Here is a 57,671-nt window from a genome sequence, read left to right on the forward strand (position 1 = left end):
CGGCGGCGTCGACGGCGGCGGGCGGTGGCGGCGGCGGGGCCTGCTCGACGATCACGTGGGCGTTGGTCCCGGTGAACCCGAACGAGCTGACGCCCGCCACGCGCCGGCCCCGTTCGGGACGCCACGGTGCGGTGGCGGTCGGCACCGCGACGGCCAGCTCGTCCCACGGCACCTGGGGGTTGGGGTCGCGCAGATGCAGGTGTGCCGGAAGCTCGGCGTGGTGTGCTGCGAGCAGTGCCTTGATCAGTCCGGAGATCCCGGCGGCCGCCTCCAGGTGGCCGATGTTGGTCTTCACCGAGCCGACGAGCAGCGGTGGGCCCGAGCCCGGGCCGTCGGGACGCAGCACCGCCGCCAGCGACGTCAGCTCCATCGGATCTCCGAGCGGGGTGCCGGTGCCGTGGGCCTCGACGTAGTCGACGTCGCCGGGTTCGAGGCCCGCGTCGCGCAACGCCGCCCGCACCACGTCCTGCTGCGCGGTGCCGTTCGGCACGGTCAGGCCGGCGCTGCGGCCGTCCTGGTTGGTCGCCGAGCCGCGCAGCACGCCGTACACGCGGTCGCCCGCGGCCTGGGCGTCGGACAGCCGTTTCAGCACGACGACACCGCACCCTTCGCCGCGCCCGTACCCGTCGGCGGCCGCATCGAAGGTCTTGCACCGCCCGTCGGGGGACAGCGCGCCGAGCCGGGACATGCTCTCGGTCGTCGAGGGGCTGAGCATGAGGTTCACGCCACCGGCCAGGGCGAGCCCGGTCTCGCCCGACCTCAGGCTCTGCATCGCGAGGTGCACGCCGACCAGCGACGACGAGCAGGCGGTGTCGATCGCCATGCTCGGCCCCTGCGCCCCGAGCACGTAGGACAGCCGACCGGCCGCGGCGCTGAACGTGTTGCCGGTGGCGCGGTAGGCGTCGATGCCGAAACCGTCGGTGGCGTCGAGCAGGTGCAGGTAGTCGGCGGTGTTGATGCCGATGTAGACCCCCGTCGCCGAGCCGTCGACCGCCGACACGGGGTGCCCGGCGTCCTCCAGCGCCTCCCAGGCCACCTCCAGCACGAGCCGCTGCTGCGGGTCCATGCTGCGGGCCTCGCGCGGGGTGATCCCGAACGCCTCGGCGTCGAAGTCCCCGACGGGGACGTCCAGGAACGCGCCAGGCGGGGTGCCGGCCGGGTCCCACCGCTCGTCCGGAACCGGGCCGGTGGCGTCGACACCGTCCCGCAGCAGGCGCCAGAACGCATCCGGGTCGTTGCCCCCGCCGGGGAACCGGCACCCGATTCCGACCACGGCGATCGGCTCCGGGACCGCCGGGACCGGGCGGGGGACGGCTGGGCCGGGCTCGTCCGCGGGCCCGCCTGCGGAGGCCAGGTGCACGGCGAGCCTGCGCACCGTCGGGTGCTCGAACACCACGGTCGGCCGGATGTCGCGGCCGAGCAGCGCCTGCAGCCGGGCCCGGAGCCTGCCGACCATCGCCGAGGTCAGCCCGAGGTCGAACAGGCCGGTGTCCAGACCGATCTGCGTCGGGTCGGTGTGCTCCATGATCTCGACGAGCTCGCGGCGCAGGATCGCCGTCAGCTCCTGCGCCGAGAACTGCCGGGCCGCCGCACGCTCGGGTACCGCCTGCGCCGGCACGGGTTCCGTCCGCGCCACCGGCGGGGCAGCCGCCGCGGATCCGGTCGAGGGCCGGGGCGGCAGCCAGAACGACTGCCGCTGGAACGGGTAGCCCGGCAGCCGGGGCACCAGAGCTGGGCGGTCCCCGTTGACGCGGCCCCAGTCGAGCTGCGCGCCCGCGGCCCAGACGTGCGCGGCCGCGTCGGCGAGCGTGCGGATCCCCCCGGGGCCGGTCGTCGGGACGCAGACCGGGGGGTTCTCGGCCGGCCGGGCCGCGACCAGCGGGAGCATCCCGCCCGGCCCCAGCTCCACCACGACGGATGCGCCCTCCTCGGCGAGGGTGCGCACCACCTCGCCGAACAGCACGGGTTCGCGGGCGTGCCGGACCCAGTACTCCGCCGTGGTGACCTCCGGCCCGGCGACGGTGCCGGTGCGGTCCGAGACCAGCAGACAGGAGGTGGGTTCCACGAGCTCGACGCCGGCGAAGGCCGCGCGCAGCGGTTCGAGCACCGGGTCCATTCCGGCGGAATGGAACCCGCGCGTGACCGGCAGCAGCACCGCCGCGACCCCGAGCCCGCGCCAGCGCTCGACGAGGGCGCTGACGGCTGCCGGCTCACCGGCGACCACGGTCTCCTTCGGCCCGTTGACCGCCGCGACCGATACCGCACCCGCCGATGCCGCGACGTCGTCGGTGACGACGCAGACGTCGGTGAAGACCGCAGCCATCGCGCCGGGAGGCGCGTGGTCCTGCATGAGCCGGGCCCGGTCCCGGATGATCCGGGCCCCGTCGACCGGCCCGACGACGCCCGCCAGCACCGCGGCGGCGTACGCACCGACGCTGTGCCCGGCCACCAGATCGGGCCGCACCCCGACCGACGCCCACCACCGGCCCAGGGCCACGGCGAGGGTGAACAGCGCGGGCTGCATCACCGCGGTCTGCCGGGCCCGTTCGTCGGGAGACCCCGTCGCCGGCTCGACCAGCAGCCGCAGCGGCCACTCGGTGACCGGGCCGAACACGTCGGCGAGCTCGTCGACCGCCTCGGTGACCACGGGATCGACGCCGTGGATTCCGTGCAGCGTCCCCGCGAGGCGGGCGCCCTGCCCCGGCACGACGAACGCCACCGACGCCCCGGTCCCGCCGCGTCCCTCGACCACCGAGTCGGGAACGGCTCCACCGGTGCTGACGGCATGGAGCGCGGTGCACAGCTCGGCCGTCGTCTCCGCGACCACGGCGGTGCGGTGCGGCAGATCGGCGCGGGCGACGCCGGCGACGTAGGCGAGCTCCCGCAGCGGGGGAGCGCCGGCGGAGGAGGCGGCCGCCGCGAGCCGGTCCGCCGCCTGCCGGAGGGCGGCGCGGTCGGCGCCGGCCAGTTTCACGACGGCCGGTCGCGGGTCCTCCACCGGCCCGGTGGAGGTGCCGGCCGGTGGCGCGCTCTGCAGCACGACATGGGCGTTGGTCCCGCCGAAACCGAACGACGACACCCCGGCGACGTGCAGATGACCGTCCAGGGCGACCGGTGCCGTCGGGACCCGGACCGCCACGGCGTCCCAGTCGATGTAGGGGTTGGGCCGGGTGAGGTGAAGGTGGCGGGGCACCGTTCCGTGTCGCACGACGATGAGGGCCTTCAGCAGGCCCGCGATCCCCGCGGCGGCTTCGAGGTGCCCGATGTTGGTCTTCACCGAGCCGACGAGGACAGGGTTCCCGCCTGGCCGGTGCCACAGCGCCGCGGCGAGCGCGCGGATCTCGATCGGGTCACCGAGCGGGGTCCCGGTGCCGTGCGCCTCGACGTAGTCCACGTCCGCGGCGTCGAGACCGGCCGCGGCGAGCGCCCGGGTGATCACGTCCTGCTGGGCGGGGCCACGGGGCGCCGTCAGCCCGTTGCTGCGCCCGTCCTGGTTGACGGCCGAGCCGCGGATCACAGCGAGCACCTCCTGGCCGTCGCGCACGGCGGCGTCCAGGGGGCGGAGCACCACCAGCGCCGCGCCCTCGCCGCGGACGTATCCGTCGGCGTCGGCGTCGAAGGCCCGGCACTGCCCCTGCGGGGAGAGCATCTGCCCCTTCGCGAGCGCGACCGTCGTGTCCGGTGACAGCAGGAGGTTGACGCCCCCGGCGAGCGCCGTGTCGCACTCCCCGAGGCGCAGGGCCTGGCAGGCGAGGTGGACCGCGACCAGCGAGGACGAGCACGCGGTGTCGACGACCATGCTCGGCCCCTCCAACCCCAGCGCGTAGGAGATGCGGTTGGCGGCGAAGTTCGCGGAGCTGCTCGTCGCGGCGTACGCGCCGAGCTGCGTGATCGTGCCCGCCGCGACGTTGAGGCGCTCGTAATCCGAGCCGCCCATGCCGACGAAGACGCCGGTTCGGGTGCCGCGAAGGCGGTCGGGGGCGGTGCCGGAGTGCTCGAACGCCTCCCACGCCGTCTCCAGCGCCAGCCGGTGCTGAGGGTCCATGCCCACCGCCTCGCCGGGCGGGATGCCGAAGAGCGCGGCGTCGAACCGGTCGATGTCGGGCAGGAAACCGCCGTGGCGCGCGTAGGAGCGGCCGGGCTGGTCCGGGTCGGCGGTGTAGAACTCGTCCACGTCCCAGCGCTGCGGGGGCACCTCCGTGACGCCCGAACGGCCCTCGACGAGCAGTGACCGGAAGCTGTCCAGATCCGTCACGCCCCCGGGCAGACGGCACCCCACCCCCACCACCGCGATCGGCGTTGCGGCACCGGACGGGTCCTTCTCGGGCATGCTCGAGCTCCTTCGGCACGGAGGAAGTGCAGGCCCGCGGGCGCCTGCGAGCAGGGCCGCTGACGAGGGCCTCTGGATGCGACAGTGCGTAGTCACAAAGTCACTGAACCGGGTGACGGCGACAACCCCTAGGAACCCCTGACGGCGTCCGATGACCGCCCTACCCGCGCCGACGTCCCGCTCGGCGCGGCCCGGACCAGCCTTCGGCCCCGATCGGGGTAGGGGCCTCCTGGGGTACTGCGCGGGCACCCGGCCCCGCACGCTCGGTCCGACACGAACCAGCTGGGGGTAGGAATGGCCGTCACGAGCGATGTCCCGATCACGGTCGAGCCGGACCGCAACCATCTGCGGCCGGCCGCCCGGCTGCAGGCCCTGCTCGACACCGGGTCGATCTCCCTGATCACCGAGGACGACGGGGTGCTGGCCGTCCACGGCCACATCGACGGGCGGCCGGTGGTCGCCTTCTGCTGCGACGCGACGATCAAGGGCGGGGCGCTGGGCCTGGGCGGGGCCCGCGTCATCGTCGGTGCGACGGACACCGCGGTGGAGCGCGGCTGCCCGGTCGTCGGCCTGTGGCACTCCGGCGGCGCGCAGCTGGCGGCGGGTGTGCACTCGCTCCACGGCGCGGGGGAGATGTTCGCCGCGATGACGCGGGCGTCGGGCCGGGTCCTGCAGCTCTCGGTCGTGCTCGGTCCCGCCGCCGGTGCCGCGGCCTACGGACCGGCTCTGACCGACGTCGTGGTGCTCGCCGAGCAGGGCCGGATCTTCGTGACCGGGCCCGAGGTCGTCCGCAGCGTCACCGGCGAGCAGGTCGACATGACCAGCCTCGGCGGGCCGGAGGCACACGGCCCGCGGTCGGGCGTGGCGCACATCCTCGCCACCTCGGAGGCGGACGCGATCGACCGCGCCCGGCGGATCGTCTCGTTCGTCCGGAGGCCCGAGCGGGCCCGGGCCGTGCCCAGCGACCCGGATCGCGACCCGGGCGCGCACCTCCCCGCTCGTGCCCAGCGCGCCTACGACGTGCATCCGATCATCCGTGACCTGCTCGACGCCCCGGACGACCCGGCCGGGTTCGAGGAGTTCCAGGCGACCTGGGCGACCAGCGTGGTCGTCGGGCTGGGTCGCATCGAGGGCCGCACCGTCGGGGTGGTGGCCAACAACCCGCTGCGCAAGGGCGGGTGCCTGGACTCGGCGAGCGCGGAGAAGGCGGCCCGCTTCGTGCGCATGTGCGACGCGTTCGGCGTCCCGCTCGTCGTGCTCGTCGACGTCCCGGGGTACCTGCCGGGTGTCGACCAGGAGTGGAACGGGGTGGTGCGGCGCGGGGCCAAGCTGTTGCACGCGTTCGCGGAGGCCACGGTCCCCCGCGTGACGGTGGTGCTGCGCAAGGCGTTCGGAGGGGCGTACATCGCGATGAACTCCCGGGCGCTCGGCGCCACGGCCGTCTACGCCTGGCCGCAGGCCGAGGTGGCCGTGATGGGAGCGGAGGCCGCGGTCAAGGTGCTGCACCGCAAGGCGCTGGCGGCGGCTCCCGACCGGGTGCGGGCGACGCTGCTCGCCGAGCTCGTCGCCCGTCAGGTGCAGGAAGCAGGTGGTGTGCGACGCGCGATGGAGATCGGTGCCGTCGACGAGGTGATCGAGCCCTGCCGTACCCGTTCGATGATCGCGGCGGTGATCCGCGGCGCCGCCGTCCGCTCCGGGCGGCACGGGAACATCCCGCTGTGAGCGAGCTCGCGAGCGCAGCGCGGACCGAGCGCGGCGAGGGACCAGGGGGCAGCGGTCTCCGGGCCGAGGCCGACCTCGTGGCGCGGGTGCTCGAGGTGCGCGTGGTGGCCGGTCAGCGGGTGGCGGAGGGCGAGGAGCTCGTGCTGCTGGAGTCGATGAAGATGGAGATCCCCGTACTGGCCGGGCGGGCCGGCTCGGTGGCGGAGGTCGCCGTCGCCGTCGGCGCGGCGGTTCAGCCTGGTGACCTCCTGGTACTGCTCAGCGCTGACTGAGTCACGCGGGCCAGTTCCGCAGGAGGGCGTCGAGGATCCGGGGCCAGATCTCCTGGGTGTCGGGGGCGCTGTGGCTGAACCCGCCGCCCATCTCCAGGCTGACGTAGCCGTGGACGACGCTGCCGAGCAGCCGGACCGCGGCGGTCTGATCCGGTGCCGCGAGGTCGTAGCCGCGCAGGATCGCCCGCGCCATCTCCGCGTGCCTGCCACCCGCGCTGGCGGCCGCCGTCGGCGGGTCGAGCCGGAGCCGGGCGGCGGGCCTTTAGGCAGTCATGAAGCCGCTCACTAATTGCTAAGCTGCGCGAGACACATTTAGCATACCGAAATATGTGAAAGTGGGCGCACCGGCAAGGGTGGTGAGGCATCCTTCGTGCACACCGATGCCGCCGACGAGGAGTCGGTGGCCGGGTTGATCGAGACGAGTGTCGAGCGTCTTTCCGGTGTCGATGTGGCCTTCTTCAACGCGGGACTGCAGCGTTCGGGCCCCGTGACGGAGTTCAGCGCCGACGAGTGGGACGTGCTGTTTCGGGTCAATCCGCGGCACTGTTTCCTGGGCGCCAAGTATGTGACGCCCCACCTGAAAGCAGCGGGTGGCGGCGTGGTCGTCTTCACGGCCTCGCTGGCCGCGGTGAAGGGTGGTCCGGGGCTCACCGCGTACTCGGCTCGATTGGTGGCTGGCACCTGGCCTCCTGGCAAGTGCGTTTCGACCCGGCGGCCCGATGCCTCAGCGGGGCTGATGTCCAGGGCTAGCCTCGGGCCGTGCAAATCTATGAGTACTCGGGCGAGGGGCTGGAACAATTAGCCCGCCAGAGCTTCATTCCGGTTATCACGCAGACTCCTCCCGGCTTCCGCGGGCGGATGGCGCTGCAGGAAATAGGCGAAGCCGTCACGGTATCCCGGGCCTACTCCGGAGGATCTCATCGGACGTTTCGGACCGACCGGCTGCGAAGACGCCGGGAGACGACGGGGTGCTCTTCTGTGTGCATGTGGCGGGTCGGAGCCATGTCCGTCAGCACGACCGCTTCGCCGAGCTGACAGCCGGCTCAGGGGTGTTCTACGAGGCGCGCAGCGCGTGGGAGCTGCTCTCATCGGGCGAGAGCCGGAGCCTGACGCTGCATTTCTCCCGTGACCTTCTCCCGCTCCGCACGGCCGAGATCACCGAAGGCTGTGCACGCAGCATGGACCCGGCCGCGCCGGCCATGCAGATGCTGTCCGGATACCTGGATCGACTGTTCGACCTCGCGGACGACCTCACGGCGTCGCAGCGACTCGACGCCGGGCATGCCGCGATCGATCTGCTCGCAATGGCGCTTCGGGACGTCACCCCCGCCTTACCGGGCGACGGCGGCCCGGCGCATGTCCTGCTCGACATGATGCTGACGCACGTGCGCGACCACCTGGCCGACCCGCGGCTGCACGCCGAGGAATTGGCGCGGCGGCACCATGTGTCGGTTCGCCATGCGCAGACCCTGTTCGAACGGATCGGGACGACGCCTGGTGCGTACCTGCGCGAGCAGCGGCTGCTCGCGGCCCGGGCGATGCTGTCCGACCCGAGATACGCCGGGGTCGGGATATCGGATGTCGGGGCTGCCGTCGGGTTCCTCAACCTCAGGACGTTCGAGAGGGCGTTCCGGCGGCAGTTCGGGATGACGCCAGGTGGCTGGCGGCGCGAGCACCTCCACTTCGGACCCACGCCCGGAACCGAGCCGCCGAAAACGTCTCCAGGCTGAGCCGGAATCGTCGTGTCGAGCTGAGATCCCGGTGTGGTCGACTGGGCTCGATACAGCGACTTCTCAGATGGGATGACATGACTGCAACCGCCGATCCCGAGTTGGCGGCGATCGCGGTCGACACCGGTTGGCTCGCCAGGCCTGATCGCGCACCGTGGGTATCCGGATTGCGGTAGATCCCGTTCGCGCCCTTCTTCGTTTTGGTCTGATGATGAGGCTGGGCCATGCGGCGAAGTTGCCCGCTGATTCGTGATTCATTCCGATGTGGAGATTCGCATGCCCCCGTTTCCTGCGCTTCTTCTCGTGCACGGCGCATGGCATGGTCCCTGGGCCTGGCAGCGGCTGATCGAGCAGCTTCCGGACGTCGATGTGCATACCGTCGCGTTGCCGTCCACCGGCAGTGATCCGGCTGTTCTCGGCAATCTCGACGACGACGCCGCTGCGGTGACCTGGATCCGGACCTCGCGCAGCAGTCCGTCGCACAGCTTCGCTTCCAGTCCCTCGTCGCGGTGACGCAGCCGTTGACAGAAGCGGCCTGGCGCCACCACCCCAGCACCTACCTCATCTGTGAGGCGGATTCCGCGCTCCCACCATCCGTCCAGGAAACGATGGCGAAGCGTGCCGAACGGGTGCGGCGAATTCAGTCCTCGCACTCGCCGTTCCTTTCCCGGCCGACCGAACTGGCCGGACTGATCCGGGAAGAGCTCAGCCTCTGACGGAAGATGCCGCAACGGTGATCGGTGCGATTTACGCGCAGAGAGGGTGACCATTGGAGTTTTGGACAGGCATACAAGCTGACCCCGTGACGATCGCCGAACGCGCGGTCCAGGTCGAGCTAGGGGGTTGGGACGGCCTGTTGGTGCCCGACAGCCAGGGCCTCCTGGCCGATACCTACGTCATGCTGGCAGTGGCCGCCGCGGCCACGTCCACCGTGCAGATCGGCACCGGCGTGACCAACCCGTACACCCGCCACGCCGCGATCACCGCGTCGGCGATCGCATCGGTGCAGGCGGTATCCGGTGGCCGGGCAGTCCTCGGCGTCGGCCGGGGTGACTCCTCGCTGGCACATCTCGGCTACGCCCCGGCGTCGCCGGCCTACTTCGAGCGGTTCCTGGACCGGGTCCAGGCCTATCTGCGGGGCGAGCTGGTGACGTTCGAGGCGGCCGCCGAGGAGGGCATCCGCCCGGTCGACGACCTGCACCTGGCCGGCAGCCCCGCGGAGAGCGGTCTCCTGTGGTTGGATCCGACGCTGCCCAAGGTGCCGGTCGACGTGGTCGCGACCGGCCCGAAGGTCATCAGAATGGCGGCGGTCAAGGCCGAGCGGCTCACCTTCGCGCTGGGTGCCGATCCCGAGCGACTCAGCTGGGCCGTCGACATCGCTCGGAAGGCGCGGACCGAGGCCGGTCTCGACCCGGACGAGCTCTCATTCGGCTGCTACATCCCGTTCGTCACCCATCCCGACGCCGACGTGGCCCGGTCCCTCAACGCGGTGGGCGTGGCCACACTGGCCCGGTTCTCAGTCATGCACGGCCGGCCGGCGGTGCCGGTCGACGACGCGTCGAAGGCCGAGCTCGAGCGGCTGGCGGCCGGCTACGACATGAAAGACCACGGCGCGGGCGCAGCCGCCCACCGCAACGTGCTGAGCCAGGGCTTCGCCGATGCCTTCGGCATCGCGGGCACGCCCGATCAGTGCGTCGAGCGGGCCATCGGGCTGGAGGGGCTGGGCCTCGACCGGATCGTCGTGCTCCCCGCCCTCAGCAAGGAGGTCGCCGACCTCGACGACGTCGCTCTGAGTCGGACGACGATGCAGAACGAGGTCATACCCGCGCTGCGGGGCTGATGGCGACTTCCACCGCAGCCGCGAGCCATCGCGCGTGGCGTTCGATTACGGGGTGCACCAGTGCTCGGCCGGCTGGAGCTGCCGGCTGCCTGGGCAGGTTCGGGCAAGAGGTCATGTTCCGTCAGCTCGGTCACGCCTGGGTGGGGGTCGTGGGGTGCCCCCACCCGTCGGTGGTGTCGAGGTCCTGTTCGATCTTGCGCACTGTCCCGCGCAGGGCCGCCACCCACTCCGGGAGCCGGGGCCGCGCATAGCGAACGGTCGGCATCGCGAGCGACAGCGCGGCGATGGCGGGCCGCGATGGCCCGTTGATCGCGTGTCCTATCGCGGTCATGCCGGCCTCGGTGGCCTGGTCGTTGATGGAGAATCCCTGTTTCCGGGTCTGGCGCAGGGTCCGTCGCAGCGCGGCGAGGTCGATCTCGCGATCGTCGGCGTACAGCGCGTCGATCTCCGCATCGCTGCGCCTGGCAAGGAGCGCGGGCCCGCCGGACGCGAGGTATGCCGGGACCATGCGGCCCTCGCGGTCGCCCACCCGCAGAATGTGGCTGCATTCGATTGTTGCGACGAATCGCACATATTTGCCGAGAAGCACCATCAGGTTCGCCGTCTCGCCCGTCTGGTCGACGAGTCGCTGCAGATGGGGGAGTGCGATGGAGCGCAGCTGGGCAATCGGTTCGACGCCGGGTAGATGACGCAGAACGGAACCGGCGACGTAGCGCCGATCGGCATTCTGCTCGGCGAAGTCCCGGTAGACGAGCATCGCAAGCAGCCGGTGTGCGGTGGAGCGCGCTACTCCGAGCCGCTCGGCCGCGTCCGCGACTCGGAGCGGGCCTTCCTGCTGTAACAGGCCTGCCAGCCGCAGTGCATGATCGACGGAGTCGATGCTGTACGTCGGCTTGTTCTTCACCTCAGAATCGTACGTCCCTGTCAGCGGACCGGTCTTAACATCGCCGTATGACGAGACGGTCTGTGGCTTACCGCCGGCCTCGTCCGCGGAGCCGGCCGGCCGCCGCGTCCCGGTGAAACGGCGGCGCCGCAGGATTCGTCGCCATCGGGTTTCGATAGGCGCTTCACGAATTTTGCCGAGATCGCCGGCGCCGTCGAGCTCCCGGCCTCGCGAAATCAGGATATTGGGAAAGTGAAGGTAGGCATGATCAACTCGACCTCTACCGCCGCGCGCTTGCCGCTCCGGGAGGAGGACCTGGACTCCTTTGCGACCTTGACCGAGATCATAGGGGTCGCACGCGGCGTACTGCCGACGGACATCCTGGATTTTCTGGAGGGCGGCGCGGGTGAGGAGCGGACCCTGCGGGACAACCGAACGGCCTTCCGTAATTGGAACTTCGTCCCGCGGGTGATGACCGGCTACGGAAAGCCCGAGCTGGCAACCAGCTTTCTCGGCATACCGCTCGCAATTCCCGTTCTCACTGCGCCGTTCGGCGCCGACGGTTTGTTCCATCCTCGGGGGCAGTGTGCGGTGGCACGAGCGAATGCCGCTGAGGGCGTCGCGAGTATCGTGCCGGAGGCGGGAACCTACTCGTTCGAGGTCGTTGCCGAGGCTGCGCCCGACGCGGCCCGTATCGCGCAGATCCACCCGATGGGTTCCGCCGAGCATTTCGTCGGGATGCTGCATCGAATCGAGAACGCCGGATACCAGGCAATCTGTGTCACCGTTGACTTCCCGATCGCCGGGCGGCGCGAACGCGACCTCATGAACCGATTCGACCGTAATTTCCGCGCAGCCTCTGGTAACTACCCGGCTGACGGTTCAGCCGCTTCGGAGACCATCTTCAAACAGCTGTTCTATCGATCCACGGCGGGGTGGGGCTGGGGGCAGCTCGGGGAGCTGATGGACAAGACGCCCCTGCCGTGGATCGCAAAGGGAGTGCTCACCGGAGCTGATGCGTGTGCTGCGCTCGAGGCCGGGGCCGATGCGGTGCTCGTCTCCAATCATGGTGGCCGTCAGCTCGACGGCGTACCTGCGGCACTCAACCAGTTGCCCGAGGTGGTTTCTGCCGTCGCGGGACGGGTGCCGGTCGCGTTCGACAGCGGTATCCGGCGGGGTAGCGACATCGTGATCGCTCTCGCGCTGGGCGCCGACGTGGTGGTGCTCGGGCGACTCGTCGCCTACGGGCTGGCCGCCGACGGTGAGTCCGGCGTACGCCAGGTGCATCAGTTGCTCCGTGCGGAGATGCTGACCACGCTGACCCTGCTCGGCGCCGGCGATGTGGCCGTCCTCGAACCTTCCGTGCTCTCGATCAACGCGTGTCGGCGGCATTGACGCCGTGCAGACTCTCGGTTCACCCCCTCGCCAGGCGGCTCGACGTCGCGGGGCCGACCACTAGTCATTAGCGCGAGCGAGGGTGTTGAGAGCAATAGGCGCACATCGCCGCCAACCTTCCGCTCGTCGAAAAGCTGAGATATTCTCATTGACCACAACGAACTGTTGCATCGAGCTTCGGACGACGATGCGATAAATGGCCATCGCGCTGCCCGGGGTCACGACGTTGCTGTCCGATCCCGTGGTCATCGATTCGACCGATCCCGGTCTCCGCTCCCGCGCGTCGAGGGTGGTCGAGGCGCAATCGGTGCCGCACCGCTGCTGTTGGAGACCACCGCGGACTCTGCTGTTGCGGCTGCCCCGGTCAAGATTCCTCGATGATGCGCGGTCGCGGCGCAGCGGTTGTCCGGGCGGCGCCATCCGGCACCCCGAGCAGATGATCGTCGGGCAGAAGTGGTCGGAATCTCGGTGCGGTCGCCGGCCTGGTCCGAGAGGAGGAGATAATGAATGTGATTCGAGAGCGTGTGTTCATCTGGGCCGCGGCAGCCCTGGCCGGTGTGCTGCTGCTTGCGGCATGCGGTACGAACCAGTCGAGCGACGGGGCTGCCGGGTCGTCGTGCGATACCAGCAAAGGGCCGCTGGTCATCGGCATGATCGTGCCGCTGTCGGGTGGCGTGTCGGCGGTCGGGCTGGGTATGAGGAACTCGGCGGACCTGGCGATCCGGCAGGCGAACGAGCATTGCGCGGTGCCGGGGTATCGGCTGGTGTTCCAGCCGGAGGATGACCAGGAGGTTCCGCAGGTGGCGGCTCAGGCGGCCACGACGCTCGCGTCGAATCCGCAGGTCGCTGCGGTTTTGGGGACGCTCAACTCGTCGACGGCGCAGACGGTTGCTCCGATCCTGGCGCGGGAGGGCATCGCGCAGGTGTCACCGGCGAACACCAACCCGGCGTTGACGGTGGGTCCGGACGCCGCCGCGCCGAAGCGGCAGTTCCCGACGTACTTCCGGTTGGCGACGACGGATCTGCTGCAGGGTCCGTTCGCTGCGCGGTACCTGGTGCAGGAAGCGGGCAAGAAGCGGATTGCGGTGATCGACGACGGCAAGGCCTACGGAGCCGGGTTGACACAGACCTTTGTGGCCGAAGCCCAGCAACTGGGCGCCGACGTGGTTGCTCGGGAAAGGGTGGGCGAGCACGACACCGAGTTCTCCAGTGTGATCACCAGGATTCGCTCGGCGAACCCGGATGCGGTGTTCTACGGCGGCGAGTTCCCCGTGGCCGGGCCGTTGTCGAAGCAGCTGGCCGATGCCGGGCTGTCGATCCCGGTGATGGGCGGTGACGCCATCAACGACAAGCAGTTCATCGCTCTCGGCGGCCGGCAAAGCGACCTGGCCACCAGCATCGGCGCCCCGGCGCAGAGCCTGCCCAGCGCGAAGTCGTTCCTGGATCAGTACGCGGCGGCCTACACGGAACCGGCGACCGTCTACGGGCCGTTGTCCTACGACTCGGCCAACGTGGTGATCGATGCGTTGGCGAAGGTCGTCAGCAGGGGCGATTTCACCAGTTCCCGTCGGCAGGAGTTGATCCACGCGATTCAGCAGACGAATCTCGAGGGCGCCGCCGGTCACGTGTCGTTCGACCAGTTCGGCGACACCACCAACAAGGTGCTCACCGTCTACACGGTGCGGGGCGGCGACTTCGTGCCAGTGGAGACCGGCACCTTCGACGGCGGGGCACCCGTACACTGACGCTCGCACCGCGACCCGCGGGGTGGATCCGTGCGGCGATCGTGATGCCGGCCCCGCTGAAGTCGGACGTATCTCCGGTTTCCGGCGAGAAGAATGTTGTTCTCACAAGCGGCCGTTACCAGTGGCGCTGGTAGGTGTAGCGCTCATTGCTGCCCGGTGAGTCGAAATGCACCCTCGGTACATGGAAGCTGAGCAGAACGGCAACGCGCGCCTGGACCCCGCCCACGGCCGAGAGGATCGGCTGCGGAAGCAGAAGCTGGATCGAACCTCGGTTCTCGACTCGGCGCCTCGAAATTCGATGCGTACGGAAAATGGACGCAATGATCTGAGCAAGCTCCGGGTCGCGGTCGTGGGTGGGGGAACAGGCGGACTGACCCTTGCCGTGGCGTTGCGCCGGCACGGCATCGTCGCTGAGGTGTTCGAGCGGACGGCGGTTCTGGCCGAGGTGGGTGCAGCGATCTCGCTGACCGCGAACTCCGTGCGGTTGCTGGCCCGGCTCGGGCTGGGCGACGAGCTGGAGCGGGTGTCGGTGGAGCCGACCGAGGTGATCTACCGGGACTGGCGCACCGGCGAGCGGATCGCCGCGCGGCCGATCGGGGCGCAGTACCGGGTCCGGTTCGGCGCCGGGTTTCTGTGCATGCGCCGCGCCGCCTTGCAACAGATCCTGAGCCGCGCCGTCGGCGGGGAGCACCTGCACCTGGGCCGGGGGGTGCGGCACCTGGTCGAGAGCCCGGACGGGATCCGTGTGGAGTTCACTGACGGCAGGCACCACGACGCCGACCTGGTCGTGGGCGCGGACGGGCTGCATTCGGTGGTCCGCGGCTCCATCACCGACGAGGCCGGGCCGCGCTACTCCGGTGTCAGTGGGTTCCGCGGCCTCGTCCCCATGAGCGCGGTGCCGGACCTGCCCGACCCGCACGCCCTGCAGGCCTGGATGGGCCCGGGCAAAAGCGTGCTGCACTACCCGACGCGCGGAATGGTCAACTACCTGGCGGTGGTCGACGGGCCGGGCGACTGGCCTGCCCAGGGCGGCACCCTTCCGGCCGCTCCAGGGGAGCTGGCCGAGCACTTCGCGGGCTGGTCAGCCGGCCTGCTGCAGCTACTGACAGCCACCGAGCAGGGTGACCGGTGGGCGCTGTTCACCCAGCCCCCGCTGAGCACGTGGGCCCGCGGTCGCGCTGTGCTGATCGGCGATGCCGCACACACGATGCTGCCCTACCACGGCCAGGGCGCCAACCAGACCATCGAGGACGCCATCGTCCTCGCCGACGCGCTCGCCGACACCCCGCCTGGTGAGTACGCGGTGGCGATCGAGCGCTACCAGCACGCCCGCCGCGCCCGCGCCGACCTCATCCAACGCAGCTCACTCGACAAGCCCTCGATCCTGCACCTGCCCGACGGCCCCGCCGCCACCACCCGCAACACCGCGCTGCGCGAGGCCGACGATCATCTCGTGTGGATCCACGATTACGATGCACAGCGGCCGGATCGTGGGCGTGGAATCCAGATCGATGAGAGCCGGGATCAGGTATTCCACCTGGTGTAGCTGCCCAGCCTGTCAACCTGGAGAACGATCCGCCCTGACCGAGTCGGGGAACGTCCGCTTCGGCGCGGCGCGGAGACCGAACGTGCGTCAAAGATCCGGGTAGGGCCATGTGCTGGACGCCGCCGTCGAGCACGAGGACTTGGCCCGTCACGATCGAGGCAGCGGCACTGCTGAGGTAGAGCACCGCGTCCGCGACCTCATCGGGCTCGACGAGGCGACCCATCGGGATCACCGCACTGGCCTTCGTCAGTCCGTCGACGTCGGCGAGGAACTCGAGCATGCGCTGGTTGGCGATCATCCCGGGCGCCACTCCGTTGACGCGCACGCCCGCAGGTCCGAATTCCGCTGCGGCGCTGCGAATCAACGAGATCTGAGCCGCTTTGGCGGCGGCGTAGGCGGCGTTGTTGCGCACGCCCGCCATACCGGCAGCCGAAGCCACATAGGTCAGGCAGCCGCCATGGCCGAGCAGGTGGGCCGCCTCGCGAGCCAGGCGCCGCGCGTGTTCGAACACCACGTCGAAGTGCCATCGCCAGGTGGCGTCGTCGGTGTCGGCGATCGTCCCGGGGCGGAGCATCCCGACGACGTCGACGACACCACGCAGCGGTCCGACTTCCCGGGTGGCGCGGTGAAGCACCGTCCGGACGGCATCCGGTTCCCGCAAGTCCGCTCGGATCGCGATGTCGCTGCCGGCGAGCGAGGCGGCCTGTTCGGCCGCTTCCTGGCTGAGATCCACACACACCACCCGGACGTCGTTCACGGCGAGCCCGCGGACGACGCTCTGGCCCACGCCGGCGCCGGTGCCGAACACCACGAACGCGCTCTCGGAGAGATCGGAGTACCGGGCGAAGCTGTGCGCGTGCCTGGTCTGTTCCGATTCCAGCACGACGACTCCTTCACGCTGTCAGTCAACGGGCGGGAGCGGGCGCCCGCCTTCGTCACGTCACTGATCTGCGGTTCCGGCGGCTCGCTCGACCGCGGCAGTCAGGTGCATGTCGGTCCGTGGACGCTCCGCAGGACGAAGGCAGGTGCGGCTCGACAAAACAGAGCAATCAGAAACAACGCATCTTCGCGGCGAGCCACTCGAACGAGTCTGAGCATAGCAACGGTATGGAGATCGCCCTGGGTGGTCCTCGTGGTATCGCCGGCAGTGCCCACTGGGACGAAGCCGGAGGTTCGGATGGAGTTGGAAGCGAGCGCACTGGGCACGTGGTCGAGCAACGTCGTCGCACAAGTGCCTCGGCCAAATGCCTCTCAGGGGTTATTGGCGGGCAGTATTCTGCGACATCAGCATTGGGTCCGTGTGTGGTCGCCGGCACCGATACGGCACGTCACGATCATCGTCGGCGTCCGCCACCGTTCGCGATGCGCTTTTTCTCCAGCGCATTCGCAACACATATCCACCCCTGCTCCTGGTCCGGTGCTCGCACGCCCAGGCATTCAACCCAAATTATGGGAGGTACGCGTGAAGATCCTCGTGAGTGGTGGTCGAATCTTGGCAGAAGGCAAACCGGAACTGCTCGACGGAGGAGACCTACTGATCGACGGGCCGTCCATCGAGACGCTCGCGCCGCGGGGTGAGATCGCGGTTGCTCACGTCGACAAGACTCTCGACGCCACCGGGTGCCTCGTCGTGCCCGGAATGATCAACACGCATCAGCACGACTGGTATCTCCTCGGCAAAGGCCTCGGCGATGGGATGGTTCTCGAGGACTGGGTGCAGGATTGCCTCTTTCCCCTCGAGTCCGAACTGAACAACGGCGATCTGCGCGTTGCCAGCCGACTGGCCTGCCTTGACATGATCCGGACCGGCACGACGACCTCGGTCAACCACCTCGTCTCCGAAACCGGCGACGAGGCCGACGACGCGATCTTGGAGCCGGTGCTGGAGACCGGCATGCGTCAATACTTCGCCAAAGCGATCCGCCCGAATGACGTTGCTTCGGAGTATGAGCGGGCCCGAGCTGCCTACGAGCGGTGGAACGGCCGTGGCAACGGGCTCGTTCGGGTCGGTTTCGTCCTGGAAGCGACCTCTCACTGGATCGCCGCAGGGACGTCGACCGAAAAGATGATCCAGGGCGGCCACGCGCTGGCCCGTGAGTTCGACACCTTCGTCAGCTCACACATCGCGGGCGGGACCCTCTCCCGCGAGCGCGGCTACCTGCGCTGGGTTCTGCAAATGGGCCGTACCGATCTGGAATTTCTGCAGGGACTCGGAGTCCTCGATCACCGATGGATCCTCGCGCACACCATCCACCCCCAAGGCAAGGATCTCGACCTCATCGCGGAGTCCGGCAGCACCGTCTCTCATACTCCGAGCTCGGAGGCGAGCCGAGGTGGCGGCATCGCCCCGATCAAGCGGATGGTCGACAACGGGGTGAAGGTCGCGCTCGGTACCGATGGTCCGATGGTTGACCTCACCAACGACATGTTGGAACAGGTCAAGCTCACCCGGCTGCTGCAGAACCAGGTGCATGGTGACCCCTCGGCCCTGACGCCGGAACAAGTGGTGCACATGGGCACCGCCGCCGGAGCAGCCGCGCTCGGAGCCGGTGATCAGCTCGGTTGTATCGCGGAGGGGGCTCGTGCCGACATCGCGGTGTTCGACATTTCCGGCGTGCACACCGCCATCAATCACCGGCCGTTGTCGACCTTCGTTCACGCGGCCCGTGGCACTGACGCCAAACACGTCCTGGTCGACGGGCAGATTCTTCTGGAAAACGGAGAATTCACCAGGTTCAGTGCGGACGACGTGCGCGAACTGATCGCCGAAGCCGGAAGCCGCGGCCGGTCCCTCGCCGAACGGGCCGGCAAGCTCCTGGCCTCACCACGCTAGACACCGCGCCGATGGCCGACACCACTCCGTCTCGCCCCGGACTCGGTCCGGGTAATCCATTGATCCCGGCCCTGGTCACGCTCACGGTAGCCACCGGAATGGTCGACGCGCTGAGCTACCTCGAACTGGACCGGGTGTTCGTGGCCAACATGACCGGAAACATCGTGTTCATCGCGTTCGCTCTGGTCGACGCTGCGAACTTCTCGGTCGTCGCCTCGCTCGTCGCGCTGGCCGCGTTCATGGTCGGATCGATCATCGGCGGGCAGTTGGGCCATCGCCTCACCCAACGGACCAGGCTTTTCGTCGCGTTCACCGGCGTCGAGGTGGTGCTACTGCTCGTCGCAATACTGGTCACGCTCCTGCCGACGACCGACCCGACGGTCCATCGTTACGGGCTGATCGTGCTGCTCGCGACGGCCATGGGAGTGCAGAACGCCGGGGTTCGCAAGCTCGCGGTACCCAATCTCACCACTACCGTGCTCACGATGGCCGTCACCGGCATCGCCGCTGACGGTCGGGTAGCCGGCGGCACGGACAGCAAGGTCGGGATTCGGGGGCTGTCCATTGCTGCCATGCTCGGCGGCGCCCTACTCGGGGCATTCCTGATCGAGCAACGGCTGGTCACACTCTGCGTAGGCGTCGCCACCGCTCTTGTCGCCCTATCCTGCGCATTGGTGATCACACGCCGTTGAGCGGCAGGACGATCGCGTCAGGGCTACGCCACCCGGCCTGCTGCCGGTTCCCGCGTGGCGACGAGGTCGGGCGGGTCGTGGGTGTCGGCGTCGTAGTCGGTGGGGTGGTGGTGTCGGTGCCACCCAGCCCGTCTCCACCCCGGTCAGCGACACCGTCCTGGCTCTGCTGCGCGGCCTTTCGACGAATCGGCGAGCCGTGTGGTCCGATTCCGTCGTAATGCGCCGGAATGGCTGATGCGTTCACGGGCTCCCGAGTGCCGCATAGTACTGAATCTCACTTCGAAGAACTCGCACTTCTCTCGTTATGCTGAGAACGCGCGCAGGTGATTCACGATGAGATCGGAAGTAGAACCATGACGCCTCGCACGGCCCCGACCGATACGTCACGCCGACGTGGATCGATCGCAAGCCCGCACCATCTCGCCACCGAGGCGGGGGAGGACGCCTTCCGCGCGGGGGGCAACGCCATCGACGCCGCCATTGCCGCGGCCGTGGTGCTGGACGTGGTCTATCCGAACCAGACGGCGCTGGGTGGCGACGCGGTGGCGCTCGTGCGCACTCCCGGCGGGGCGATCCACTGTGTGAACGCGACGGGCTGGGCGCCGGCGGCCCAGTCGGCGGAGCGGTTGCGGGCGGTTCACGGTGCGGCCATCCCGTTCCGCGGCATCGACACGGTCACCGTGCCGGGGGCGGTTCGTGGCTGGGAGGCGCTCCGATCCTTCGGGGCCCGGCTGCCGTGGTCGGCACACTTCGATATCGCCGTCCACCTGGCGTCCGACGGTGCCCCGGTCGGCCGGTCGCTCGCCGCGGCCATCACCACGAGGCACGATGTCCTGTCACAGGATCCCGGCTGCCGCGATGTGTTCCTCCCCGGCGGATCGCCCTTGCGAGAGGGTGACGTCTTCCGTCAGCCCGCGCTCGCGCAGTCGCTGGTGGAACTGCAGGCCGAGGGCCCGGAAGCGCTCTACGGCGGGGGCGTGGGCCGGCGCCTGATCGACGGCCTCGCGCAACAGGGCTGCGTGATGACCGTCGATGATCTCGACGGCTTCCGACCCGAGCTGGTGGCACCCCTCGCGGCGCCCTTCCGCCAGTACGAGGTCATCACCAGCCCACCCAACACGCAGGGGTTCATGCTGTTGCGGGCGCTGAAACGGCTTCAGCAGATCGGCGACCCGCAGGACGTCCTCGGCGAGCAGGCCGGCGCGCTCGCCGAGATCTTCGAGCACGCCAACGCGGTTCGTGATCTCCTGCTGGCCGACCCGAGATTCGCCACGGTGGATGCCGGTGCGCTGATCGATCGTGATCCGGCCGCGACTCATCGGCCGTCGGAGGGGGCGCGCGTCGGAGGCGACACCGTCGGCATCTCCACGATCGACACGGATGGGTACGCGGTCTCGCTGCTGCAGAGCGTCTACGACGCGTTCGGGTCCGGGGTGCTGGAGTCGACGACCGGCATTCTCATGCAGAACCGGGGTCGGTCCTTCTCCCTGGATCCGCTCTCGCCCAACGTCGTGGCTCCCGGCAAGCGGCCGCGCCACACCCTCATGCCCGTCATGGTCACCGAGGGTGAGGACATCAGGTGGATCAGCTCCACCAAGGGTGGGCACGGGCACCCGCAGATCCACGCCCAGCTGCTCCTGCGTTCCATGGCGGGGGACTCGCCGGCCGCCGCGGTCGACGCGCCCCGATGGATCGTCGGGATGCAGGGCCCCGAGGACACGAACACGACGGTCTACGTGGAGAGCGACCTGCCCGCCCCAGCCACGAGCTCGTTGATCGATCGAGGATTCGTCCCGAAGGTGCTTCCCCAGCACGACGAGCGGCTCGGCCATGCCAACCTGATCAAGGTCGGTGACGACGGCCGTTTCGACGCGGTGAGCGATCCCCGGTGCGACGGCTCGGGCGGAGAGGTCGAGCTGCCACCCCGATGATGTAGGCCCTGCTCACGGCCCTCTTTAAGCGGCACTCTCACTCGGCAGGCGTCGGGACCGCCGACAGCGCCTCCGTCAGCAACGTGACCAGTGCCTCGTGCTGCACGTCGGCCGACGACCCGACCTCTTCCTCCGAGCCGTCGAGCGCCTGGGCGGCGAGGCCGGCCTTGCTGTCGATCAGCTCGGCGATCCGGGCGTCGATCGTCTGCGCGGCGATGATGCGCCACGCGGTGACGGGCTGCGCCTGGCCGATGCGGTGGCTGCGGTCGATGGCCTGGGTCTGTTCCGCGGAGGTCCAGGAGAGCTCGGCGAGCACGAGGTCGGAAGCGACCTGGAGGTTGATGCCCACGCCGGCTGCGGTCAGCGAGCAAACCGCGATGGCCACGTCGGGGTCGTGGACGAAGGCGTCGATGTTCTGCTGCCGCGACGCGGGCGTCTGGTCGCCGCGGATCGACGAGAAGCGGACGCCCTGCTCGGTGAACGTCTCCTCGGCGAGGTCCATCACGTCGACGTGCTTGGCGAAGAAGACCACCTTGCCCGCGCTCCGCGCGAGCTGGGCCGCGTAGTCGGCGGCGAGACCGGCTTTCGCCCGGCCGATGCGGCGCATCATGCTGAAGACGTTCTCGCCGGTCGTCGAGGTGGTCGCGTCCTTCTGCTCCCACCTGGCCACCTGGCGCACGAGGTCGTGGTCGATGCCCTGGACGACGGCACCGGACCGACGCCCGGCCAGTGCGTCCTCGTACCGCGCCACCATCCGGCGAGCGAGTTCGCGCTCGGCCGCTCGGATCGATCGACCCGCCGGCCCGTCCAGCTCGACGGGGAGGTCGGCGATGCGCCGCGCGGGGATGTCGGCGGCCACGTCGACCTTGCGGCGACGGACGATGCCGAGATCGACGACGGCCTGGCGGGCCGCGCCGTAGAACCCCGGGTCGGCCGGCGTCAGGCCGGTGTCGTCGAGTGCGTTCATCAGCGTGGCGCGCGGCTTCGTCTCGTCGATCCAGCCGAGGAACTGCCAGATCGCCCGGAAATCCTCGATGTCGTTGATCAGCGGGGTGCCGGTGAGGGCCATCAGCAGGGGTCGCGCGGTGAAGGACCGGATGCGGTCGGAGAGCGCCAGGACGTGCCGCGAGCGCTGGGAGGACTTGTTCTTGATGAAGTGGGCCTCGTCGACGACCATGCCGCGCAGGCCGAAGTCGCCGAGCCACCCGACGTGGCGGTCGAGCACCTCGTAGTTGACCACGACGATGTCGGCAAATCCGTCGATCGAGTCACCGTTGCCGTGGATCACGGTGGCCGAGCGGTGGGGTGTCCACATCCCGGCCTCGCGCGCCCAGTTCGTCTTGACGACGTTCGGCACGACGACGAGCAACGGGTAGGCGTTCGAGGCCTCCGCGGCGAGCAGCGCCTGGGCGGTCTTGCCGAGCCCCGGCTCGTCGGCGAGCAGGAAGGTCCGGTGACCGGCCGCGGCCGCGGCGACCAGCCCAGCCTGGTGCGGCATCAGCTCCAGGCCGCGCGGCGTGTACCGCGAGGTCGGCGCGGGGAGGGCCATGGACGTCGCGGCTGTGCTGCCGGCCCGCTCGAACGAGCTGAGCAGCGGGCCGATCAGCTCCCACGCGGCCAGCCGGGTGGGACGAGGTGCGCTCGGCCGGGCGGCGGAGACGTCGGGGGCGAGGAAGGGGTTGGCCAGTTGCCGCGAGATGACCGACCGCGGCACCGCCCGGTGCTCGGTGACGGCGGGGGGCTCCACCGACGGGAGCTCGTCGGCGCCCGACTCGATGCCCGCGGTCCTCAGCAGGTCCCGCTTGAGCGACCGGGCCTCGTCGGAGACGACGGCGTCCTCGGCGAGAAGCATCAGGAGCCCGGAATCACGGACGGCGCTCTTCGCGAGGATCGTCGCGATGCCGTCGAGGCGCTTGAGCTGCTCGGCCCGGTGCGAGTCGCTGCCGTTCTCCGCCTGGACCCGGGCCCGCTCATCGCGCAGCAACAGCGCGACGGCCTGGAACTTCGTGCGCGTCGCCGGGGTGACCCGGCCACTCCGGAGGGCTGCTTCGATCTCCTGGACGGCGCGGGCGAGCACCGAGTTGATGTCGCCGCGGCCTCGGACGCGGCGACGGTCGCGCGGGGTTGTACGGCGAGCCCTGGTCTGGGGCCGGCCTCGTCGGACCACTAATTCCTCCTTCTGGTGCCCGGCACACGCGCGGTGGCGGTGCGCCCTGCACAGGCTGCGGTTCGGCGTTGCGTGGCAAGGGCCGAAGCGGCTCATCCGAGACGCGGCCCGGGCCCACGGATGTGCTGGAGATCGACGCCGCGGGACAGGTTAACGATCGGCAGCCGACGCCTGTTGCACCCACCGCGCAGAGGCGCAGGCCATACGGGTCGCCGCGCGAGCGGAGCTGGACGGTGCTCCGGCGCCGGACCCGCTCGCATGGCGGGGGTGAACGGTGTGCGTGGCCGAGGGTACCGCACCGACGACCACCAAGATCGAAAGCGACGCGCCTGATCTTGTACGGGTGCCGGCGCTCGTGCAGCGGCCGCCGCGTCGGCCTACCGGGTTGCCGTCTCCGCGGCGGCTTCGGTTGCCTCGATGAGGAGCTGTTCGGCCACCCGCTGCGGCGGCAGGGCGAGCCGTTCGCCGACGTGGAACACGGCGAGGGCGAACACGGCGACCACGCCCAGGTCGACCCACGGCGGGATGAGGCCGATGCCGCCGTACTGGCCCAGGTAGGAGATCATGCCCAGGCCGATGAACCAGGGCAGGATCCACAGCATCGAGCGCGCGTCCAGCGGCTGTCGGCGGTCGGTGTGGGGGCCGAAGGCGTGGTACAGCCCGAAGATCACCAGCCCTGCGGCCACGAGGATCAGCAACTTCTCCACTGTGGGCCAGGCCGTCCAGTAGATGATCTCGCTGGCGGCGACGAACGCCAGTGGCGCGATCACGGCGGCGCCTTTGAGCCGGTAGGGCCGCTCGCGGTCCGGGTCGCTACGGCGCAGTGCCATCAGGGTGACCGGGGCGAAGCCGTACATCAACACCACAGCGGAGGTGACCAGGCCGACGAAGCCCTGCCAACTGGGGAAGGGCAGGAAGCAGATGATGCCCACCACGAATGAGATCAGCAGCGACACCCACGGCACCCCACGTTTGCTGATCCGGGCCACCGAGCGGGGCACCTGCCCGGAGTAGCCCATCGCGTAGGACAGCCGGGCCGAGGTACCGACGTAGACAAGTCCGGCGCCGGACGGGGAGAGGAACGCATCGGTGTAGAGGATCACCGTGAGCCAGCCCAGACCCAGCGTGGTGGCGATCGTGGCGTACGGGCCGAAGTCGCCCTTGCCCACCGGTGCCGCCCAGCCGCCGAGGAGGTTCGCCGGGTTCAACGAACCGATGAACGCGATCTCCAGCCCGAGGTAGATCACCGTGCCGATCAACACCGCGCCGATCACCGCCCGTGGCAGGTCCCGCTGGGGATTGCGCGACTCACCGCCCAACTGCACGGCCTGCTCGAAGCCCGTCAACGCGAAGATCACCCCCAACGGCAGCGCCGCGAACACGCCGTGCGCGCCGAACGGTGCGAACCCGCCTGCGGTGAAGTTGCTAGGGTGGAACGACACCACCAGAAGCACGATCACCGTCGCCACCGGCACCGCGATCTTCCACAGCATGACGACCCGGTTGGACTCGGCCAACCACCGCACACCCAGGACGTTCACCACCGTGAACACCGCCATCAACACCACCGCGATCACCAGGCCTTGTCCGGTCAACTCTCCCGAGGCGTTCACCAACCCGGGCCAGAGATGGCCGAGATACGACAGCGCCGCTTCCACCTCGATCGGCGACGTTGTGGCCGTCGCCAACCAGCCCACCCACCCGGCGGTGAATCCGGCCAGTGCCCCGAACGCGATCCGCGGATAGCGCGCCGTGCCCCCCGTGAACGGATATGTCGCCGCCAGTTCGGCATGCACCAAGGCGAGCAGCACCATGACCGCGCCCGCCAACACCCACGACAACACCGACGCCCCGCCGGCTGCGCTCGACGCGGTCAACTCCCCCAACAACCACCCCGATCCGATAATCGAGCCCAATGAAACAAGCATCAACGCGAGCGGGCCAACCGCGCGTCGCAAACTGGACGCAGGCGCGCTCACGCGTCCGGCAGAGATGTCGGTCACGGTGAAACCCTCCATTTGTGTGACGATGGCCGAGCCCAATTCGTCACGGCTGGTCGTGTCTTGATCGGAATCACCAGGCTCGGGTTCTCCACGCAGTGCGGACCACCGCGGACATCCGATGCTCGCGACGATGCAGCCCATGCCTACGACGGGTCTGCTCCACAACTGCCGGCGGTTGGACGCCGTGGCGATCCCGCGAGCTTCAGCGGTCGAAGGTCGGGTCTGCTCGTCAGACGATCTCTGCGGCGTCGATGAACGTCTGCCGGAGTATCTGTTCGATCTCGTCGAACTCGGGCTGACCGCAGATCAGCGGTGGCGCGACCTGGACGACGACGTCTCCTCGGTCATCGGCCCGGCAGTACAGGCCGTTGTCCAGCAGGGCTGTCGGGAGGAAGCCACGTACCAGACGCTCCCGTTCGTCGGCGTCGAACGTCTCGCGCGTCGCCTTGTCCTTGACGAGCTCGACCGCCCAGAAGTACCCGTCGCCCCGGACGTCGCCGACGATCGGGAGGTCGAGCAGCTTCCTCATGGTGTCGCCGAAGGCCTGCTCGTGCTGTAGGACCCGCTCGTTGAGCCGCTCGCGTTGCATCAGATCCAGGTTCGCGAGGGCGACCGCCGCCGACACGGGGTGGCCGCCGAAGGTGGAGCCGTGCAGGAAGCTCACCGACGGCCTCAAGAACGGCTCCATGACCCGCTCACTCGCGATCATCGCCCCGATCGGGCTGTAGCCGGACGTCATCCCCTTCGCACAGGTGATGATGTCGGGCAGGTATCCGAACTTCTCGCAGGCGAAGGTCGTGCCGTGCCGTCCGAAGCTGCAGATGACCTCGTCGGACACCAGAAGCACGTCGTGCCGGTCGCAGATCTCGCGGACCCGGGCGAAGTAGCCGGGCGGCGGCGTGAAGCAGCCACCGGAGTTCTGCACCGGCTCGACGAACACCGCGGCGACGGCCTCCGGGCCTTCGAACAGGATCGCCTCCTCGATGCGGTCCGCGGCCCAGCGCCCGAACGCCTCCGGGTCGCCGTCGAACTGCGGGTTGCGATAGGCGTTGGTGTTGGGTGCGCGGAATGCGCCCGGCGTCAGCGGCTCGAAATCCTGCTTCATCTTCGGGATCCCGGTGATCGCCAGCGCCCCCTGCGGCGCGCCGTGATAGGCCGTGGCCCGGCTGATGACCTTGTGCTTCGCCGGCTTGCCGATCAACGTGAAATACTGCTTGGCGGCCTTCCACGCCGATTCGACCGCCTCACCGCCGCCGGTGGTGAAGAACACCCGGTTCAGGTCGGCCGGGGCCAGCGTCGCCAGCCGTTCGGCCAGCTCCGCCGCCGGTGGCGTCGCGAAGCCCCACACCGGGAAGAAGGCGAGGGTCTCGGCCTGGCTGCTCGCGACCCGGGCGAGCTCGCGACGGCCGTGGCCGGCCTGGACGACGAACAGGCCGGAGATGCCGTCGAGGATGCGCCGGCCGTTCTCGTCGTAGATGTTCACGCCGTTGCCGCGGGTGATCACCGGAACCGGCTGTGCGGGGTGCTTGCCCATGTGCGTGAAGTGCATCCACAGATGTCGCGCCGCGATCTCCGACATCCATGTCGCGGTGCCGGCGGGCGACGGCTCCGTCATGGTCATTTTCACCTCCATGTGAGGGTCGATTGCGTCCGCTTTCCTGGCTTGTCAGCCGAGTACTTCGTCCATGCCGACCCACGCCATCCCGTGGGCCTGCGCCACCGGACCGTGCGTGACGTGCCCACGCCAGGTGTTCAGGCCGTTGGCCAGATGCGCGTCGCGGCGCAACGCGTCCTGCCAGCCCGCGTTGGCCAGCGCCAGCACGTACGGCAGGGTCGCGTTGGTCAACGCCAGGGTCGAGGTGCGCGGCACCGAGCCCGGCATGTTGGCGACGCAGTAGAAGACGGTGTCGTGCACCTGGTAGGTCGGGTCCTCATGCGTCGTCGGCCGCGAGTCCTCGAAGCACCCGCCCTGATCGATGGCGATGTCGACCAGCACGGCACCGGCCTTCATGAGGCTGACGAGCGTGTTGCTGACCAGCTTCGGAGCCTTGGCTCCGGCGACCAGAACGGCTCCGATGACCAGATCGGCGTCGAGCACGGCGCGCTCGATCTCGAGGGCGCCCGAGGCGATCGTCCGCACTCGGCCGCCGAAGACCCGGTCGAGCTCCCGCAGCCGGGCCAGGTTGCGGTCGAGCACCGTGACCTCGGCGCGGAGACCGAGCGCGATCTCGATCGCCGCAGTGCCGGACACACCGCCGCCGATGACGACGACGTGGGCCGGCGCGACACCGGGCACGCCGCCCAGCAGCATGCCGCCGCCCTGCCCGGCACGCTGGGCCTCGGCGCCGACCTGCGGGGCGAGTCGACCGGCGACCTCGCTCATGGGGGCGAGCAGTGGCAGTGTCCCGTCTGGTGCCGAAACGGTCTCGTAGGCGATAGCGGTGACGTTCTTACGCAACAACGCGTCGGTGCATTCCTGAGAGGCTGCGAGGTGGAGGTACGTGAACAACGTCTGCCCGTCACGCAGGAGCTCGTACTCGGCTGCGACGGGCTCCTTGACCTTGAGAACGAGGTCGGCTCGTTCCCACACCTCGACCGCAGCGTCGACGATCTTCGCGCCGGCCGCGAGGTAATCGGAGTCGGGCATGCGCGCGCCGAGTCCGGCCGCATGCTCGACGATGACCTCGTGGCCTGCTGAGACGAGCTCGGCGACGCCACTCGGGGTGAGCGCGACGCGGAATTCGCGGTTCTTGATCTCTCGCGGGACTCCGACCAGCATGTCAGGCCTCTCCGTTGGGAGTTGTTGGCCCGCTCATCCTGTGATCCGCATTGCGGCGCGACGACCGGCAGAGTGTTCGCAACCGCGGTTCTCGACGAACAGATTGCCTGCCGGAGCTACCGTGGCCCGGTGCCGCTCACATTGAGGGACGTCCTCGAATTGCCGGCTGTCGCGCGAGGGATCCCGAAGGTCCGGTCCGGTTCCGACGCGCTCGACACCGAGGTGCGGTGGGTGCATGTCAGCGAGCTCGCCAACGTTGCCGGGACGCTCAGCGGCGGGGAGCTCATCCTGTCGATCGGCATCGTTCTGGCCGAGCCGGGCACCGACCTCGCCGCCTACGTCGACTCGCTGCGCGACAGCGGTGCCGCCGGTTTGGCGGTCGAGCTCGGGCGGCACGTCGAACGCCTCCCCGACGCCCTCGTCCAGGCCGCCCGCGCACACGGGTTCCCCGTGATCGAGCTGCACGCCCCGGTGCGGTTCGTCGAGATCACGGAGACGGTGCACGCCCAGGTCGTGAACGCACAGTTCGAGCGGCTCAGCTTCTCTCACCGCGCCCACCGCGCCCTCGGCACGCTCGGGGTCGAAGGAGCGTCGGCCGAGGAGATCCTCGGGCGTTGTGTGGACCTGATCTCGCGACCGGTCGTCCTGGAGGACCTCGCGCACCGGGTCATCGCCTTCGACGGGGACGTTCCGGCCGAGGACATCCTGCGCGATTGGTCCTCGCGCTCCCGTCAGGTTCCCGTCGGCCCGGAGACGACCTACGGCGGCCCCGAACAGTGGATCAGTACGCCGGTCGGCCCGCGCCGGCGGCGTTGGGGCCGGCTGGTCGTGCCGACGCGGATCGGCCGGGCCCACTTCGATGACGTGCGGTTCGTGCTCGAACGGGCAGCTGAGGCGGTGACCATCACACATCTGGTCGCGAACACGGCCGAGGGAACGGAGGGCGCCGCCGCTGCCAAGCTGATCCAGGACGTGCTGAGTGGGCACGCCGCCGACCCCGTCGTCGTCCGAGCGCGCGCTCGGGCGCTGGGGTTCGCCACGAGCGGCCCGATCGCCGTCGTGATGGCCCGCGGCCCCGGAGCGGACGACGACCCCGACCGCGATCTGGTCGACGGGGTGACGAAAGCGGCGAAGGCGGTCCAGCGATCCGCCCTGGTCGGCAGGGTTCGGCCGCAGATGGTCGCCGTGTTGTTCGACTGCCCGTTACCGGAATCCGCACAGCGCCTTCCGGAACGGCTGGTGGAGAAGCTCGGTGATGGCCTGGTGGCGGCACTTGCGGCCGGACAGCCCGCACAGAGTTGGCGTGATCTCCCGATGTCGCTGACCGAGGCCGAGCATGTCGCCACGGTTGCTCCCGCCGTGCCGGGCACGACGCGGCCTGGTGTCGTCCGCGCACGCGATCTCGGAATCCGCAGCCTGCTCTGGCAGATCCGCGACGACTCGCGGCTGCACTCGTTCATCGAGAGCCGCCTCGGGCCGGTCCTGGCACTCCGAAGTGACAAGCGGGAGGAGACCCTCCACCTCCTGGAGGCATATCTGCAGGAGAACGGGGTGATGGTTCCTTTTGCGCGAAGAGTCCATCTCGGCCGCACAGCCGCGTATGCCCGCGTCCGCTCGCTCGAGCGGCTGCTGCAGTCGAACCTGTCCGACTCCGAAGAGCGGACCAGCGTGCACGTCGCCCTGATCGCGTACCGCCAGGACGACAGCCGGCAGTTGCCGTCGAGTCCCGCGCAGCCGGCGCGCTAGACGTCGGACGCCGGAACCGCCCTTGCCGCGTCGCGCACCCTTGCTTCCAGATCGGGAGCCATCAGGCGGGCAGGTTCGTCGACCATGTTCATCACTCGGATCAGCGCAGTCGCGAGCGTGGCGTCGTGCGTTGCGGCCGCCCGGTACCGGTCGAGGTACTCGCCCATTGCCAGCAGGCCTTCGCTTCGCTCACCTTCGACGAACGGGAAGCGCAGATCGCCGCTCATGATCAGGCTCCAGGGAGTGTCGAGCAACTCTGAGACTGCCGTGAAGAACCGTCGGGAGAGATCGTCGTGATCCTCCTGCAGCAGGCGTTGCAGCAGGCGCGCCTCCAGTGCGGCCACCGTCATGCCCTGGCCGTAGATCGGGTTGAAGCTGCAGAGAGCGTCGGCGATGACGAGATAGCCCTCCGGGAACCGATCCAGCAATTCGTAGCGCCGTCGGACACTTGCGGGGTAGCGCATCAGGACCGGCTCGGTCAGCGGGGTAGCCGTGCGAATGATCTCGGCGACGTCCGGAGCAACGAGGCTGTCGGCGTACTCGGCCATCGCTGCGTCCCGAGTGGGCAACTCCCCACCTCCGCAGCTGCTCAGGGTGACCATGAACCGGTCACCCTCCTGCGCGTTGACGAACCCGCTTCGGTTCTGCCCGGGATAGGGAGCAATCGCCGTACCGATGCGCCCGCCGAGGTGGTGGGCCTCACGCCGGTAGAAACGTGACAGGTAGGCAAGCTCGATACGAACCGACTCCTCCGGCGCCGGCTGATAGCCCAGCTCCTGAAGCCACGCTGACGTGTGAGCACCCCGGCCGGCGGCGTCCACGACGAGGTCGGCATCCAGTACCGAAGAGTTCCGCCCATCGGCGCGAGTCCGGATCCGCACTCCGCTGATCCGGCCCCTGTCGGACGAGCTCGTCAGGCCTGTCACGTCGCAGCCGTCCATGATCGTCACCTCGGCCATGTCGGCAACCTGGGAGCGGATGACGGCCTCCACGACGGGGCGGCTCACCGCCAGCCCGATCAAGCCGGACGGTTCCGGACGAAGCAGGCGGCCGTCGAGATACCAATGGAGATCCGACTGGAGGTCCATCTCCAATGCGCCGGACGCGATCAGACGCTCGTTCGTGCCGGGAAATAGGTCCTCCAACACCGCCCGGCCTCTGGCGAGCAAAGCATGCAGCTGTCGGCTCTGCGGTACGCCGCGCCGCGCGGCCGGCTCCTCGGGCAACTCGTCCCGGTCGAGGACCGTCACGCGGTCGAAACTCTCGCTGAGCACTCCCGCTGCACACAGGCCGCCGATCGACGCACCGATGACCACGGCATGCCGGCGGTCGGACGAAACCGGACCCATCGTGATTCCTTCCGAAGTGCGGATCGCCCCATTTAAAGAGATTGTGAACGCTGCTCCGGTAATCCCATGATCTTCTTCCGCTGGATGGAGGGTAGCTTCTTCGACGTGGATGCTCCACCGTGCCGCGACGGGGATCGAATGGTGTCGTGAATTGGCGAATATTCTCTTCCGTTCGCCCCGGATCGCTCACTACATCCGGAGTTGGTCGCGGAGGGTTCTGGCGACGTGTGCCATCAACGCCTCTGCCCCGGGTTGCAGGACCGCCGGTACTCGCGACTCGGTAAGGGCCGCGATGGCGAACGTCTGGCCGTCGGCGTGCTCCACGACCCCGACCTCGTGCCGCAGGTTCAGCAGGGTTCCGGTCTTCGACGACCATCGGGACGCGTCGGAGCTGAAGTCGGGGGCCAGCCGTTGTCGCACCATGTTGTAGCTCATCAGCTCGCGGACCCGCGTGGCGACCGGGGCTTGGATGGTCGTCGGTCGCCACAGTCCGGCGAGCAGGTCCACGAAGGACCGGGCGGACCCGGAGTTGGCGAGGCTGATGTCGAGCTGGGGCACCGGGTGGCCGCGGCCCGCCGTCGTGCCGGCGATGGCCAGTGAGTGGGCGAGGTGCCCTTCCGCCGGGGTGAACCGCTCGGCCGGGGTGTCGGTGAGATCTCGCATGAGGTGGCGGACCACGATGCCGTCGTGGCCGAGCCGGCGCAGCTCCGCGGTGACCGCCGCAGGTGGGGTGAGTGCGAACAGGGCGTCGGCCGCGGTGCTGTCGCTGATCGCCATCGCGAGGTAGAGCAGGTCGTCCAGTGCGATGGTGGCCGGGTGGCGGAACCTGGCCAGCCCGGTTGGTCCCGGCACCGTCATCCGGCCCGGCCGAACCTCGATGGGTGTGGCCGCGTCGAGCTCGTGCCGGGCGACGCGCTCGAGCGTCGCGACCGCGAGCGGCACCTTGACCAGCGACGCGACCGGATACACCACCTCGGCGTCGAGTCCGATCTCGTCGCCGGTGTCGAGGTCGCGGACGAGGAACGACCCGCGCAGCCCGCCGTCGTCGAGCGCTTCCCGGGTCTCCCGCAGGACCGTGGTCATCCCCATCGCTACGCGCCGAGGCAGCGTGCGAGCACGGGCAGGGCACGGATCTGCTGGACCTCGTCGCGTAGCCCGGCCGCGACGTCGTAGCCGCGGGCCAGCGGCATCTCGCCGACGGGCCGCCAGTACAGGCCGAGTTCGTCCGCCTGGCTCCGGGAGCAGAGCAGGACGTCGGTGGAGCCGAGCACCTCGGCCGTTGCGGCGACGAGCGAGTCCGTGACGACCACCTGCGCGGGTTGCAGCCCGACGGAGTCCCGCAGGCGGGTGACGCGGTCACGTACGTGGGGCACGTCGTCCTCCGGTTGGAGCCAGACCCGCCGCCGGCGCGTGCCCCGTTCGGCGCGGCCGGCCCGCAGCGTCTCGATGTAGATCGCCGTGGCGTCCCCCGGGTCGGCATGGCCGGCGAGCCCCAACGGCACCCGCCAGACGCCTTCGTCGGCCGGCACCGCGACGAGCGCTGCCCGTACCTCGAGGGTGCGGACGAGCTCCGCGCGCTCGACGGGCTCGGCCGGGTACAGGTCGAGGTTCAGGTCGTGCCGTCGCGCCTCGGCGACGAGCCCGGCCAGCAGGCGTGGCATGCAGATCGCGGGTACGGCCAACCGGAAGGGCCGCAACCTGGCGCGTTCCGCGTCGTGCTCCATCGTCTCCGCCAGTTCGACCAGGCGGCGGGCCGGCCGCAGCATCTCCCGGCCGAACGCAGTCAGCACGACGGTCCGCGAGGACCTGGTGAACAGCCGGGCCCCGAGGTGCTTCTCGAGCGCGGCAACGCGCCGGCTCGCGACGGACTGCGGGATCCGCGCCGCGGACGCCCCGACCGTGAAGCTGTTGTAGCCGCTGACGGCGACGAACGCTTTGCACGCCCCGACAAGATCCACGGTCGGCGAGTGTATGCCGGATCAGCATTGGTTCTCGCCTTTCTGTCTTGGACGGCATCCACGGTCGGATACGAAGCTCCCTTGCCATGACGCGATCACAGGTTTCCCGCCGTGCCTTCCTCGGCTTCGTAGCACTGCTACCGCTGGCCGGATGTGCGCAGGGCGCGCCGGCGACAACCCTGCCGTCATCTCGCCCCACCGCCCCATCGGGCACGCCCGCTCCTGCCGTGACCTACGGTCAACTGCTCGAGCTGGAACGAAAGTTCGACGCACGTCTCGGGGTGTACGCCCTTGCCACGGGCAGCGGCGCCACCATCGCCCACCGAGCCGACGAGCGGTTCGCGTTCTGCTCGACGTTCAAGGCACTGGCGGCGGCGGCCGTCCTGCACCGCAACCCGCTGTCGCATCTGGACACCCGCGTCACCTACACCGAAGCCGACCTCATGGCGAGCTCGGCCTTCACCAGGCGCTCCGTGGCCACCGGGATGACGATCCGGGAACTGTGTGACGCCGCGGTCCGCTACAGCGACGGCACCGCGGGCAATCTGCTGCTCCGCGATCTCGGCGGTCCGGCCGAGCTGACGGCGTACGTGCGGAGCCTCGGCGACACGGTGACCCGGATGGACCGGATCGAGCCGACGATCACGGAAGCCACCCCGGGAGATCCCCGCGACACCACGTCTCCCCGCGCGATCGGCACCGACTTCCACCAGATCGTGCTGGGTGACGCCCTGCCGCCCGACAAGCTCGCCTTCCTCCGCGATCTGCTGGAACGCAACGTCACCGGTGCCAAGCGCATCCGGGCCGGCCTGCCGCAGGGGTGGGCCGTGGCCGACAAGACCGGGACCGGTGACTACGGCACGGCCAACGACATCGCGGTCGTGTGGCCTCCGAACGCCGCGCCACTCGTCATCGCGATCATGTCCAGCAAGGCCGGCAAGGACGCCGAGTACGACGAGGCGCTGCTCGCCGAAGCCGCCGCCAATGTCGTGGGCAGGCTTGCCTGACGGGCTCGCCCGGCAGCGACACAGTCACCACGAGGCCGTGCCTGCTGGGTCTCGCCGGGATGACCACGCCTGAATCGGGGTGGCCGCCCTCTTCATCGGGCGGTATCCGGTGCCCTGGCTCGGACGCGCTTCCAGACGAAGTCGAGGACCACGGCGAGCAGCACGAGCACGGTCATCGCTGTGAACGTCTGTGGCGCGTTGCGGGCGGTGTCGATGGCGAACAGAACCAGCACGAAGCAGGTGGCGAGCATCGTGATGGTGATCAGCCAGGCGTTCGAACCCGTCTCGGCGCGCAGCCGCAGAGCGGCGAGACCGACCACGAGGAAGACGACGAGCGCCACCGCGCTGCCGATCGAGGCGATCGCACCGAGATCGAACACATTCGCGAAGATCAGGACGAGTACAACCGTGATCGGTATGCCACGCGTGCCTCCAAAGTGACCGGGCTGCCCGAAGACCGGCGGGAACTGCTTGAGCTCGGACAACGTGAGCGTGAGGTTCCCGGCGGCGAAGATCATGGAGTTCACCGATGACGCGGTCGCGAGCAGCGCCGCGATCGCCATGATCACGAAACCGGTGGTGCCGAGCACGGGGCGCGCCGCCTCGGCCAGTGCGGTGTCCCCGTGCATGATCACTTCATCGACGGTCAGCGTGCCGAACACGCCGAGGCTGACGAGCACATACAGGGCGGTCGTGATTCCCAGGGCGAGGTACATGGCCTGGGGCAGCATCCGGGCGGGGTTGGGCAGGCTGCCTGCCGTGAAGGTGACCACCGAGAACCCGAGGTATGCGAAGAACGTCAGCGCAATGCTCGCGACGATCTTCTCCCAAGGGGGGTACCCGGATGGCGCGAGCAATGTGGGGTCGAGCTGCGACAGCGTGACTGCGACGAAGCCGACGAAGACGGCCAGCAGGATCCAGACGATGATCGACTGCGCTCTCGCCACCATTTCGCGCCGTAGAGGTTGATCACCGCCATCACGACGACGATGGCGGAGGCGAGGATCTTGTCCCAATAACCGGGTGCGGCGTCGCCGAAGAACAACCAGCTGCCGTAGGCGCCGAAGGCCACGGCCACCATGGCGGTCACGATCAGCAGCACGAAATAGAGCAACCACGAGGTGATGCCGACCACCCGGCCGTTGCCGAACGCCTCGACCAAGTAGGCGATGAAGCCGCCGCGCGACGGATAACGGACGCCCAGCTTGACGACCATATAGCCCAGCAGGCTCGCGATCAGTCCGGCGAGCAGGAACGACAGCCACACCGCCGATCCGGCGACAACGCCTGCCTGGCCGAGGAGTGCGAATATGCCGGCGCCGACCATTGCGCCCACGCCGAGGAAGGCCGCACCGAGAACGGTCATCTGCTTCGTGGACGACGACGCGGGATGCGGCTCCGATGTGTCGTCGGTCGTCATCGACGCAGCCTAGCAGGCTTTTCGCGGTCAATTTGGGAATGTGGATGATCGGCTGAAGGGCTTGGGTGTCGTGGTCCAGGACGTAGTTCGCGGTATCAGCTTGAATAAGGGAATCTCCGGCGGAGTGGATGTGTCCGTCGTGTTCACCTTCCGCCTGCCGGCAGGACACGCGCTCGGCACCGGAGCGCCGCCGCCGACGTCGTAGCTCAACCCACCGGCCACGTGTGCACCGGCTCGTTGCTGTGCATGTGCTCGGTGTAGCTGAGCGCCATTCGGCGCAGTGCGTCCTGCCGACTCAGGTTCTGCTCGGCTTCGAGCGCGCGCACGGTCTCCACCTGCCACTCCGCCCCGTTGCGGTAGGTCAGGCAGCGCTGCTCCACCACCCCGAGCAGGCGGTCGGACACCGCCGAGTCGACGCCCAAGCGGGACAGCCCCTCGGCGGCCATCGGCAGCAGCTGGCGCAGCACGAGCTCGCTGGCGGGCACGTCGCCGATTCCCGGCCAGAACATGCGCGCCTCGATGCCCTGCTTGGCGCCGGCGTGGAAGTTCTCCTTGGCCATCATGAACGACATCCGCGACCACACCGGTGGCTCGTCCTCGGCCAGCACCTTGACCAGCCCGTAGTAGAGGGCGGCGTTCGCCAGCATGTCGACAACGGTCGGGCCGGCCGGCAGCACCCGGTTCTCCACCCGCAGATGCGGCAGGTCGCCGACCACGTCGTAAACCGGTCGGTTCCACCGGTAGACGGTGCCGTTGTGCAGGCGCAGCTCGGCCAGCGACGGCACGCCGCCGGATTCGAGCACCTGCAGCGGGTCCTCGTCGCCGCAGATCGGCAGCAGCGCCGGGAAGTAGTGCACGTTCTCATCGAGCAGGTCGGACACCGAGGTGATCCAGCGTTCGCCGAACCAGACCCTGGGCCGCACACCCTGCGCCTTGAGCTCTTCCGAGCGCGTGTCGGTGGCCTGATCGAACAGCGCGATCCGGGTCTCCCGCCAGAGCTGCCTGCCGAACAGGAACGGCGAGTTCGCGCCCATCGCCATCTGCACGCCGGCGATGGCTTGGGCCGCGTTCCAGTACGCCGCGAAGGTCTCCGGGCTGACCTGCAAGTGGCACTGCACGCTGGTGCAGGCCGCTTCCGGGGCAATCGAGTCCGAGCATGCGCGCAATCGCTCGTCACCGTCGATGTCCAGCCAGATGTCCTCGCCGCGGGCGGCGAAGATCTGCTCGTTGAGCAGCTTGTAGCGCGGGTTCGCGGTGAGCGCGTCGACGGACAGGTGCTCGTTCATCAAGGTGGGCAGGATGCCGATCATCATGAGCTTGGCGCCGACCCCGCGGGCGCTTGCCTCGGCGTGGTTGAGGTTGGCGCGCAGCGTCTCCTCGAGCGTGACCAGCGAGGTGCCGGCCAGTGTCTGCGGCGGCACGTTGAACTCGATGTTGAACTGGCCCAGCTCGGTCTGGATGTCAGGATTGGCGATTGCCCCGAGCACCTCGGCATTGCGCATCGTCGGATTGCCGGCGTCGTCGACGAGGTTGAGCTCGATCTCCAGCCCGGTCATCGGTCGGTCGGAGTCGAACCGCGACTCGCGCAGCATGCGCTCGAATGCGTCGAGGCAGTGCCGCACCTTCTGCCGGTACCGGGTGCGGTCTGCACGGGTGAACCGCGTTGCCGCGACCTTCTCGCCCATGACGACCTCCTTGCCGTCACCACCTCGTGGCTGCTCAGCCTCGCATTTCCCGCGTCGCCGAGCGAGCCGACCGCCCGGTGCTGCACCGAGCCTCAGCACGACGTCGTCCACTGCTGCCACGGTGGGTGATTCGGCCTCGCGCTGTTCTCAGGTCACGGCTCTCTCGTTCCTTCGGCAGGACGGCGTTCGGCGCGGGCGAACAGCGCGACCAGCCCGACGAGTACGAGGACGGGCCCCAGCAGCCACAACGGGCGCTGCGCCCACCATGCTGCGGTGGGCGCGGAGTGGATCGGCAGCCCGGCGGCCTGGACGGCCCCGAGTGTCAGGAGCAGCGCAGTCGGGTGCCAGAGGAAGATCGTCACGGCCACGGCGTTGACCGCGACCACGCCCTTCCACACCCGCCGCCGTTGCATCCAGCGAGCCAGTATCGGGTACAGCAGCAGCACCACGCCGAGCTGGAACACCGCCAGCGCCGCGATGCCCGCGGTGGTCGGGTACATGTGGCTGAGCTCGTCGCCCACGATGGCGACCATCGAGCGCGGGTAGACGTCGAGAGCGGCCACGACGACGAGACCGCCGAGGCCGGCAGCGGCCAGCGCACAGCGCCGGTGCACCGGCGCGAGCATTCCGTCGCGCCACAGGTAGCCGAGCTGGTGCACGAACACCCACACCAGCGCGGTGTTGACGGCACCGAGAGCGGCAAACCCGGCTCCGAATCGTGCCACGTCGACCGCGACCACGGCGGCGCCGAGCAGGGCCACGGCAGGAATGGCCGCCCGCCGGTGCGCCGCGGCGGTCAACGGCACCAGCAGCACCACCCACAGATAGGCGGCCAGGAACCACAGGGGAGTGATGACGATCTGGGCGTAGGCGCCGACACCCGGGTAGGTCGGCACCGCGCTCTGCAGAAGGGCTTCCGCCACCGTCCAGACCGTGACGAACACCGCTGCCGGGCGTAGCAGCCGGATCAGGCGCCGGCGCAGGAACACCCATGGGCGGCCCTCGGCGCGGTCCCATGCTGCGAGGTCGGCGAATCCGCCGACCAGGAAGAACAGCGGCATGACCTGGAGCAACCAGGTGGCGAGCCAGGCGAGTGGCACGGTGTCGATCGGGTTCGACATGACGTACCGGCCGCCCTGCTCGTGGGTGACCGCCAGCGCCCAGTGCCAGACGACGACCACCGCGATGCTGAACGCCCGCAGCAGGTCGACCGTGCGATCGCGCACAGCGGGGGTCGCGGCGACGAGGCGGTCGAGGGCCCGGCTCACCGTGACCGGTGTCGGCACGGCGGGCCGAGTGGTCGCACCGACCCTCCGATCGGAGCCCGGATCGATCATCTGAACAACACGTCCGCAGCCCAGCCGGAGCCGATGATCACCGCGCCGTAGCACAGCAGGGTGATCAGCCCGCGCAACCGTGTGAGCTGCAGGCCTTCGGCGAGGACATACCGGAACCGGTGGGCCCAGTGCAGCAGTGCGAGCACGCACAGCACGAGCAGCACGAGCCGGCTGAGCGGGTGGTCCAGCACGGCCGACAGGTGGGCGTGGCCGGGTGGGGCCAGCAGCCCCAGCGGAAAGACGACCCCGAAGAGCAGCAGCAGTACGGGGGCGAACAGCGCCGACATCACGCCGCCGGCGCTGAACAGGAGCCACGCCAGCGCGTCCGACGTCGAGCGTTTCGACTGCGTCGTCATCCGGGTCGTCATCCGGGTCGTCACCACCCGTCCAGCACGATCCACGCCAGAACGGCCGACAGCACCGCCCACGCGGCGAAGTGGCCGGCGGCGACCATTCGGGCAGGGAGACGCCGTCCCCGCAACCGCACCGCCATCGCCTTCGGTGCGAGCGTGAACCAGGTGACCGCGTGCAGCACCACGAAGGCCAGCGCGACGACGTTGAGCGCCACCATCCACGGGCGGCTGCTCCACGCGAGGAAACGCTCGTAGGAGCTGCTGCCACCGTGGACGGCGGCGACCAGCAGCACGAGGTACACCACGAACCAGGCCACGAACAGGCTGGACAGCTCGCGCAGCACGAACAGCACGTACGACCGGCGGTGCACCCACCACAACAGGTCGGTTCGCGGCCGGTAGGGCCCGGCTCGCGCGGTGTTCGTCGTCTGCTCGCTCATCGCCGGGCCCACGGCATCAGCAGGGACCGCAACGTCCTCGTCGCGGCGGTCAGCTTGTAGCGCTGGATGGCGCCCGCCGGGTCCACGCCCTTGGGACAGGCGGTCGTGCACTCGCCGACGTAGGTGCAGGCCCAGATCCCGTCCGCGCCGGCGAGCACGTCCAGCCGCTGGTGGGCGCCCTGGTCACGCGAGTCGAGGTTGTAGCGCTGGGCGAGAGCGATCGCCGCCGGGCCGAGGAAGTCCGGTTCGATCCCGTACACCGGGCACGCGGAGTAGCAGAGCATGCAGTTGATGCACATGCTGAACTGCTTGTACTCGTCGAGCTGCGCGGGCGTCTGCAGGAACTCGACGTCGTCCACCGCGGGCTCGTCGTCCCGAACCAGCCACGGTCTCACCGTGGGCAGCTTGCGCATGAAGTCGCCGATGTCGACCACGAGGTCGCGGACGACGGGGAAGTTCGCCAGCGGCTCGACGCGCACCGGGCCAGGCGCGTGATCGACGAGGAACGTGCCGCACGTCAGTGCCGGGTCGCCGTCCACCGTCATGCCGCAGCTGCCGCAGATTCCCATCCGGCACGACCAGCGGAACGACAGGGTGCCGTCGATCCGGTCCTTGATGTGGTTCAACGCGTCGAGGACCGCCCATTCCTCGCGCAGCGGGACCTCGTAGTCCTGCAGGCGCGGTGCGTCGTCGATGTCCGGCCGGTAGCGAGTGACCTGCAGGGTGATCGTGTCGGCCACGCCATCACCTCCCGTAGACCCGCTCGCCCGGCGGCCAGCGGGTGATCGTGACGGGCAGGTACGAGACGCTCGGCGCTCCGGTCGGGTCGCGGGTGACCAGCGAGTGCGCCAGGAACCGGGCGTCGTCGCGCCGCGGGAAGTCCGTGCGCTGGTGGGCGCCGCGCGACTCCTCGCGCCGCATCGCGCAGGCCACGATCGTCTCGGCGACGTCGAGCATGAAACCCAGCTCGAGCGCGGCGACCAGCTCCGTGTTGAAGGCCCTGCTGTCGTCCTCGACGACGGCCTTGGCGTACCGCTCCCGCAGCTCCTGGAGCTTCGCGGCGCCGGACAGGAGTGCCCCGGCGTCCCGGAAGATCCCGGCGCAGCCCTCCAGGGTCTGCTGCATGTCGGTGCGAACGTCGGCCATCCGCTCCCGGCCGTCGCGTGAGGTGAGCAGGTCGCGTTCCAGCCGGCGGCGTTCGTCGGCGGCCTGCGTCTGCACGGCCCGCGGGGGGCCGGTGGGCTGCGCTGCGGCGAACTCGGCGGCCGCGATGCCGGCGCGTCGGCCGAACACGAACAGTTCGGGGAGCGAGTTGGAGCCCAGGCGGTTGGCGCCGTTGATGCTCACGCACGCCACCTCGCCGGCCGCGTACAGCCCCTGGAGTCCGGTGGCGCCGTCGAGGTCGGTGTGGACGCCGCCCATCATGTAGTGCTGCACCGGCCGGACCGGGATGAGGTCGTGGACGGGGTCGATGCGCTCGTACTGCAGGCACAGCTCGCGCACGAAGGGCAGCTTGGCGTCGATCACCTCCGGGCCGAGGTGGCGCAGGTCGAGGTACACCACCGGCCCGTACGGGGTGTCGACCGTGTTGCCCTTCTCCTGCTCGTGGACGAACGCCTGGGACAGGCGATCGCGCGGGCCGAGTTCCATGCTGCGCAGCACCGGTGTGGGCGACGGCGTCCCGAGGTCGTAGTCCTGTAGGTAGCGGTAGCCGTCCTTGTTCAGCAGCCAGCCGCCTTCGGCCCGGGCCGCCTCGGTGATGAGGATTCCGGTGAACGGCAGGCCGGTCGGGTGGTACTGGACGAACTCCATGTCCTTCAGCGGCGCGCCTGCACGGTAGGCCAGCGCCATCCCGTCACCGGTCTTGATGTTGCCGTTGGTCGTGAACGGGAAGACCCGCCCGCACCCGCCCGTGCACAGGATCACGGCTCGCCCGGTGATGGCCTCGATCAGCCCGCTCGCCAGCTCGACGGCGACCACGCCGTGTACCCGGTTCTCGTCGACCAGCAACGTGGTCACGTACCACTCGTCGTAGCGCGTGATCCGCTCGTACCGCAGCGAGGTCTGGAACAGCGTGTGCAGCAGGTGGAAGCCGGTCTTGTCGGCGGCGAACCAGGTGCGCATCTTCTTCATACCGCCGAAGGCGCGGACCGCGATCTCCCCGTCGGGCCGGCGGCTCCACGGGCAGCCCCAGTGTTCGAGCTGCAGCAGCTCGAGCGGCGCCTCCCGCACGAACGCCTCGACAGCGTCCTGGTCACAGAGCCAGTCGCTCCCCGAGACCGTGTCGTACGCGTGCTCGTCCAGCGAGTCGTCGGCGGCGATCACGGCCGCGGCGCCGCCCTCGGCCGAGACGGTGTGGCTGCGCATCGGGTAGACCTTCGACACGACCGCGACGTCCAGCCGCGGGTCGGTCTCCATGATCGCGACGGCCGCCCGCAGCCCGGCGCCACCGCCTCCCACAACCACCACGTCGTGGTCCGCCATGGTCCGTCCTCGGCTACTCGGCGTGCTCGGCGGACAGCTGGTTCAGCAGCATCCGGCCGTCGTGCCGGACGATGCGGGTCCGGCAGCTGCCGTCGTGGAACTCGTGCACGATCTCGCGGCAGCCGCAGGCCCAGTTGACGTCGTTGCACACGATGCCGGAGCCGTCATCCTCGTGGTAACGGCTTCCGCCCACCTGCTTCCCGCAGGGCGCCCGTTCCTTCGTGAAGGCTGTGCTCGTGCCGACCACGACGCACCTCCTCGCTACCGGGCCGATCGCCTCCAGACGCGGCGCGAGGGTCGTGGTGGGGGTGAACGGCCGTGAATGACGCGTTCGTCCCACATGGCACCGCTCCGGGGAAGTCGAGTCAACCCCGAATCCCGTCGGCGTCGCCGTTTGTAGTCGCGTGAGCCCGAGGGCGTGTCACTGCCTTTCTGGCACAGCGCTGCGCCCGCCTCCACCGCCCACCAGCACGTGCGTTGCGTTGCGTTGCAGGATGCTCACGCCCCCGCCGCCGTGACGTGCGCCTCGTTCGCGAAGCGGCTGCGTGGGCGGGAGAGCCCCAGGTGCTCGCGCAGCGTGCTTCCGGTGTACTCCGCCCGGAACAGTCCGCGCTCGCGCAGTAGCGGCACGACCCGGGAGGCGAACAGTTCGAGCCCGCCGGGGTAGAAGGGCGGCATGACGTTGAATCCGTCGGCGGCGCCGTTTCGGAACCACTCCTCGATCGTGTCGGCTACCTGCTCCGCGGTGCCGGTGACGGCCAGGTGGCCACGGGCGCCCGCGAGCCGGTGCAGCAGTCGCCGGACGGTGGGCCGCTCCCGTTGCACGATCCCGGCGACCACCTGCAGCCGGGACCGGGCGTTGTCGGTGACGTCCCCGGCGTCATGGAACAGTTCTTGCGGGACGGGCTTGTCCAGCGCGGCTTCGCAGAGCCGCACGCCGGTGAGCTGTTCGAGCAGGCGCAGCCCGTACTCGGGCACGGTCAGCTCGTTGAACTCGCGTTCCAGCTCGCGCGCCGCGGTGTCGGTGTCGCCGATGAACGGGCAGATCCCGGGAAGGATCACGATCTCGGACGGGGCCCGGCCGAACCGCGTGGCCCGGTCCTTGATGTCGGCGTAGAACGCCTGGCCGTCCACCAGCCGCTGGTGGGCGGTGAAGATTGCCTCGGCGAACCGGGCGGCGAAGGAGCGTCCCTGGTTCGACGCACCCGCCTGCACCAGCACCGGGCGGCCCTGCGGCGGGCGTGGCACGTCCAGTGGGCCCCGCACATGGAACAGGGGGCCGGTGTGGTCGGCCGGGTGGATCCGCTCGATGTCGGCGAACCGGCCGGTGGCCCGGTCGAGCACGATCGCGTCCTCATCCCAGCCGTCCCAGAGCTTCGTGACCACGTCGAGGAACTCGCTGGCCCTCGCGTAGCGGTCGGTGGGATCGGGGTGGACGTCGAGGCCGTAGTTGGCCGCGACGACCTCCGAAACGGTGGTCACGACGTTCCAGCCGGCTCGGCCCTTGCTCAGGTGGTCGAGCGAGGCGAACAGGCGTGCCAGGTTGTAGGGCTCGTAGTAGGTGGTCGACGCGGTTGCGATCAGCCCGATCCGTGAGGTCGCCGCGGCGATCGAGGCGAGCAGTGTGATCGGCTCCAGCCCGCCGACGGCGTTGTAGGCCACGTTGGAGGTGAGGGCGGGGATGTCAGCCACGAACACCGCGTCGAAGGCCGCGTCCTCGGCAGTGCGGGCGAGCTGGTGGAAGTAGTCGGCGTCATGGATCCGTTCCGGCTGGGTCGAGGGATGGCGCCACGCCGCCTCGTGGTGCCCGGCAGGGAAGACGAACGCGTTCAGATGCAGTTGATCGGCCATAACTCCTCCAGCGGGAGACTCGCCGCTCGATTCGCAGCATCCGTTTGACCGTACGGACGTGATCGCGCCACGCCTACAGAAAATGAAAATCATCACCATGAATGGTTTCTATGGCTCCCTCTCGGATCGCGAATCGGATGGCGGAAAGTCGATCAGCTTGCTGCTCCATGCCCGTTGACGCGAGGTGTCTCCTCGGAGCCGCGCTACCGAGGACGACCTGGGGCGCCTGCTCGACACGACGCTCCCGGACGGTGATCTGCGCCGCGTCAGGTTCGCGCACGAGTTCGCCAACCTGGCCGCGATTGTCATCCGGCTACCGCGGATCGCATCCGCAGGCTGTTCGGTCTCCACGTGCTTGCCCGGGAGAGGTGAAGTGCCTCGTCATCGATTTGATCTTGTGTCCGAGAGGGGACTTGTGCGCTAACCACACGCCTTGCCTGAGGTTGCTCAGGCCCGAGACCGCCGTAACCGGCGACTCCACTCCTTCTACAATCTCAGCATGATTTGCTGGTCGGGGAGCCTCGGGGAGATTGTTTTTGGCTCCGTTTGATAGGTCCTCGATATCGTTGTCGTCACGCTTCATTTCGTTGCATCCTCGGCTGGGAGGTCATCAAGCGGCTCAATCGCGAGAAGATCGTAGGACAGCCCGATCATTGAGCTGCGAATACGCGGTGACTCGTCGGAGAGCATGTCCGGCAGCCCCGGGTGCAGTTGCCGCGATCACGATCTGGACCGACCGGGGGCCGGCCGTCGAGTACGGCTCCACCGGACGCGGCGGGCCTGCACATCGACTTCGGGACCGCCATGGCGACGCTCCTGCTGGTACCACACGAGCGCGGAGCATGACGCCGATCAGGCGATGACTCCGGCAGAGCGGACCGATCCAAGGGATGGGCTTTTACATAATTCCCGGAGTCGCCGGCGCGACGGAGTAGCCGCGAGCGGATCACGCGGTTGTGAGGCCAGTCATTCCGTCGAAATAGCTCAGAACAGGCCCGCTCTGTGGAGCCTGACGGCGATCCGTCGAAGAAGCCGCAACAGGCGGGGGGGCCCGGACGGCGCTCACTAGGCTGGTCGGCGTGCCGATGACCGCCAAGTACGCCACCACATGCAAGGTCTGCTCGTCGCGCATCAGTCCCGGCGAAGAGATCGGCCGGTCCGGTGCGGCCTGGGCACACGCTGCCTGTGCGACGCCGGAGGCGGCCGGCTCGGCACCGAGGACGACGGCGAACCGGCCGAAGCGCACGACCCAGCGGCCGGAGATGCCCGCAGCCGAAGGGGCGCTGGAGGTGTGGACCGACGGGGCGTGCTCGGGCAACCCCGGGCCGGGCGGCTGGGCTTGGGCCACCCGGGACGGGCGGCAGGGCAGCGGCGGGGAGACGCCCACCACCAACCAGCGCATGGAGATCCGGGCCGCACTCGAGGCGGTGCGCGCGCTGTCCGGGCCGCTGGTCGTCGTCAGCGACTCGACCTACGTCGTGAACTGCTTCCGCGATGGCTGGTGGCGGGGGTGGCTCGACCGGGGATGGGTCACCAGTGCCCGCAAGCCGGTCGTCAGCCGAGACCTGTGGGAGCCGTTGGTCACGCTGTTCAACGAGCGCGGCGACGTGTCGTTCCGCTGGGTGAAGGGCCACTCGGGCGACCAGATGAATGACCTGGTCGATGCGCTGGCCGTGGAACAGACCCGCACCGTCGCCTGAGCGACACATGCCGCCCGTCTCGATGCGTTGGTTGCCCCGCAGGTAGGGCAATGGTGACGACGGCCGTCCATCCGGCCGCACGGATCGCCGCTCGCCCGTCAGCTCGCGTGGTGCGTCGGGGCCGCCGACAGCGCCTCCGTCAGCAACGCGACGAGCGTGACCAAGGAGTGTGTCCGAGGGGGAGTCGCGCACTGACCACACGCCTCGTAACAGATCGAGCGTCGTGATCACCAGCCGGTGTGCGCATCCTGCTCGCCCTCGTACACCGCGAGGTGACAACGACCGATGTGGCGCCCCTCGACTCCACCGTCAGGAGTCGACCGGGTTGCCGCGTGGCACCGGCTGATCGCTCCAGCCGCTCTGAGCAAACGCCCATCACGTGCGACGTTCCGGAGATCGAGATCAGCACGGGCGGGCCCGAGCCCGGCGAGCGCCGGCGACCGCGGAGGAGCAACTGCACCGGCGGCTCCGAGACAAATTGATTAGCCCATCGACGACATCGTGCGGTGATCAGGGTGATCTTGACCGGTACATGTTGTCCAACTTGCAGAGGGGGGCGTATGGAGTTCCAGACCCGTATGAACCCTGACGAGACCTCACAGCTGGGAGCAGCGCCATGGAGGTAGTGGTCTTCGACCTGGTGCCGTACGCAGAGCACGTCGAGCACCTCAAGCAGGACGATGGGGAGCTTCCATGGCCGCTGGCCAAGCGGTACTTCGATCCCGCGGTTGCGGTCCGCACCTATGCGGAGCATCTCGACGCCTGGGAGGAACTCGATCGGCTTGGTTACGACGGCGTCGGGTTCAACGAGCACCACACCTCTCCGTACGGGTTGATGAACTCGCCGAACCTGCTCGCAGCATCCGCGGCGCAGCGAACGACGCGGCTGAAACTGCACATTTACGCCAACCTGCTGCCGCTGCACGACCCGATCCGGCTGGCCGAGGAACTGGCGATGCTCGACTGCCTGTCCAACGGGCGGATCGTGGCCGGGTTCGGGAGAGGAATTCCGCGCGAGCACGCCGTATTCGGTGTACCGATGGCCGAGTCGCGACCCAGGTTCGAAGAGGCTGCCGAGATCATCCGCGGGTTGTGGACCGAGGAGGTCTTCTCCTTCGAGGGGAAGTTCTGGTCCTGCCGTGACGTCGCCATCTGGCCCCGCCCGGTGCAGCAACCGCACCCGCCGATCTGGGTTCCGGTCACCAGCAGCAAGGAGACCATCGAGTGGGCCGCCCGGAACAACGTGTCGATCACGCCGGGCGTGGAGCATCCCGGCCTGCGCGCGGACGTGCTCCGGCACTACACCGACTGCCTGCACGAACACGGCCGTGAGCGGACCGCCGAGCACGTGCACCTCTCGATGAGCCCGTACGTGGCCGACAGCAAGCAGCAGGCGATCGACGAGGCGGGGCCGTACCTGCGTTACTTCAACCAGACACTGTTCAGCCATGGCAACATCACCGAACACGACCTGCAGCGCAAGGCGGGCTACGTGAGCGACTCGTCGCTCGACTACGTCCGGCCCGAGAACCTCCCCGCTGCACAGCGCGCGCGGGCCGACTTCCGCAATCTGACCCTCGACGACATCGCCCAGCGGGCGCAGCAGTGGCCATGGGGCACCGCGGACGAGGTCACCCAGCGGATCATCGACCACGCCGACGCCACCGGTGCGGGCCGGGTGCTGGTCAACCTCAACCGCGGTGCGATGCCTCAGGAGCTGTTTCTCAGTCAAATTCGGCGATTCGCCAAGGAGGTGTTACCCGCGCTGCAAGCCCATGACGTCCAGGTGCGCCAGTGAACCGAGAATGGTGTGATCACGATGACTACGAGCAATGGCCGCTCGATGTATCCGTGGGTAATACTGGGTCTGCTGACCGCGTTCTGGGGGCTGGTCGGGCTCAACCGGGTCGGCATCGGATTCGTGTTGCCGGCCATCCGAGACGAGTTCGGCCTCGCGTTCTGGCAGGCGGGTCTGCTGGTCTCCGGGACTTCGTTCACCTGGGCGATCAGCAGCTGGCTGTCCGGGTGGCTGTCCGACCACTATGGACGGCGGAGGGTTCTGCTGCCCGGCGCCTTCCTCGCCGTGGGGGCGACCGCCGCGATGGGCGGGACGTGGAACTTCTGGTCGCTGTTCGTCGTCCGGGAGTTCGTCGGGATCGGTGACGGAGTCGGGTGGCCGAACTCGCAGGCGGTGCTCGCCGCCGAGTTCCCGGCCAAGCGGCGCGCCTTCGTGCAGTCGGTGTTCACCATGGGCTACCCGCTGTTCGGCAGCGTGATCGGCGCGATCGTCATCACGCAGATGGCCGAGACCCTCGGGTGGCGGTCGGCGTTCGCCATCATCGGTGGCGTCTTCTTCTTCGTCGTGCTGGCGCTGTATTTCGTCATGCGCGAACCGCCCCGGGCCGGCGTGGCCACGCGGGAGCGATCGAAGCCCGACTGGCGCAAGCTGGTCGGGGTGGTCCGGTACCCCAGCGTGGTCGTCCTGATGATCATTCAGGCCGCCGCGCTCGGCTGGCTGCAGGTCGGCGTTGCGTACAACACGCTGTTTCTGACCGACGAGATCGGCGTCAGCCTGGTCACCGCGGGCACCATCCTGTCCGTCTTCGGTATCGCCGGGGTGGCCGGCACCCTGCTGCTGCCGTATTGCTCGGACTTCACCGGCCGTAAACCGGCGATCTTCTTCGGCGGCGTGCTCAGCGGCGTGTTCATGCTGCTGTTCGCGGTCGGCGACTTCAGCGTGGCGGCTGCGGCCACGTTCCTGGCGCTGAGCTCGTTCTTCAACGGCCTGATCATCCCGCTCGCGGCCGCCACCGTGGTCTCCGAACTGCTGCCGGAAGACGAGCAGGGTTCAGCGATGGGCTCGATCAACTTCGCCGGCGTGATTGTCGGTACCTTCCTGATGCCGATCCTGGGCGGCGTTCTGGCCGATAACTTCGGCCTGCGGGCGGCGATATTTCTCGCGGCCGGCCTCATCACGGCATCCGGCGTCGCAGCGCTGTTCCTCCCGGAGACCGCCCCGCGGGTGCGGGCGCGCCAGGGGGCACAGGTCGCGGCCAGGGACGTGGCCGGCACCTGAGCTTGATTGTTGAGTTGCTTGCCTGGCGGTGCCGTGGCTCGTCGCCGCGGCCCGCGACGCCCTGGTCACCCCGGGCGGCGCGGTGACACGTCGCTGCGCGAGCCAGCTTCCTGCTCGCCTCGGCGAGCGGGTGGAGCCACACCGCCCCGGGCGGGGTCCAGTCTCGACGGGGTGGGTGCGGTGTTCAACGAGGCACGAAGTGCGCTCTCCGCACGCTCTCGCCTACGCAGCGGTCTGCGCGTCGCGACCGCGACACCCGACTCGCTGCTGCGGGCCAGCCTGCAGTCAGGATCCTGGAGCAGGAAGATCCCGGTCAGTCGAGGTTGTGGGCCAGAACCTCGACTGAGGACAACCAGGACCCCGAAGTGTCACGCAACTGGTAGCTCACAATTCCTCGACGTGGGCGCTGGTCCACGGTGGACCAAGACAAGCGGGTGATCACGCAGACGCGCCGACCCCTCTCGAACACGCTCTATGACATGTCAGTCATTGTCCCGTGTAACTGCCGCCGAGCCGGGCAGCTACAGCAATATGCCCCTCAGGGGTTATTGCCGAGCGGCATGGAAATGGTTCAGTATTGAGCGTAGTGCGCGGCGACTTCCTGCTGTGATGGACGATCGTCGGACTCAATTGGTCCCGGTGAACTGCGACTGCTGTCCCAGCCCCAGGTTCGAGCGGTGTGTTGCTGCTTGGCCCGTTCCTATGGTGTGCGGCGCATTCCCGCGAGCACACCTACGCCCATTTCGATGCGAAGGATGCGCGCTGAAAGCTGCCGCTGTGACGGCGCCCAGGACGCGAACATCGACGGCGAGGCTGATCTGTCGGGTCATCAGTGGAATGAACAGTTCGGAAGTGCGGTGAGCGTGCGATCTCCAGCGCGGAGGGTCACGTCATCGGCCGACCACTCGGCCACTGGTAAATCGAAATCTGCGCAGACCGCGAGCAACCGTCGTTCAGGGCGCCAGTCCACATGGAGGAATGAATCGTGCGTCACGATGGCATCCGACCTGCCGATGGTAGAGGACCGCAACGGCTCCCAGTCTCGAGGCGTCAACCATCCCCCCTTTCGGCTCACAATGGTGGTGCGGTTGTCGATAGATGGATCGAAATCCAGTGGTTGGTCGGAAACCGGGCGACGATGGCGTTGATCCAACGGACTTATGGGCCCGGGATCGAGCGTCGCGCGGCCATTCCGGTGCAGGGAGTATGGGATCGCATGGAACAGTGGAAGGCGAAGTACGATTACGGCGAGAGTGTTGATCCCACTGATTTGCACCCCGAGGAGCGTGCTGCCGACATGTCGCTCCGACTCAACCCCATGTGGTATCCACTCAAGGAATTTCCCAGGAAGCTGCTCCTGTTCCACTCACCCTGTCGACACCTATATAGATGTCTCCATTGTCGGCGACGGTGAAAATCCATCTCGCAGGCGGGGTCACCCAACGGTTGCAGCTCGCTTCGAGTCCGACGGGAGGACCACAATTGGTTCTGCTCGCATTGCAGGGCATTTGGAGTGGAACGAAGAGCGGGCGATTTGAGGTAACCGACGCATCAGGTCGCTACATGAGCCCCGACGCGCGACCTATTTTCAGTGCGACGCAGAACGACACCAACCCCAGGCATCTGAACAACGTGGCGCGACGTATGAGTTCCCAGCTCGACGTGGAGATTCACGCAGTAAGATATGATTAGGGACTGTAAGAATAACGGTGTAACTCCGATCGAGGAGACTGGCACCTGTGTCTGACGTGATGCCTGAGCAAACATTGCGCCGGCTGGCCGGTTGGACGCTGCCGACGAGCAGCTGATTGCCTCCCGGCCGCCAAGGCCGGGCTCCGTAGCGGCTGGTCGTAGGCCGCGGCTCGACAGGGCAGCTGCATCAGGGCGGGCGCCCGCCGCACGGGTGCCGGGTCGTCGACGGTGGGCCGCACCCGAACCCGCGCAAGGCCGCAGAGCAGGGCTTCCGGCGGCGGGTGCCTGGCCTCGGACGGCCACACCGTGCACGTCGTGGATCCTGTCCCATCGCACGTCGAACCGGTGGCATCGCTGCCCGGGGTAACCGCGGAGATCGGTGACGCCCGACGGTTGCGAGCCGCGAACGCCAGCGCGGATGTGTCCTGTTGCTGGGCCCGCTGTACCACCTCATCGACGTAGCTGATCCCCGCACAGGCACTCGCCGAGGCCTGCCGCGTTCTGCGAGCCGGTGGGCGCTCGTCGCTGCCGGGATCTGCCGCCACCTCTCGCTGCTGGAGGCCGGCAGCAACGGGCATGTCGAGCCCGCTCTCGAGCCGTCAGTGACGACCTGCGTGAATGGCGCAGAACCGGCCGCTCGATGCGGTCAATCCCACGCAGTCCTCGATGCGATCCATGTCACGCCCGGCCGAAGCGGCACTTGCCTTACGAGCCCAAGATCCGCAGACCCGATCGTTCACCGAGCGTTGGCTGACGAGGTACTGGCTCTGAAGAGCTTGCCGGGGCCCGGCAGATCTGACGGCGTAGAGCCTATCGGAGCGTCGGCAGGCGTCCGGACGGGTAGCCGCGATGCCCGGTGCGGTGCATCCTTGGTTGGTGGCGGAGTACGCACGGAGTCCGTGGCCCTCGCAGCCCTGGACCCCGCGGCACATGCGCGACAACCGCGAGGGCAACGAACGCGGTGGCGACGAGCGCGCATCGAGGCATCAACTGGCACCCCAGGGTGGCCGTATGTCTCCGGAGATGGTGGCTCTGCAACGAAGCGTGGGCAACAGGGCCGTGGTGGAGATGCTCCGGCGGGCCGGGCACCATTGGGCGCAGGAAGAGCATGGGCACGGGGCGGATCGGGATGCAGCCGTGCGAGACATCCAGCGCTCCGGCCGTTGCCCCCTCGATGTGTCGACCCGCACTGACGTCAAGGGCCGGTTCGGCGCGGAGTTCGCCGGCGTCCGCGTCCACGACGACAGCGCTGCCGCGGCCTCCACGGGTGAGCTCAGGGCCCTTTCCCACGCCTCTGGCAATCACGTTGGCGTGGGTGGAGACACCGGCGATGTATCGACACGATTTATCCAGCAGCGTGAGGATCGGGTCGCTGGCACCGTCTATGGTTCTTCGGACCGCTTTGAGCTCGAGACTGGGGTCACCACCCGCACTCTGGTGAGTCGTCCGAGCGTGATGAGTGGTCTGGCTCCTTCGCTGTCGATCGATGTCCAGCGCGCCAGTGGGGACAGTCATTTACTCGACACGATCTCCTACAGCAGCGCCGTGAAGCGGAAAGCTGATGACGACCATGCGGAGGCCGCTGATTACCGCCGTGCACTGAAGAACATGCTCGCAAACTGGGCCACTGAAGGCATCGAGGCGGACCAGTACAACATGATGGTTGCAACTGGAGCCAATTGGGAGGGCTGGCCGGAGGGAGATCAAGAGGGTCGGTCTTTCGTTGCTGAACAGTCGCTGTCGAACGTGACCGCCATGGCCCGAGAACTCGGGCCGGACGACGGGTGGCGCGAACCGGTACGCCGAAAGATCGAGACAGCGCTCAAGCGGAGGGTGCTGCATCATTACACCACCAGGGACCGCGTGGAGGTCATGCTCGGTCAGGGCGACACGGGTGAGTTGATGTCCAAGAGAAAACTCGACCAAACGGCCCCTGGCGCCGAGAACAACACCCTGGCAGACGAGGATGACCTGGCCAATCATGGTTTTGTTTTCTTCTTCATGGAGAAGGCTGGCGCCCCCTTCAGGAACACCAGGTTCGGCAATGGGGGAAGTGGCTCGGCGCGCATAGCCGTACCTCTCGATCGCTTGGTCGAGAGTGGCTGGATCATGCTCAACGACCTCTTGTTTCCGGAGTACCCGGCTGTACGCGCCGACCCGCAGGGTAACCTTCTGTCCTACGGGAGCGGGCAATCCGAGGACCGTATGAACTCGCCCGAGAAGAAGATGGACGCGGCTCGCACTGGGCTTTCACTGTTCTGGGGAGAACGCGGGGACGACGACGACCGCGTAGAGGAGCTCGTCTACAACCTGTCCGAGGCACTTGCGGCCGACTCGCACTCGATCAGTCCTGATACCATCACGGATATCACGTCACTGGCCGCACTGAGCGTTGATACCAACAGAAATGCCGAATACCGCGGTCTGGTCGATGGGATCAGGCGCGAATTTGCAAGGAGCGTACGGTTCGGCAGTCAGGTTCGAAGGTCCTATTCTCGCGGCATCTTCCGTGGCCCTTCCAAGATGTACTACATGTCGGGTGGCGCCCCAGGAACTTCGAGGCGGGAAGCGGAGGATCGCGGCGAGATCAAGGAATATCAAGAGTACTTGGACGGGAATATCCTGGCAGGGCCCCACATTGTTCCCGGCCTCGCCGCCCGCGGTATACTCGAGATTGCGCGCATTGAAGCACAAGGCGGTCACGAAGCCCTGGTGAACGGATTGACAGCCATGTCGGGTGACGATCTGGTGGATACGCTCCTCAGAGACTTCATCCGGCCTCAGGCGATGCTGCCTTGGTCGGTGTGTATCGCGAGAGGCGATGTGCAGTACCCGACCGGGCGATCACGCCGAGCTTGATCTTTAACCTGTGCGCTTGTTGCCGTGCGGTCGTGGTGAGGTCGCGTGTGGTGGTCTTTCCGACGTCGAAAGAGCTGCGAGGTCGACGGGCTCGAAATCGAGCGCAGCGTGGACGGCAGTCGCCCGACACGCTCAACGGCTCGCGTCGGGCCAGCATCTACGATCGGGGGCGTCGCGTCCTCTTCGAATCGTGATCGATGCCTGCTCTGGGCCGTCGATCATCCTCCGCAGCGGGCGTCGGCCGGCGGGGTTCGGAGGTCGACCAGGTAGTCGATGGCGATGCGGTCGACGCAGTCGTTCTGTCCGAACAGGGAGATGCCGTGCTGGTCGCCCTCCACGGTCAGCAGGCTCGCGTCGAGTGCGCGGGCGAGGCTGACCCCGCCCTCGTACGGCGTCGCCGTGTCACCGGTGACCGAGACGACGAGGGTGGGCGGCACGTCGACCTCACCGGTCAGCCACCGCTCGGGGCGGTCCGGCTGCGCCGGCCAGGCCTCGCACTCGTGATGCGCCTCGGTGACGGGACGGCCCGGGTCGATCATCGGGGCCGCGGCATGGATCTCCCGGAGCATGTCGGTCTGTTCGGCAGGCGTCCGTCGCGGGTTGTCCATGCACCGGATGGCGAGCAGGCTGTCCAGGTCGAGGGCGTAGCGACCGTCGGCCTGGCGTCCGAGCAGCAGGTCGTTGAGCTGCAGCAGTATGTCACCGCGCCCGGCTGCGGCGCCGCGGAGACCCTCGATCACCATCGGCCGCAGCCGGTCGGCACGCAGACCGGCCAGCACCCCGGTCACCGCCGCGTCGTAGGACAGCGCACGCCCGTCGGTCGTCGGCAACGGCTCGTCGATCAGGGGGCGCACGATGCCCTGGAACGTTTCGGTCACCCGGGCCGGATCGGTACCCAGCGGACAGTCCGCTCCCTCGGCGCACTCCGCGGCCAGCGCCTCCAGCGACTGCTGGGCCGCCGCGTACTGGTTGATCGACAACCGGGCGGGCGAGGCCTCGGGGTCGACGCCGCCGTCGAGCACCATGGCCCGCACGCGCTCGGGGAACGACTCGGCGTAGACCGCGCCGAGCTCGGAACCGTAGCTGTAGCCGAGGTAGGACAGCGTCTCCTCACCGAGCACGGCGCGCAGCACGTCCATGTCCTGGACGGTGTTGGTGGTGCTCACGCTGGTCAGAGCCGCAACACCGCCGGTGGCCTCCACACAGCGCCACGCCACCTCCTCCGCCGCCGCCGCGTCGGGCACGCGAGGAGCGGGCACCATCGCACCGTTCACGGCCAGCCCGGCGTCCTGCTCGGCATCGGTGTAGCAGTCCGCCTGCGGGGTGGACGCGCCGACGCCACGGGGGTCGAAACCGATCACGTCGAACCGGTCACCGACTCCGAGGTCGTCCCACTTCGGTGCCGCGATGGCGACCATGTTCATCCCCGACCCGCCGGGACCGCCCGGGTTCACCAGCAGCGTTCCGATCCGCTCGCCCTGCGCTATCGCTCGCAGCAGCGCGATCTGTCCGCGCGGTCCGTCCGGGTCCGCGTAGTCCAGCGGGACGTCGACGCGGGCGCAGTCGAACCGCTTGTCGGCGAACAGCGCCTCGTCGGTCGACGTCGTCGCGTACGGCGCGCACGGTTCGAACACGATCTGCTGGTCGTAGAACGGAGCCAGTTCCGGCGCGGGCGCGGCACTCGCGGGCTCCGGGGCCGCCACGGGCTGCACCGGAGCAGCGCAGGCGCCGACGGCCAGCAGTAACACCCCAGCCGACACCGCGCATGCTGCACGTCGACCGGATGGACGGTGTCGCAGCCGGTACGCGAACGGACTGGACGCACGTATGCCTCTCATGGCGGCGACGCTAGGAAAGAGCGCAGGTGGAGCGGCTCGGCCTGGTGGTGGAGACGTGGGTGGACATCGGTCTTCTCCACCCACGTCTCCACCCCCGGGCCGTACCGCTCCACCTGCGCTCGTTCCTAGCGTCGGGGGTATGGAAACGACTCTGGCCTCCCAGGCCGACGACCTGCACACGATCGTGACGTTCCTGCTGGTCCGGGGGCTGATCATCGCCGCGGTGGTGGTCGGGCTCATCGCCCTGCTGATCATCGTGTTCCTGCTGGTGCGGCGGGCCGGCCGCCTGCGAAAGGCGAAGCAGATGGTCCGGCCCATCGCCCGGGCGATGGGCAGGCGCACCGGCGCGGTGGGTGCGGTGAGCCGGTATGCCGACCGCTACCTCGACGAGGATGCCCGCGACGCCCGCGACCGCCGGCGTTGATCGCCGTGCCCCGGGCGCCGGCGGTCACGGCATACTGACGCGCGTGCCGGCGACGACCTCCGACCTGGGCCGGGTCTGGGCCTGGCTCGTGGCGGGTGACCCCGAGTACGGGTGGATAGGGCGGCTGCTCGGCACGGCCGTCGTCCTCGTCATGCTCATGACCTCCGAGGTGCCACCGGAGGCGGGTTGGGCCTGGGTGCCGCTCGGTGCAGCGACGGCGTGCTGGCTGTTCTTCGTGGTGGCCGATGCTCGGGTCCGCGGCTGGCCCGCCGTAGCGCTGACCGCCGGCGCGGCCGCTGCGGCCACCGCCGGGTTCGCCACCGCCGGGTTCACCCCGGTCGACGCCTCCGGCCTGGCCATCGCCTTCACCTGCCTGGTCATGCTGATCGTGCACCCCGCCGTACGACCACTGGCTGCGGTCGCGATCACCGTCGTGGTCAGCGCGCTGCTGATCGCAGCGACGCTCCTCCCGACGACGATGCCGGCGCCCGGTGACGGCCCGCAACGGGCCACGGTGATCGTCGCCACCACCGCCATCGTCCTCCTGTCTGGCCTGCTGCGCCGCACCCATCAGCGGCGTGCGGCCGAGACGGCGGCGCTGCTCGAACAGACCCGTGCCGCTCAGGACGAACGGGCGCGCGCGGCGGCTCTGGAGGAACGCACCCGCATCGCCCGGGAGTTGCACGACGTGCTCGCTCACAGCCTGGGTGCTCTGGGCATCCAGCTGGAGGTCGCCGAAGCCCTGCTGGCCGAACACGGCGACCGCGACGCGGCGCTGGAACGGGTGTCCCGCTCCCGGCGCCTGGCCGCCGACGGGCTAGTGGAAGCGCGGGCCGCGGTCGCCGCCCTGCGCCGCGACGCCCTCCCGCTACCCGACGCCCTCACCGAGCTGGCCGTCGAGCACGCCCGTGATCGCCTGGGCGACCCGCCCGAGGTCGACGTCGTCGGCCGTCCACGACCGATCCGCGCCGCGGTGGAGGTGGCGCTGGCCGGCACCGTCCGTGAAGCCTTCGTCAACGCCGCTCGCCATGCCCCCGGCGCCGAGCTGAGCGTCGTTCTGACGTTCCGCCCCGGCGACGTGAGCGTGACCGTCCACAACGGAAGCTCGACCGCGTCACCGATGAGGAGCAGCGCCCCCGGACACGGCCTGACCGGGATGCGGGAGCGGCTGGCGCTCGTCGGCGGACACCTCACCGCCGGCCCCGACGGACCGGGTTGGACGGTCGTCGCAGAGGTGCCGGACGCATGAGCCCCGTCATCCGGGTCATCGTCGCCGACGATCAGGCCGTGGTCCGAGAAGGTCTCGTGGCACTGCTCGAACTGACCGAGGACATCACCGTCACCGGGTCGGCCGCACACGGCGGCGAGGTACTCGAACTGCTGGACCGGGTCGCGTGCGACGTCGTCCTCATGGATCTGCGCATGCCCGTGCTGGACGGGATCGCAGCCACCGCGCGCATCACCACGGAGCATCCGGACGTGGCGGTGCTGGTGCTCACCACCTACGCCGACCTCGAGTCGGTCACGAGCGCACTCGCCGCGGGGGCCCGGGGCTACCTGACCAAGGACAGCGGCCGTGCCGCGATCGCCGCAGCCATCCGCTCCGCCACCTCCGGCCAGTCCACCTTCGACGCCGCCGTGTCCCGTCGTCTGGTCTCCGCGCTCGCCGCCGACCCTCCGACCCGCGCCGCGGACCCGACCCAGGACGGACTGACCGCACGCGAGCAGCAGGTGCTCGGGTACATCGGCGACGGCCTGGCGAACGCCGAGATCGCGGCACTTCTGGTCGTCTCTCCGGCCACGGTGAAGACACACATCAACAACGCGTTCGCGAAGATCGGTGCGACCACCCGGACCGAGGCGGCGCGATACGCCTTCCGGGCCGGGCTCTCCACGCCCTGACGGCCGTGGAATCGACGGTTGCGCTTGGCTCGCGTTCAGGGGCGCAAGGCCAGGTTCTGCCCTAGGGAGGATCCGGCTCCAAGCCGTCCGCTGGATCAACGGCTGAGCCAAGCCCTGATCGCCCTGGTCACGAGCGGGTCGTCCAACCGGTCCCTACTGCGCTGCGGAGCCCTCGCACTCAAAACCGGAAGAGCCGGTTTGATGGAGGCGTCAAGTCAACCGAAGCAAGGAACGATGGCCGCACCACGGAAGTGCCCGATGAGCTGCGCGAACGCGCGATCAGGATTCCGTCTGCGGTGGCGCGGCCTCGTTCAGGGCACGTAGGCCGTTGAGGGCTCGCGGGTAGCCGATGAACGGCACCAGCTGGGTCAGTACGCTCAGCAGCATCGCGCGATCGTTGCCGACGTTGAGGTTGCCCGCCACATGGCCCTTGACCTGTGGCTCGCAGCCACCGAGCGAGACGAGCATCGCGAACGTCAACAGCTCACGGGTCGGCAGATCGATCCCGGACCGCCCGATGTGGTCGCCGAAGCCGTTCCCTGTCATGTAACGCTGGATGTGCCGCTCGTCGCCGGGTGCGCCGGCGTACATCCGGTCGACCGCGTCGTCGCCGAGCACTCGCTTCTGGACCTCGAGACCCCGCTCCATGCGGTCGGCGGGCGAGCTGGTCGACTGCGACGGC

Annotated in this window: 44 protein-coding genes and 2 pseudogenes (2 of these 46 running past the window's edge); 23 read left to right on the forward strand and 23 right to left on the reverse strand. The window is 68.9% G+C overall.

Annotated elements, in window-relative coordinates; translation table 11 throughout:
* Positions 1 to 4,330: the 5' portion of a type I polyketide synthase gene (locus MMF94_RS05345; protein WP_241035138.1), read on the reverse strand. Its footprint begins 3,194 nt before the window's first position; the window shows 4,330 of its 7,524 coding nt (coding positions 1–4,330); the start codon lies at positions 4,328 to 4,330; the stop codon falls past the left edge of the window.
* Positions 4,331 to 4,624: 294 nt separating this feature from the next.
* Between MMF94_RS05345 and MMF94_RS05350 the strand changes: the two genes are divergently transcribed.
* Both MMF94_RS05350 and MMF94_RS05355 read left to right on the forward strand, forming a co-directional pair.
* Entirely contained in the window at positions 4,625 to 6,052 is a 1,428-nt protein-coding gene (locus tag MMF94_RS05350) for an acyl-CoA carboxylase subunit beta (RefSeq protein ID WP_241035139.1), read from the forward strand.
* Positions 6,049 to 6,324, forward strand: a complete 276-nt coding sequence (locus tag MMF94_RS05355) for a biotin/lipoyl-binding carrier protein (RefSeq protein WP_241035140.1) — start codon at positions 6,049 to 6,051, stop codon at positions 6,322 to 6,324. Before MMF94_RS05350 ends, MMF94_RS05355 begins: the two co-directional genes overlap by 4 nt.
* A gap of 1 nt (position 6,325) precedes the next feature.
* Here the strand turns inward: MMF94_RS05355 and MMF94_RS05360 are convergent.
* Positions 6,326 to 6,580: pseudogene (locus MMF94_RS05360) on the reverse strand (TetR-like C-terminal domain-containing protein); the annotation flags it as partial.
* Positions 6,581 to 6,649: 69 nt separating this feature from the next.
* Here MMF94_RS05360 and MMF94_RS05365 point away from each other — a divergent pair.
* The 5 genes from MMF94_RS05365 to MMF94_RS05385 all read left to right on the forward strand — a co-directional run bounded on the left by MMF94_RS05365 (position 6,650) and on the right by MMF94_RS05385 (position 9,894).
* Entirely contained in the window at positions 6,650 to 7,126 is a 477-nt protein-coding gene (locus MMF94_RS05365) for an SDR family NAD(P)-dependent oxidoreductase (RefSeq protein ID WP_277398662.1), read from the forward strand.
* A gap of 166 nt (positions 7,127 to 7,292) precedes the next feature.
* A complete protein-coding gene (locus MMF94_RS05370; RefSeq protein ID WP_277398653.1) occupies positions 7,293 to 8,054 on the forward strand; it encodes a helix-turn-helix domain-containing protein in 762 nt (253 codons plus the stop codon).
* Between the two features lie 303 nt (positions 8,055 to 8,357).
* On the forward strand, positions 8,358 to 8,567 hold the full coding sequence (locus MMF94_RS05375) for a hypothetical protein (protein ID WP_241035143.1): 210 nt from the start codon (positions 8,358 to 8,360) through the stop codon (positions 8,565 to 8,567).
* Positions 8,564 to 8,770, forward strand: coding sequence for an alpha/beta fold hydrolase (locus MMF94_RS05380; protein WP_241035144.1), 207 nt, complete (start codon positions 8,564 to 8,566; stop codon positions 8,768 to 8,770). Before MMF94_RS05375 ends, MMF94_RS05380 begins: the two co-directional genes overlap by 4 nt.
* Before the next feature lie 86 nt (positions 8,771 to 8,856).
* A complete protein-coding gene (locus MMF94_RS05385; protein WP_241035145.1) occupies positions 8,857 to 9,894 on the forward strand; it encodes an LLM class flavin-dependent oxidoreductase in 1,038 nt (345 codons plus the stop codon).
* Between the two features lie 130 nt (positions 9,895 to 10,024).
* Here the strand turns inward: MMF94_RS05385 and MMF94_RS05390 are convergent, their stop codons facing one another.
* Positions 10,025 to 10,798, reverse strand: a complete 774-nt coding sequence (locus tag MMF94_RS05390) for an IclR family transcriptional regulator (protein WP_241035146.1) — start codon at positions 10,796 to 10,798, stop codon at positions 10,025 to 10,027.
* A 243-nt stretch (positions 10,799 to 11,041) separates the two neighbouring features.
* Between MMF94_RS05390 and MMF94_RS05395 the strand changes: the two genes are divergently transcribed.
* The 3 genes from MMF94_RS05395 (at position 11,042) to MMF94_RS05405 (ending at position 15,463) form a co-directional block, all read left to right on the forward strand.
* A complete protein-coding gene (locus MMF94_RS05395; RefSeq protein WP_241035147.1) occupies positions 11,042 to 12,172 on the forward strand; it encodes an alpha-hydroxy acid oxidase in 1,131 nt (376 codons plus the stop codon).
* A 557-nt stretch (positions 12,173 to 12,729) separates the two neighbouring features.
* Entirely contained in the window at positions 12,730 to 13,917 is a 1,188-nt protein-coding gene (locus MMF94_RS05400; RefSeq protein WP_241035148.1) for a branched-chain amino acid ABC transporter substrate-binding protein, read from the forward strand.
* Positions 13,918 to 14,098: 181 nt separating this feature from the next.
* The gene (locus MMF94_RS05405; protein ID WP_241035149.1) at positions 14,099 to 15,463 is read left to right on the forward strand and encodes an FAD-dependent monooxygenase; all 1,365 of its coding nucleotides are present in this window, start codon (positions 14,099 to 14,101) and stop codon (positions 15,461 to 15,463) included.
* 175 nt (positions 15,464 to 15,638) lie between these two features.
* Here the strand turns inward: MMF94_RS05405 and MMF94_RS43675 are convergent.
* Positions 15,639 to 16,346: pseudogene (locus MMF94_RS43675) on the reverse strand (SDR family NAD(P)-dependent oxidoreductase); the annotation flags it as partial.
* Positions 16,347 to 16,640: 294 nt separating this feature from the next.
* On the opposite strand from MMF94_RS43675, the gene MMF94_RS43680 reads away from it, so the two are divergent.
* The 3 genes from MMF94_RS43680 (at position 16,641) to MMF94_RS05420 (ending at position 20,919) form a co-directional block, all read left to right on the forward strand.
* Positions 16,641 to 18,296: an amidohydrolase family protein gene (locus MMF94_RS43680; RefSeq protein WP_379660265.1), complete on the forward strand. Its 1,656-nt coding sequence runs from the start codon at positions 16,641 to 16,643 to the stop codon at positions 18,294 to 18,296.
* An 11-nt stretch (positions 18,297 to 18,307) separates the two neighbouring features.
* Entirely contained in the window at positions 18,308 to 18,988 is a 681-nt protein-coding gene (locus MMF94_RS05415; protein WP_241035151.1) for a YoaK family protein, read from the forward strand.
* A 353-nt stretch (positions 18,989 to 19,341) separates the two neighbouring features.
* On the forward strand, positions 19,342 to 20,919 hold the full coding sequence (locus tag MMF94_RS05420) for a gamma-glutamyltransferase family protein (protein ID WP_241035152.1): 1,578 nt from the start codon (positions 19,342 to 19,344) through the stop codon (positions 20,917 to 20,919).
* A gap of 37 nt (positions 20,920 to 20,956) precedes the next feature.
* On the opposite strand, the gene MMF94_RS05425 is transcribed toward MMF94_RS05420, so the two are convergent.
* Both MMF94_RS05425 and MMF94_RS05430 read right to left on the reverse strand, forming a co-directional pair.
* Positions 20,957 to 23,086 (reverse strand): DEAD/DEAH box helicase, encoded by a 2,130-nt coding sequence (locus tag MMF94_RS05425; protein WP_241035153.1) that lies wholly within the window; start codon positions 23,084 to 23,086, stop codon positions 20,957 to 20,959.
* Positions 23,087 to 23,463: 377 nt separating this feature from the next.
* Positions 23,464 to 25,014: an APC family permease gene (locus tag MMF94_RS05430; RefSeq protein ID WP_241035154.1), complete on the reverse strand. Its 1,551-nt coding sequence runs from the start codon at positions 25,012 to 25,014 to the stop codon at positions 23,464 to 23,466.
* Between MMF94_RS05430 and MMF94_RS05435 the strand changes: the two genes are divergently transcribed.
* Complete coding sequence (locus MMF94_RS05435; protein ID WP_241035394.1) at positions 24,899 to 25,153, forward strand: hypothetical protein; 255 nt, start codon at positions 24,899 to 24,901, stop codon at positions 25,151 to 25,153. The genes MMF94_RS05430 and MMF94_RS05435 overlap by 116 nt on opposite strands.
* Positions 25,154 to 25,318: 165 nt before the next feature.
* Here MMF94_RS05435 and MMF94_RS05440 read toward each other — a convergent pair whose 3' ends face one another.
* Entirely contained in the window at positions 25,319 to 26,710 is a 1,392-nt protein-coding gene (locus MMF94_RS05440) for an aspartate aminotransferase family protein (protein ID WP_241035155.1), read from the reverse strand.
* A gap of 45 nt (positions 26,711 to 26,755) precedes the next feature.
* On the reverse strand, positions 26,756 to 27,868 hold the full coding sequence (ald, locus tag MMF94_RS05445) for an alanine dehydrogenase (protein WP_241035156.1): 1,113 nt from the start codon (positions 27,866 to 27,868) through the stop codon (positions 26,756 to 26,758).
* A 129-nt stretch (positions 27,869 to 27,997) separates the two neighbouring features.
* Here ald and MMF94_RS05450 point away from each other — a divergent pair, with 129 nt between their 5' ends.
* Positions 27,998 to 29,614, forward strand: a complete 1,617-nt coding sequence (locus tag MMF94_RS05450; RefSeq protein ID WP_241035157.1) for a PucR family transcriptional regulator — start codon at positions 27,998 to 28,000, stop codon at positions 29,612 to 29,614.
* Here MMF94_RS05450 and MMF94_RS05455 read toward each other — a convergent pair.
* The 3 genes from MMF94_RS05455 to MMF94_RS05465 all read right to left on the reverse strand — a co-directional run bounded on the left by MMF94_RS05455 (position 29,611) and on the right by MMF94_RS05465 (position 32,921).
* A complete protein-coding gene (locus tag MMF94_RS05455) occupies positions 29,611 to 30,864 on the reverse strand; it encodes an NAD(P)/FAD-dependent oxidoreductase (protein WP_241035158.1) in 1,254 nt (417 codons plus the stop codon). The two genes, MMF94_RS05450 and MMF94_RS05455, sit on opposite strands and share 4 nt — an antisense overlap.
* A gap of 288 nt (positions 30,865 to 31,152) precedes the next feature.
* Positions 31,153 to 32,052: a serine hydrolase gene (locus tag MMF94_RS05460; RefSeq protein WP_379660266.1), complete on the reverse strand. Its 900-nt coding sequence runs from the start codon at positions 32,050 to 32,052 to the stop codon at positions 31,153 to 31,155.
* A gap of 2 nt (positions 32,053 to 32,054) precedes the next feature.
* On the reverse strand, positions 32,055 to 32,921 hold the full coding sequence (locus tag MMF94_RS05465) for a LysR family transcriptional regulator (RefSeq protein ID WP_241035160.1): 867 nt from the start codon (positions 32,919 to 32,921) through the stop codon (positions 32,055 to 32,057).
* A gap of 86 nt (positions 32,922 to 33,007) precedes the next feature.
* Between MMF94_RS05465 and bla the strand changes: the two genes are divergently transcribed.
* Positions 33,008 to 33,928 carry a class A beta-lactamase gene (bla, locus tag MMF94_RS05470; RefSeq protein ID WP_241035161.1) on the forward strand — a complete coding sequence of 307 codons (921 nt, stop codon included), beginning with the start codon at positions 33,008 to 33,010 and terminating at the stop codon, positions 33,926 to 33,928.
* Positions 33,929 to 34,020: 92 nt separating this feature from the next.
* On the opposite strand, the gene MMF94_RS05475 is transcribed toward bla, so the two are convergent.
* The 10 genes from MMF94_RS05475 to MMF94_RS05520 all read right to left on the reverse strand — a co-directional run bounded on the left by MMF94_RS05475 (position 34,021) and on the right by MMF94_RS05520 (position 43,498).
* A complete protein-coding gene (locus MMF94_RS05475) occupies positions 34,021 to 34,845 on the reverse strand; it encodes an APC family permease (RefSeq protein WP_241035379.1) in 825 nt (274 codons plus the stop codon).
* Positions 34,728 to 35,348, reverse strand: a complete 621-nt coding sequence (locus tag MMF94_RS05480) for an APC family permease (RefSeq protein ID WP_241035162.1) — start codon at positions 35,346 to 35,348, stop codon at positions 34,728 to 34,730. Before MMF94_RS05480 ends, MMF94_RS05475 begins: the two co-directional genes overlap by 118 nt.
* A 206-nt stretch (positions 35,349 to 35,554) precedes the next feature.
* The gene (locus tag MMF94_RS05485; protein ID WP_241035163.1) at positions 35,555 to 37,033 is read right to left on the reverse strand and encodes a glutamate-cysteine ligase family protein; all 1,479 of its coding nucleotides are present in this window, start codon (positions 37,031 to 37,033) and stop codon (positions 35,555 to 35,557) included.
* A 152-nt stretch (positions 37,034 to 37,185) separates the two neighbouring features.
* Positions 37,186 to 38,319 (reverse strand): acyltransferase family protein, encoded by a 1,134-nt coding sequence (locus MMF94_RS05490; RefSeq protein WP_241035164.1) that lies wholly within the window; start codon positions 38,317 to 38,319, stop codon positions 37,186 to 37,188.
* A gap of 47 nt (positions 38,320 to 38,366) precedes the next feature.
* Positions 38,367 to 38,726: a fumarate reductase subunit D gene (locus MMF94_RS05495; RefSeq protein ID WP_241035165.1), complete on the reverse strand. Its 360-nt coding sequence runs from the start codon at positions 38,724 to 38,726 to the stop codon at positions 38,367 to 38,369.
* A 20-nt stretch (positions 38,727 to 38,746) separates the two neighbouring features.
* A complete protein-coding gene (locus MMF94_RS05500) occupies positions 38,747 to 39,163 on the reverse strand; it encodes a fumarate reductase subunit C (RefSeq protein ID WP_241035166.1) in 417 nt (138 codons plus the stop codon).
* Complete coding sequence (sdhB, locus tag MMF94_RS05505) at positions 39,160 to 39,903, reverse strand: succinate dehydrogenase iron-sulfur subunit (protein ID WP_241035167.1); 744 nt, start codon at positions 39,901 to 39,903, stop codon at positions 39,160 to 39,162. The genes MMF94_RS05500 and sdhB overlap by 4 nt, the downstream gene beginning before the upstream one ends.
* Positions 39,904 to 39,907: 4 nt before the next feature.
* Positions 39,908 to 41,647: a fumarate reductase (quinol) flavoprotein subunit gene (frdA, locus tag MMF94_RS05510; protein ID WP_241035168.1), complete on the reverse strand. Its 1,740-nt coding sequence runs from the start codon at positions 41,645 to 41,647 to the stop codon at positions 39,908 to 39,910.
* A gap of 13 nt (positions 41,648 to 41,660) precedes the next feature.
* Positions 41,661 to 41,894, reverse strand: coding sequence for a hypothetical protein (locus MMF94_RS05515; RefSeq protein ID WP_241035169.1), 234 nt, complete (start codon positions 41,892 to 41,894; stop codon positions 41,661 to 41,663).
* A gap of 251 nt (positions 41,895 to 42,145) precedes the next feature.
* Complete coding sequence (locus MMF94_RS05520) at positions 42,146 to 43,498, reverse strand: LLM class flavin-dependent oxidoreductase (protein ID WP_241035170.1); 1,353 nt, start codon at positions 43,496 to 43,498, stop codon at positions 42,146 to 42,148.
* 1,085 nt (positions 43,499 to 44,583) lie between these two features.
* Between MMF94_RS05520 and MMF94_RS05525 the strand changes: the two genes are divergently transcribed.
* The 4 genes from MMF94_RS05525 (at position 44,584) to MMF94_RS05540 (ending at position 52,825) form a co-directional block, all read left to right on the forward strand.
* Positions 44,584 to 45,198 carry a ribonuclease H family protein gene (locus MMF94_RS05525; RefSeq protein ID WP_241035380.1) on the forward strand — a complete coding sequence of 205 codons (615 nt, stop codon included), beginning with the start codon at positions 44,584 to 44,586 and terminating at the stop codon, positions 45,196 to 45,198.
* A 616-nt stretch (positions 45,199 to 45,814) separates the two neighbouring features.
* Positions 45,815 to 46,996, forward strand: a complete 1,182-nt coding sequence (locus MMF94_RS05530) for an LLM class flavin-dependent oxidoreductase (protein WP_241035171.1) — start codon at positions 45,815 to 45,817, stop codon at positions 46,994 to 46,996.
* A 21-nt stretch (positions 46,997 to 47,017) separates the two neighbouring features.
* Entirely contained in the window at positions 47,018 to 48,274 is a 1,257-nt protein-coding gene (locus MMF94_RS05535) for an MFS transporter (protein WP_241035172.1), read from the forward strand.
* Positions 48,275 to 50,896: 2,622 nt separating this feature from the next.
* The gene (locus MMF94_RS05540; RefSeq protein WP_241035173.1) at positions 50,897 to 52,825 is read left to right on the forward strand and encodes an eCIS core domain-containing protein; all 1,929 of its coding nucleotides are present in this window, start codon (positions 50,897 to 50,899) and stop codon (positions 52,823 to 52,825) included.
* 218 nt (positions 52,826 to 53,043) lie between these two features.
* Here MMF94_RS05540 and MMF94_RS05545 read toward each other — a convergent pair whose 3' ends face one another.
* A complete protein-coding gene (locus tag MMF94_RS05545) occupies positions 53,044 to 54,585 on the reverse strand; it encodes an alpha/beta hydrolase (protein WP_241035174.1) in 1,542 nt (513 codons plus the stop codon).
* 217 nt (positions 54,586 to 54,802) lie between these two features.
* Between MMF94_RS05545 and MMF94_RS05550 the strand changes: the two genes are divergently transcribed.
* The 3 genes from MMF94_RS05550 to MMF94_RS05560 are packed head-to-tail and all read left to right on the forward strand — an operon-like array spanning position 54,803 to position 56,989.
* Positions 54,803 to 55,087, forward strand: coding sequence for a hypothetical protein (locus MMF94_RS05550; protein ID WP_241035175.1), 285 nt, complete (start codon positions 54,803 to 54,805; stop codon positions 55,085 to 55,087).
* A 43-nt stretch (positions 55,088 to 55,130) separates the two neighbouring features.
* A complete protein-coding gene (locus MMF94_RS05555) occupies positions 55,131 to 56,336 on the forward strand; it encodes a sensor histidine kinase (RefSeq protein WP_241035176.1) in 1,206 nt (401 codons plus the stop codon).
* Positions 56,333 to 56,989, forward strand: coding sequence for a response regulator transcription factor (locus MMF94_RS05560; protein ID WP_241035177.1), 657 nt, complete (start codon positions 56,333 to 56,335; stop codon positions 56,987 to 56,989). The genes MMF94_RS05555 and MMF94_RS05560 overlap by 4 nt, the downstream gene beginning before the upstream one ends.
* Positions 56,990 to 57,268: 279 nt before the next feature.
* Here MMF94_RS05560 and MMF94_RS05565 read toward each other — a convergent pair whose 3' ends face one another.
* Positions 57,269 to 57,671 carry the 3' portion of a carboxymuconolactone decarboxylase family protein gene (locus tag MMF94_RS05565; protein ID WP_241035178.1) on the reverse strand. It continues 365 nt past the right edge of the window, so the window shows 403 of its 768 coding nt (coding positions 366–768); its start codon lies off the right edge, out of view; the stop codon is at positions 57,269 to 57,271.

Origin of the sequence: Pseudonocardia alaniniphila, assembly GCF_022524485.1 — a bacterium.
Lineage (GTDB): Bacteria > Actinomycetota > Actinomycetes > Mycobacteriales > Pseudonocardiaceae > Pseudonocardia > Pseudonocardia alaniniphila.

Bases quoted from the DNA above. Each gene is read 5' to 3' on its own strand.
- MMF94_RS05480 (WP_241035162.1), bottom strand. From the start codon at position 35,348: ATGACGACCGACGACACATCGGAGCCGCATCCCGCGTCGTCGTCCACG.
- MMF94_RS05530 (WP_241035171.1), top strand. From the start codon at position 45,815: ATGGAGGTAGTGGTCTTCGACCTGGTGCCGTACGCAGAGCACGTCGAG.
- MMF94_RS05535 (WP_241035172.1), top strand. From the start codon at position 47,018: ATGACTACGAGCAATGGCCGCTCGATGTATCCGTGGGTAATACTGGGT.
- MMF94_RS05415 (WP_241035151.1), top strand. From the start codon at position 18,308: ATGGCCGACACCACTCCGTCTCGCCCCGGACTCGGTCCGGGTAATCCA.
- MMF94_RS05440 (WP_241035155.1), bottom strand. From the start codon at position 26,710: ATGACCATGACGGAGCCGTCGCCCGCCGGCACCGCGACATGGATGTCG.
- bla (WP_241035161.1), top strand. From the start codon at position 33,008: ATGACGCGATCACAGGTTTCCCGCCGTGCCTTCCTCGGCTTCGTAGCA.
- MMF94_RS05420 (WP_241035152.1), top strand. From the start codon at position 19,342: ATGACGCCTCGCACGGCCCCGACCGATACGTCACGCCGACGTGGATCG.
- MMF94_RS05550 (WP_241035175.1), top strand. From the start codon at position 54,803: ATGGAAACGACTCTGGCCTCCCAGGCCGACGACCTGCACACGATCGTG.
- MMF94_RS05500 (WP_241035166.1), bottom strand. From the start codon at position 39,163: ATGAGCGAGCAGACGACGAACACCGCGCGAGCCGGGCCCTACCGGCCG.
- MMF94_RS05460 (WP_379660266.1), bottom strand. From the start codon at position 32,052: ATGGGGATGACCACGGTCCTGCGGGAGACCCGGGAAGCGCTCGACGAC.
- MMF94_RS05430 (WP_241035154.1), bottom strand. From the start codon at position 25,014: ATGCTTGTTTCATTGGGCTCGATTATCGGATCGGGGTGGTTGTTGGGG.
- MMF94_RS05560 (WP_241035177.1), top strand. From the start codon at position 56,333: ATGAGCCCCGTCATCCGGGTCATCGTCGCCGACGATCAGGCCGTGGTC.
- ald (WP_241035156.1), bottom strand. From the start codon at position 27,868: ATGCTGGTCGGAGTCCCGCGAGAGATCAAGAACCGCGAATTCCGCGTC.
- MMF94_RS43680 (WP_379660265.1), top strand. From the start codon at position 16,641: ATGGAGTTGGAAGCGAGCGCACTGGGCACGTGGTCGAGCAACGTCGTC.
- MMF94_RS05495 (WP_241035165.1), bottom strand. From the start codon at position 38,726: ATGACGACGCAGTCGAAACGCTCGACGTCGGACGCGCTGGCGTGGCTC.
- MMF94_RS05540 (WP_241035173.1), top strand. From the start codon at position 50,897: ATGCGCGACAACCGCGAGGGCAACGAACGCGGTGGCGACGAGCGCGCA.
- frdA (WP_241035168.1), bottom strand. From the start codon at position 41,647: ATGGCGGACCACGACGTGGTGGTTGTGGGAGGCGGTGGCGCCGGGCTG.
- MMF94_RS05405 (WP_241035149.1), top strand. From the start codon at position 14,099: ATGGAAGCTGAGCAGAACGGCAACGCGCGCCTGGACCCCGCCCACGGC.
- MMF94_RS05435 (WP_241035394.1), top strand. From the start codon at position 24,899: ATGACCGCGCCCGCCAACACCCACGACAACACCGACGCCCCGCCGGCT.
- MMF94_RS05485 (WP_241035163.1), bottom strand. From the start codon at position 37,033: ATGGGCGAGAAGGTCGCGGCAACGCGGTTCACCCGTGCAGACCGCACC.
- MMF94_RS05350 (WP_241035139.1), top strand. From the start codon at position 4,625: ATGGCCGTCACGAGCGATGTCCCGATCACGGTCGAGCCGGACCGCAAC.
- MMF94_RS05525 (WP_241035380.1), top strand. From the start codon at position 44,584: ATGACCGCCAAGTACGCCACCACATGCAAGGTCTGCTCGTCGCGCATC.
- MMF94_RS05520 (WP_241035170.1), bottom strand. From the start codon at position 43,498: ATGGCCGATCAACTGCATCTGAACGCGTTCGTCTTCCCTGCCGGGCAC.
- MMF94_RS05395 (WP_241035147.1), top strand. From the start codon at position 11,042: ATGATCAACTCGACCTCTACCGCCGCGCGCTTGCCGCTCCGGGAGGAG.